This window comes from Panacibacter ginsenosidivorans (genome assembly GCF_007971225.1).
GTDB lineage: Bacteria > Bacteroidota > Bacteroidia > Chitinophagales > Chitinophagaceae > Panacibacter > Panacibacter ginsenosidivorans.
This window is the reverse complement of record NZ_CP042435.1, coordinates 4,791,761-4,849,431: the sequence shown is the minus strand read 5'-3', so window position 1 is coordinate 4,849,431 and position 57,671 is coordinate 4,791,761. Positions and strand designations below refer to the sequence as shown.

Sequence of the window (57,671 nt, the reverse complement as noted above, 5' to 3'; positions counted from 1 at the left end):
CATCATCTTAAAACCTTTTGCTTTCTCTCCATTGGCAGGTGTAAAAAAATTTTTGAGGAATGACGAAAGATTCATCCACATATTTGGAAAGTTCATGATGTAGATGGCTTTTTTGGGCAAGGGTAATTTCCAGAAAGGGAAACTGCATTCACCATGAAACTGTGTGCCGTTCAATAAAAATATTTCCCCTGCACAAAAGATTTCAGGATGCCTGTCTAAAGATTTTACCAGTAAAGTTGATCCGGTTCTTGGTGTAGTAAAAACAATAAACTTCGTCATACAGGTATTTATTCGTTTATTGGTTCAGTTACTGTTGGAATATCGTTATCGTGTTGCATCTTTAATTCTTCTTCCATCATTTTTCTTTTCTTGCCACCACCTTTTCCTTTTGTCATTTTAAGGATCTCTTTCTGCATATCTGCAAAATCTTCTCCCAGCCATTTTGGTCTTTTTAGGAAAAGAAATAAAAGGATAACACCTACGATACTGGTGACTATAATGAATGAGACCACTTGTTCCTGCACAAACATATTCAGCAGGAAATATAACCCATATGCAGGTGCGATGATACATACAGAGAGCAATAGTCCATTTTTAAAGGGACTGATAATAAGTTTCTGCCAGCCCTGCGTAAAAACTCTTCTTCTTATAGTAAGCAGCATGGCGACATAGTTGAATACAGATGCCAACGTTACAGCAGTGGAAATACCGACAAGACTATTTTTATCAAAAAGCCATCCTACATAGATGCCTACACATAATATAACTACATACTGAAATTTTCTTCCTGCATTTCGGTATACCAATTGTTTGGAACGCATTAATGCATCGGCCACTTTTGTTGTAATACGGAATGGAAGCGAAAGAAAAAGTATCTGCATGGGTATAATAGCATTCTCCCATTTATGACCCAGCAGTATAAATACTATGGGTTTGCAGAATACCAAACCAAAAAGACTTATTGGTACTAACAATGAATTAGAGAAAGACTGTGCACGATAAAAGAAAACATACAACTTTTCATCTTCATCCTGCATTTTAGACATGAAAGGCATCATGATCTTCTGCAGCATATCTCCAATGTATCTAACCGGCAAATTAGTGTAACGATACGAACGCTCAAAAGCACCGAGTAATGCGATGCTAACAAGCTTACCAATCTCAAGCATTATTCCAAAGCCGCTAACATAATTATTTATTCTTATCAGGGTTAAGCCTGCACCATAACCAGCAAGATCTTTCCAGTGTTTTAATGTTGCACCAAGTTTTAAAGGAATAGGTTCAATGATCCACACCATCACCATGCGTGCTGCATTATAAAACAGAATAGACCATACAACAGACCATGCGCCATAACCTTTCATGGCCAAAACAACCCCTAATATATTTGAAGCAAACAGACTTAGACTATCACTAAAGAAAACCTGTTTAAAGTTGAAGTTCTTCTGCATCAGGTTTAGGGAAGAAGAGCCGATAGAAAGTAATATAAAACTAAAGCCAAGTACGCGTAAAATATTTATCAGTTCAGGTTTACCATAGAAGTCAGCAATAAGTGGTGCACAAAAATAAAATATCACATATAGTACAACCGATACTAGCACACTAAAATATAATGCCGCATTTTTATGCTGTGGCTCTACAACTTTTCTTTGCAATAGTGCATCTCCCATTCCTGCCTCTGAAAAAAAACAGGCAAAATTTACAAACGCATTGGTAATGGCCATAAGACCAAATTCCACATCGGTTACATAGCGTGCCATTATTGCGTTTGCGCCTATCTGAGACACCAAAACAACAACAGTGTTTAGCACCTGCCATATTCCGGTTTTTACCAGCTTTTGTTTGCTTAAAGCCATGAGGTTATCGTTGATCCATTCTGAAAATACTTTTTATCTTCAACATGCCACTTTTACAAAAAATAAAGTTGCCCTTTACGGGCAATTATCCAGTTGATATAAATTTATGTTACCATCTTCCGGTTTGCTATTGAGCTTCCGTTGCGTCGCACTCTTGTACTTCCGTATCTTTTATAAGCATGTACAATCGCAATAATTTCTCAAAGTTCAGAACCCTGAAGTGAGTGACACAACCGGCGATGCTATAAGCACTATTGCCTGATCCATACCTTTCTAAAACGCATAACGGCCCTGTAATATGCGTTGCATTTCGGAAGCATACGGAACCTGCTTTCCTGGTGCTTCGTTCTTGTTTTGGTTATATATCTTTATACCCTGCAGGTAAGTATCTACAAGTGTTGATTTATCCAGTTCTGCAAATGCAAGAATATTATTGATAACGGCCGAAGGATCAGCAACGAAATCTTCATAATGAATAGTGAGGCAATTGGCTTTATTCATTGCTATTTCCTTTTCTGTAATTTCCATCAGTTTACGGTATTGCATGGCTGCAAGTAATTCCGGTTTGTCTGTATTCTTTTCTGCCCACTCCATTTCCTGTGGCGTGTAAGCGCCTGTCCACCATAATTGATGTTTGCCTTTATCCTGCCAGAAATCAACATTAAGCCATGAATTAATGGTAGCCATAGGTTCTCTTACAATGTTGATGAAAATAGCATCCGGAAAAACAGCTTTCAAATAACCGATCCTTGCAGGTCCTGTAATCTTAAAAGCCAGTCTTTTCTTAAACTGGTAATGCAACATTCTACCAAAAGCTTTATGTATGCGCTTTACATCTTTTTCAGTTGGCCTTTCATTTATTAAAAAGCCACGCGAAAAATCAATTGCCGGACCAGTAAGGTATTCCCAAAACTTATAAGCTTCTGCAGGTTTGAAAAGAACTTTATTAAATTTTGATACTTTATTTAACTGTGGTTTTTGACCTTGTAAACGCCATAGTTTATTATCAAATAAATTACGCAGTAAATTCACTCCAGGCCGGGAAGGAAACTTTTCCTGGTAATTAGAAGGCCATGCAAGATCCTCATGCCTGAAGAGAATTTCAGAAATAATAGTTGTACCCGATCTGCCGGACCCAATAATAATTACAGGCCTGGATATGTTTTTCATAAATGGAATTTTGATTAAGTTTTAGTTACTAGTACAGGAACCTCAACTATTACTTCTGACTAAAAAATATCACGCATCTGCATCAGGGAAAATCTTTTGCAAAATGGATTTCTTTTCCGTTTTTTCTTCTTCAGTATAATAACCGTGATCTTCATCAAACCTGTAACCAAGACCATAACCCTGGTTGTAGCCCGGTACCGGTTTAACATCATTCAGTATTACATACATGTTTTTAAGCTTATTATTTGCCTTAAGATCTTCAATTACATCTATATGCTTTTTGAAAGTATATTTTTGTCTTACTACATACAGGGTAATATCTGCGTATACACCAATAACCTGTGCATCAGTAACTATTGCAGCTGGTGGTGTATCTACCACTATATAATCGAATTTACTGCGCATATCTTCGAACATTGTTTTCATTCTTTCATTCAGCAATGCTTCTGAAGGATTTGCTTCTAATGTACCTGATAACAAAGCCCAAAGATTTTCATTAACTCCTGACGGGACAATCACATCATGTAATGAAGCTTTCTTTTCAAGATAATCTGCAATACCACCTTCTTTGTCGTCAATGCCAAGATCGCGGCTGAGCTGAGATTTGCGTAGCTCAAGGTCTACAACCAATACTTTCTTACCAGCAAGAGAAAGTGCTGTTGCCAGGTTAAGTGTAACAAAAGATTTGCCCTCACCACTAACAGTTGAGGTAAGCATAATTACCTTTCCGAGATTACTACTGCCATTTGATGAATAAGATAGTTTAGACAGCAAGCTTGTGCGCAGCGTTCGGAATTGTTCAGCAACTGCAGTACGAGATTCCTTTGATACAATAATTGCTTTGCCAGATTTGCTTGCACTTATTTCTGCAATAATAGGAACGGTTGTGGAAGCTGATATATCTGCTGGTGTAATAACCTTGTTACTGTTAAGCTCATTTATAAGTATGGCACAGGAAGGAATTACAATACCAAGAAATATAGCTGCTATAATAACGATTATTTTATTTGGCCACCATGGGTAAACAGCTGCTTTTGCTTCATCAATTACACGCACAGGGGCAATGTTATTTGATTTGGTAACGGCAGTCTGCTCCCTTACAGTAAGCAAGTAAACATAGAGTTGCTGCAATACATCCTGCCTGCGTGAAGCCTCCAGATATTGCCTTTGTTGTACAGGTGCTTTAGATACACGGCCGATTACATCAACATTTCTTTTTTCCAAACTTGCAGCTGTAAAAGATAGAGATTCCCTGTAAGTGGCCAGCACATTTTTTAGAATACCGCGTGTAATTGCAATTTGATTATCGATGTTTATAATAGCAGGGTTTTTTTCGGTGTTGAATTGCAACTGGGTCTCTCTTTGCTGTTGCAAAGTATTATACTTTTGCACCTGCGTAATATAAGTAGGATCATCAATATTGCTTGCAGTTGGTAAAGGTGAATTTATCCTCGCCGGATCATTCAGGTATTTTTCAATCAGGTCTACGGCATCCGTTTTAGCTTTATAATTTTCCAGTGCGGTGCTTGCCTCACTTTTTTCCCCGGTAAGTTGTTTATTAGATTCATTGATATCGGTAATCCCCCCAGATGTCAATATGCTTGTAGCTTGACTTTCTACATTACTCAATTCTTTTGCAACACCAGTTATCCTGTCATCGATAAAGCGAATGGTACTATCCGCAATAGAGTTATTAGCTTTTACTTTTGTATCAACATACAGTTTGATTAGGTAGTTTACAAAATCTTCTCCTTTCTGAGGTACCGATACGTCAAATGTCACGTCCATCAATGTTGTATTAGCTGCCGTCATAAATACAAGGAGATTTTCCATGTATGTATAATTAGTGGCTGGATAGGTGTTGATCTTGAGACCTAATGGAAAAGTAGAATCTTTTACTTCAGGAGATTCGGGGTTTTTCTTAATAACAAATGTGCAATATTTTTTTCTGATTGTATCCCCCCATTTCGCCTCAAAATTATCGGGAGTATAATCATCCATAAATTTAACTCTGTCTCCTGCTATACGAACATCCCATCCAAGCGGGTCTTCAAGTCCCCCTTTCAATTCAATAAGATCAATAAAAAAAGGTGATTTCTTGTATACTTCTGCAAAACGAACGCCAGCCAATGCCCAATAAGAAACGTTTAACTGAAGGTCTCTTATTGCTTTCTCAACCAGTGTTCTTGAATACAGTTCCTGTATCTCGTTGTTTACATCATTTTGTTGTGAAAACAAAGCAAGATCACTCAACATATTGGTTTCTGTAACACCACTGTTTATCTTGCTGGAGTTGGCACCATTAACCAATACTCTTGCACTAATGGTAAAAGTGGGAATGCCATATAAAATATAGAGCACACCTAATCCAACACAAAGTACCAGCGATAACACAAACCATTTCCAGTTACCGGCTACTTTAGCCACTAGATATTTGAAATCAAAACCTTCTTCACCATTATTAAAGCCCACAATACCTGCGTTGGTATTATCATTAGGTTTATTGTTGCTTTGCATATAATTGAATTTAAAATTATTTAAGCAGAAATATTATTTTATATTTCAAATAAAGAAACTCCGTATAAGTAATTTATTTGAATAATAACCTAGCAGATAATACGGTTAAGAAACCTAAAGCTGCAGCAATGATCGCATAGTTCCTGTTCCTGTATGCATCAGTACTTTGCACTTTTGAAGCAGACGCTTCTATATATAGTACGTCATTTGGTCTAAGGTAGAAATAATGAGAACTTATACTCCTGGAGCTATCAAGATTTAATCTGGTAATTTCTTTCTGCCCCTCGTTATCTCTTATAAGCATTACATTATCCCTGCGCCCATAAATTGTTATGTCTCCCGCCAAGCCCAATGCATCTATTACAGTAGGTTTTTCATTCGGGATCAGGAAAGTAGAAGGATTCTTCACTTCACCTAATACTGAAACTTTAAAATTGGCGAAACGTACATTTACCACCGGATCTTTAAAATAAAAAGCAACCTTCTCAGCAATAGTATCTCTTATTTGCTCTGTTGTTAATCCTTTTACTAAAACAGCACCAATATAAGGCATATGTATAGTTCCGTCTTTACTTACCAAATAGCCTGAAACAACAGCTTGAGAAGATGAATTATTACCCGAAACTGCGCCTGAAGTTGCTGGTAAATTACCTTGATTCAAAATGGTATTTGCCTGTGGGTCAAGCGTCTGTATTACTATATTAAGTATATCATCTACACGTACAATAGGGGAAGAGTAGCTAGCCAATGGAAGATATCTTACAGATGTCGTATCGGGTATATCTTTAAGAATCGCAATTCTTTCAGTTTTGCAGGATGTTATTAAGAGTGAAGAGAGAAAAACAACTAAACCCGAAAAAAGCAGAGAGTTGGTGTACAATTTCAATTTTTTCATTGAGTTACTGGTTAATTTAATTGTGTGCAAATGTAAAGTTGAATTTGGTTAGTCCAAAAAGATTATTACACTTAAAACACTGTTTTGGTATTATAAAACAATTAATTATAATAATTATAGTATGAAAACTGTATAAAAAAGTATTCATTTGGAATAACCACTATGTAAAGGAAACAATACAAGAACGACGGGTAATTAAAAAAATTGCAATAGGATAAGAGAGTCTTACATTAGAATGAATTGTTTTCCGATAAGAATGTGCTAAATACAAAATTCAAATCAATTAGAACTATACCTATTGCTTTTTACAGTATAATATAATGAAACTAATTATTGTCATACAACATTAAATTATATCATATTTAGGTAGCCAGTCATGATGATCTTCCTCGCCTTCTTCTTCATCGCTTAACACCATTTCAATATTAAGCTTTGTTCCGGAAGATGCCTTTTTTACAGCAAGATTTCTTTTTTCGACGGGTCTGTAATTATTTTTCTCAAAACGAATGGTATAAGTACCAGAAGGTAAGCTGGCAATCTTATATTGTCCGTGTTGGTCAGTAGTAAATTTTTGCTCATCACCGGTTTCTTGTCCATGTGCAATTACCATTACATCAGAAACAGGTCTTTTAGTCGCTGCGTCAACAACAGTACCTGCAAATATACAATTAGTACATTCTTTTGTTCCCGTTGCAAAAGAGAATTGACTGAAGCCAAGCAAAAGAAAACAAATAAGTATGTTTTTCATAATGCAGTTTTTGGATAAGTAAAGTTATACATTTTAAATACAGTTATACATACTTAACATTTTTTTATGGAGTAGTTAATGATGTACGACTTTGAATATTGCCGGGGCGCAATTATTAATAATCAGTACAAGAGTGCGACGCAAGAAACGATGCCACCTGTACAAATGCGGGGTAACAAATATTCCTATTGCCAATTTATCCTAGCAATAAAAAAGAGGTGTTTACCGGGCGATAAAACTATTATCATCAACTGTTGCGTCGCACTCTTGTACTATGAATGTAAATTAAGCGGGAGTCTGAAATTTTGCAAAGTCAGTTATCAAATCTTACCAGGCACTCTGAAAGCCTTCATCCAATGCCTTGTGATATTTGCGTAGGTCGAATGAATATAAATAAGGTGCTTTGTGAGCCACACCTTTCCTTTGCTCCTTTAGCCTTTTCAAAATGCCGTAAGAAAGCATTTTACGCTGAAAGTTTCGCCTATCAAGTTTTTGATCGAGTATAGTTTCATAAAGGCTCTGCAATTCAGGCATAGTAAATTTGGGAGGAAGAAGGTTATAACCAACTGGCTCGTAACGCAGATGCGTTCTCAATGTAAACAAAGCCTTTTGTATAATCTCGTTATGATCCATTGCCAATGGCGGAAGATGATTTATATCATGCCATTCGCAGGATTCAGAAAAATAATCAGGTGTTGCATTTACTTTTTCAAAATCGACCAATGCATAATAGCCAATGGTAAGAAATCTTTGTAATAACCAATTATTCTGCGGAGCCTTGATCTGTTCCTTTTCGAAAACCGTTTTTGTTATGTTTTCATCACACCGATGAGGGTCACCAAAAATGTAAAATTGTTGCAGAAAAATGTCCTGGAGACCTGTTCGCTCACAAAGTATTCGTTTGGCAGATGTATCTATGTGTTCTTCTTTATAAATGAAACCGGCGGGTAAACCATAACCACCAAAATTGGCGATTGTTAGTAAAAGCACTTTTAACTGGCTGTCGTGGAAACCAAAAATTACACAGTCGATAGATATACATGGCATAAAATATTTCCCACCCCTAAGCCTGAAATCGTTGGCCGACTTAAACTCAACCATATAAGCAATTTGTTCTACAAGATAAAATGTATTTTGGAATTTCCATATAAAATTCATTGTGTGCTTTTAACACAATGAACTTACCCTAATGGATTCGATAAAGCTTGGGTAAATTCCTGCCATAATTGTTTCATTATTTCAGAGGCTGGCAATATGTTTTTTACCAGTGCACTCACCTGCCCTATTTCAAGTTCGCCTTCATCCATATCACCCTCGAACATTCCTCTTTTTGCCCTGCCCCTACCCAGCAATTGCTTCATTTCTTCTTCTGAAGCGCCAAGTTTTTCTGCTTCATTTATTATTTGAAAAAAATGGTTTTTAAGTAACCTTACAGGCACCACTTTTTTCAAGCTTAGCATTGTATCACCTTCTTTTGATTCGAGCACAGCTTTTTTAAAATTACTATGAGAAGATGCCTCATTGCTGCATACGAAACGAGTACCTATTTGCGCAGCCTCTGCACCAAGTATCATTGCAGCAAGCATTTGTTTGCCTGTTGCTATACCGCCTGCAGCAATAACCGGTATTTGAACCGTTGCTTTTACTGCAGGTACTAATACAAATGTGGTGGTTTCTTCTCTTCCATTGTGGCCACCTGCCTCAAATCCTTCAGCTACCACAGCATCACAACCTGCATCTTCGGCTTTTTTTGCGAATGTGCTGCTGCTTACTACATGCACCACTTTTATGCCTTTATCTTTCAGTATCGTGGTCCATGCTTTAGGATTACCGGCGGAAGTAAAAACAATTTTCACAGCTTCATCAATAATGATCTGCATATGTTTATTAATATCAGGATATAGTAGCGGCACATTTACACCAAATGCTTTGTTGGTTGCGACCTTACATTTTTGAATGTGTTCTCTTAATACCTCCGGGTACATACTTCCACTTCCTATCAGTCCAAGCCCTCCTGCATTACTTACCGCACTTGCCAAACGCCAACCGCTGGCCCATATCATGCCGGCCTGTATTATTGGATAATCTATTTCGAATAGTTTTGTGATGCGGTTTGTAAATGGCATAGTTTAAAATTATCTATTTTCAACATAGGTTGTACAGGTTCAAAATATATTAATTTCCTCTGATGCCAAATGTTATGCAGATAAAAGTGCTTGCGACGCAACGATGATGCTATGAAAAGGCATAAGCTTGTATCAAAGAAAATAAAAAAGCCTCGCAATTATGCGAAGCTTTTTGTGGGAGTTGACGGGATCGAACCGCCGACCCTCTGCTTGTAAGGCAGATGCTCTAAACCAGCTGAGCTAAACTCCCTTTTTTCTTGGGAGTGCAAAGATAAGGTTGCGTGCTTTTCTGCCAAATTTTTTTAAAATAATTTCCTTACTATTTTACATTACTCATCATCCTCTTCATAATAAGCATCTTCATTGTTGTAATAAATTTCTTTCCATTTTTTTACAGCATCGTCACTGAGCAGTTCAAGTATGTCATGAATGCTGTCTGTTTTCCTTTTCCATTCGCTTGTTTCTTTTTCTTTGAATTTTAAAACATACATACTACTATCGGTTTCTACTTTTACCTGTAAAAGCGTAAGAATATCGTTCTCTTTTTCCTGCACCAGGTAATAACATTCCGGCTCTAATAAAGCATACGAATACATATCAAGTCCTCCTTAAAATTATTTTACTAGAAAATTTTTGACGGTCTATAGAAGACCTGCTGAATTTAATGGGGTATCAGCTTATGTGGAGTTAGTGTGTGAGAAACAAAAATAGGGTTTTATATATTCCTATTTTTAAAGGCTATAGTAATTTCTTGTTGCAATTTCGGAATCAGGGTTTTAACATACTGATTTTCAATTAATATAGTCTTCAAATTTATATCTGCTCTTTTTATTCCACGACTCTTAAAGTGTTATAAGGCTTATTTAGGAGGCTGTAATCTTCTTTACTTGTTCCTGCAATATTTCCATATATTGTTCCTTTTAAGTACTATAAATTATCAATGACAGCTTTTGCAGGCATTTGATTTTATGGTATTTTTGCTACATGCCAATCATTGCATTTGATACAGCTTCAGCTCCTTTGGAAGATATTGAAACAGATGTTCTCACTGCCGAGCAGTTTCCCTATAACCTTATCGTTTGGAACGATGATGTGAACACTTTTGATTGGGTAATTGAAACCCTTATGGAAGTTTGCAACCACACAGAAGAGCAGGCAGAACAATGTTCCATTATCATTCATTATAAAGGAAAATGTGCAGTTAAGAATGGTGATTATGATACCCTAAAGCCTATGTGTGATGCCATTACTGAAAGAAATATTGGCGCCACTATTGAAATGATGGTAGGAAGTTAATACCCTGTTTTCAAATCCACTCTTGTATCTTTTAGTTTTTCATTCCTTATTTTTAGTTTTTATTATATACACTCCTTTTTTATGTCATTGCATGCATTAGATAACCGTTTATGGTTTCCACCTGTTGATGCAGCGCAGGAAGATGGGCTACTTGCCATTGGCGGAGATCTCAGTGTACAGCGGTTGCTTATGGCGTATGAAAGAGGTATCTTTCCATGGTATGAAGGTGATGTACCTGTTTGGTGGTGTCCTGATCCCCGTTTTGTTTTAAACCCCGATGAACTGAAAGTAAGTAAAAGCATGAAACAATTATTTAAACGGAATGCTTTCACTTTCACTATCAACAAAGCATTTCGGGAGGTTATCAATAACTGCAAAAAAATAAACAGACCCGGCCAGGATGGCACCTGGATCACCAACGAAGTACTAGCCTCTTATAAAAAGATGCATGAGTTTGGCTATGCCCACAGTGCAGAAGTATGGCTTAATAATGAACTCGTGGGCGGCTTATATGGCATACGACTCGGTAAAGTATTTTTTGGCGAAAGTATGTTTAGTCTTGTAAGTAATGCAAGCAAGTATGCCCTTATAAGTTATGTAAAGCAATTAAAAAAAGAAGGTGTGCAGTTAATAGATTGCCAGGTTTATACAGAGCATCTTGAAAGCCTTGGCGCAAAAATGATTTCCCGGAATAACTTTATTGACTTATTGCATAAATACATTGGTGAGCCAGGCTAATGTATAAGAATTAAGCTTCTGTTGCGTCGCACTCTTGTACAAAAGAATATCCGTGAGCTTATAGCTTGTTGAAAATTGTTTCAAATGTACAAGTGAGTGACACAACCGGTGATGCTATAAAAGGCTAATGCCGGTATCAAAAGAAAAAAAATCTCTCGTAAAATAATTTAGACACTTAGAGACGTATAAAAAAAAGCCTCATTTTTCAATGAGGCTTTAATAATAAAGTTGTGAAAACTTATTTAGCTTTAGTTGCGACAGGTTTTTCCAGTTTAACTTTTACTTCTTCCTGTTTGCCCAATGGTCTGTTTCTTGCGAAGTCAACCAATATTGGTGCTGCAACGAAGATAGAAGAATAGGTACCGGTAATAACACCAATAAGCATAGCGAATGCAAAACCTTTTGTAACCTCACCACCAAAGATGAAGAGGATAAGTATGGTAAGAAACACAGTCAATGATGTCATGATAGTACGACTCAATGTTTGGTTAATAGCCGTATTGATGATGGTGGCTTTATCAGCGCCCTTCATCAATTTAGAATCTTCACGGATCCTGTCATAAACAATTACAGTATCATTCATTGAGAAACCTATCACGGTTAATACAGCCGCAATAAAGTACTGGTCAATTTCAAGTGAGAAACCAAGATCGAGGTAGCGTGCAAAGCTAAATACAGCAAGCGTTACCAATACGTCGTGCAACAATGATACGATGGTACCAAGCGAATATCTCCAGTCACGGAAACGGATGAAGATGTACAAACAAATAACAATTATTGCAATTACAGTTGCTTTGGTTGCACCGCGTTTCAGGTCTTCAGAAATAGATGGCAACACCTTTTGTGAACTTACCAGCACCCTGGGATTTTTAAACTGGCTGAGTGATGTACCAGGTATAAATTTCTGTAACCCTGTGTACAGTTTTTCAACCACCAGCGAATCCACATTATTACCTGTTTCTTTTATCTTGTAAGAGGTGGTAATATTTAGCTGATCGTTGGTGTTTACGGTCTTAATAATAGGCGCTTCTTCAAATACTTTTTCAAGTTCTGTTCTTACCTGCTCTACATTTGGAGCTGCTGCAAACTTAACAGTATAACTACGGCCACCAGAAAATTCAACACCTTCATCAAAACCATTAAATAAAGAAGCTATACCAAGTATCAGCACTACTACAGAAATACCATAAGCAATCTTTCTGTATTCAATAAATTTGAATTGGGTATGCTTAAATATCTTTTTTGAAATACCAGTAAAATATTCAAAGTGCCTTTGTTTATTAGTAAACAGGTCTGTGATCATTCTCGAAACAAGGATACCGCAGAACAATGATAACACGATACCAAGCATCTGTGTAGTGGCAAAGCCAAGTACAGGACCAAGACCAAAGATGAACAAAATAAAAGCTGTGAGGAAAGTGGTAACGTGTGCATCCAGTACGGGTGCATAAGATCTCTTATAACCATCAGAAACGGCCATAAGGTAACCTTTACCTTTCGTCAGTTCTTCTTTTATTCTTTCAAAGATGATAACGTTTGTATCTACCGCCATACCAATAGTAAGTACCAAGCCCGCAATACCAGGGGCCGTTAATGTAAATCCAAACATGGCAAGTATACCAATGGTAAAGAGCAGGTTTAATATCAAAGCAATGTTAGCAACCCATCCTGCTGTGTTATAATAAATAAGCATCAACACGAAGATCACTATAAAGGAAATCAGGAATGCAAGTGCGCCGCCTGTTACTGCAGCTTCCCCAAGCGTTGGACCTACAACCTGTTCTGCAACGATCTTTGCAGGCGCAGGTAATTTACCAGACTGCAAAATGTCTGCAAGGTCTTTTGCTTCCTGTATTGTAAAGCTTCCTGATATCTGTGAGTTACCATTTGGAATTGCATTAATAACATTTGGTGCACTATACACAAAATTATCCAGCACAATTGCAATAGGCTTGCCAACATTGTCAGCAGTCATTTTCGCCCAGATCCTTGTACCAACAGCGTCCATATTCATGCTGATGGCAGGTCTTCCTTTTTCATCATAATCCTGTCTTGCAGTGCTAACATTATTACCTTCCAGTTTTGCAAGACCATTATCCAATGTCTTTATAGCATAAAGCGATAATAGTGTATCATTTTTAACACCAGCCTGTCCTTCCACATTACCATACATAAATACCATATTAGCTGGCAGTTTGCTTGCAACAACATCAGATCTTAGGTAAGTACCTAACTGACCGGTATCTCTTTTCAATACATAACCTATATATGCAGGGTAATGTACAGCACCTTTTTCATCTTGTTGGCCCTGGGCTATACCTCTGAATAAACTAAATATAGGGTTTTCAAGCTGCCTGATCTTTGTAGAGTCAGTTGTTTTTGCAGTGGTTTTATTTTTAGCAGTATCCGCAGAACCGCCTGATAACGTAAATGTTTTTGTTGTATCAACAACAGCAGTTACTTGCTTTGTTGTATCTGATTTTGCAACAGCAGTTGCAGCTGTATCAGGAGTGGTCTTGATACCTTTCAGGTAATCAGACATAGCCTTGTCTGCACTTTGTAAAGATTCTGCTGCGTCATTAACAGTAAATACTTCAAAGAACTGCAGGTTAGCAGTTGACTGTAAATATTTACGTACTCTTTCAGGATCTTTAATACCCGCAAGTTCAATGTTGATGATACCTTTTGCCGGATCAGGATTAATAGAAGGAGATGCAAGACCAAACCTGTCTATCCTGTTACTTAAAATACGGAATGTGTTATTAAATGCGTCGCCTGCTTCTGCACGTAGATAACTCAGTACTTTATCGTCTGAATCATCAAACTTAACCTTGCCATCACTGCGGCCTAAAAATAATGGGGCAAGTTTGTTGCCATTACCTACTTTTTTATATTCATCACCAAACAAGGTTATAAGGTCTAAACCACTGTTTGCTTTTTTTACTACAGCATTATTCAATGCAGTGTTAAAAGCAGCATCTTTTGAATAGTTAGACAAAGAACGGATCAAACCATCAAGACCCACTTCCATGGTCACACTCATGCCACCCTGCAGATCAAGACCCAGTTTTAATTCCTCATCTTTAGCGCCTTTATAAGTTGCGAGGCTAAATGGGCCGATCTTGGTATCAGCAGTACTGTCGAGTATACGTTGAAGTCTTGCCTTTTCAAAATTGCTTAAAGAATCTTCGTAAGCTGCTGCACGTTCTGCATCACCGGGGTATTTTACAGAAGCAGCAGGATAATTGGCTTTTACCCATGCAGCTGCTTTCTCTTTCTGGGTACTTTCATAGCTGCGAACCATCCACGTAAACGATAACTGGTAAAGACAGATAATTACAAGTAAGATGGCAAAGAACCGCACCAAACCTTTAAGTTGCATATACTATTGGGTTTACAAAATTTTTGTGAGCGGCAAAGATAATGGTTTGATATTTAAATAGCACAGTAAAAAAAAGCCCTGAAAACAGGGGCTTTACATTAAAATTTTGCTGCTTTTATAAGTGGTTTTTAATGAATTGAATGAGTTGTTGGTGACGGACATTGGTATTCTATGGCATCGCCGGTTGTGTCACTCACTTGTACGTTCGGAATTATGATGAGCAACGCAAGTCGTAAATCGTCAGTGATACGATAATGTTACTTGCTATTGCCGACTTACGATTTTCTGTACAAGAGTGCGACGCAACGAATGCTTAATGCTTATTTTGTAGCCGGGTTCATAATATAAATCTTGGAATTTTGTTAGCTACAATAACATCAGAACCATTTCTTTTTCATAAAATACCAGGCGATAATAATGGAGACTGCAAGGGAAAGTACAACGGGTATATAAAATGCATGAGCCGTTGTTTGATAAGGTATTTCTACATTCATTCCGTAGATGCTGGTGATAAGTGTGGGCAACATGAGCACAATAGTAATGGAAGTAAGGCGCTTCATTATATTGTTTAGGTTGTTGCTGATGATGCTGGCAAACGCATCCATCGTGCTGCTGAGGATATTGGTGTAGATATTAGCCATTTCAAGGGCCTGGCTGGTGTCTACAATAAGATCATTAAGGAACTCTCTTTCTTCTTCGGTAAGTCCGAGGAAATTGGTGCGTTCCATTTTCAGCATCATAAGTTCGTTGCTTCGCAATGCGGTTACAAAATATACGAGGCTTTTTTGAATACGCATCAGGTTTAGTAATTCTTCGTTACGGTTACTGTCGTATAATTTTTGTTCGTACAGATTGCGTTTATGGTTGATCTCTTTAAGGTACTCCATAAAGTTCTGCACTACTTTCTCAAATATTTTCAGCACCATCATGCTGCGTTTATCAGGATGGCGTTTTTCAAAAGTGTTCAGGAATTTTTTTATGGCACCGTTATCAAAAGAATTAACGGTTACAATATGATTGTGCGTTAAAATAATGCAGATGGGAATGGTGATGTAATAAGCGTCACTGTCATTGAAAGAATTATTCTCTGCCGGTGTTTTTATTACAACAAATTTTACATTGTCTTCTATTTCGTATCGTGGACGTTCATCTATATCCAGTGAATCTCTTAAGAACTCAATAGGTATTTCCAATACTTCACTAAGCTCATGAAACTCTTCTTCCTTTAATGGTGGCACAAGATTTACCCAGATACCATTTTCAGGCTTATCAATAGCTACAGTCTGGTTGTTAATATTTTTAAAGTATTGTATCACAGCGCGGCAAAGATAAGGGCTTGTGATAAAGCGAAGGAATTATAAGAACGTTAAGGAGATTTATAAACAGCAAAAACATTTACCGCGAAGACGCAAAGACAGAGAGAGAGTGCTAAGAAATTATTTTCTCTGCGTGTTATTGTCTTTGCGGTAAAAAACTAAATTTCTATCTCGCCTTTAAATACAAAATCTGCCGGTCCGCAAAGCCAGATGTTTTCAAAAGTATCATCATTAAGTTTATCAAACTCCACTGCAAGGTTACCGCCAAGTGTTTTTATTTCTACACGGTTAAAGCCATTATCATTATGTGCATACACTAATGCAGCAGCAGTAACGCCTGTGCCGCAACTAAGGGTTTCATCTTCTACACCCCGCTCGTAAGTACGCACAAAAATTGATTTATCTTTTTGCTCCACAAAGTTTACATTAATACCATTCTTTTTATATTCCTCGCTATACCTGATATCTTTGCCCGACTTTACTACGTCAAAATGAGTAAGGTCAGTAACAGGTTTTATATAATGTGGCGAGCCTGTATCTAATACTGAATCGGCATAATGCTTTTCGATACCATGCACATCTTTCATTTTTAAATAAACCCAACCATTATCTTCTACAGAAGCTTCATGCTTGCCATCTACAGCAATAAATAAATATTTACGTTTATGTATACCATTATTGTAAGCAAACTTAACGAGACAGCGGCCACCGTTACCACACATGCTGCTTTCACGGCCATCTGCATTAAAGTAGATCATTTCAAAATCAAAACCTTCTTTGCTGTTAAGCAGCATTAATCCATCTGCACCAATACCAAAACGGCGGTCGCATATTTTTTTTACCTGTATTGTTGAAAGCTGAATAGTATTGTTCCTGTTATCGATTATAACAAAATCATTTCCGGTGCCCTGGTATTTATGAAATATAATATGCATTTGTTTGTTTTTAAAGCCTTGCCTGTTGACTCCTGTACTGCAAGTTAATACAGGTTTCTACATTTTGTATTCCTGCTTAATTGAATTAAGACAATCTTATATTCCTTCAATTATCCCTAATGCTTTCTGAATAAGCTTTTCAACTGCTGCCTTTCCATCTTTGGTAAAAGTTTTATTAATGCGGTTGGCAACAATAACATTTACACTGAGGCATTGATGACCCAGCAATTTACCCAAACCATAAATGGCACTTGTTTCCATTTCAAAATTGGTTATACGATGGTTACCATAATAAAATTGCGTGAGTCTGTCAACAAGTTGCGGATTGGTAAGACCTAACCTTAACACTCTCCCCTGTGGTCCATAGAAACCTGGGCATGTAACGGTAATACCATGATGAAAACCATCCACAAAATGTTTAAGCACTGCGCCTGAAGCGCCAGCTATATATGGGTGTGAGAAATTATTATCAAGCTGAGTGTGTGCAGCAAATTGTTGCAGTAAAGTTTTTTCTTCATCATTATTACTATGCTTATAAAAATTAAGCAGGTTATCAATACCAAGGCCATGCGTACCTGCAACAAAACCATCCACCGGAATATCTGCCTGCAAAGAACCGCTGGTGCCAATTCTTATAACTGTTAATGCTGTTAGTTCCTTTTTAATGCTGCGCTCTTCAAGATCAATATTTGCCAATGCATCAAGTTCGTTCATTACAATATCAATATTATCAGGGCCAATACCTGTTGATAAAACAGATATCCTTTTCTTACCAACATAACCTGTATGTGTAATAAACTCACGGTGCTGTTGCTTGTATTCAATCTTGTCAAAATACCTGCTCACCTGCGCCACACGTCCGGGATCGCCAACGGTAATTACTGTTTGCGCCAATTCTTCGGGACGAAGATCCAAATGATAAATAGCGCCCCTGTCGTTAATAATAAGTTCTGATGATGCTATTTTGTGCATTACAGGTAAAATTTTTTTATGAACCCGGCGTTTGAATATAGTTGAACTTCTGTTGCGTCGCACTCTTGTACTGCAACAATTTTATTGAGCTAAATAAAAAGATAAATAATATCACTCAAAAAATATGAGCATTCAATTGTGTGCTCATTTTTCAAAAATACCCTATTTTCGCAGCCTGAAAAAAATGGTTCCGTGGCCGAGTGGCTAGGCAGAGCTCTGCAAAAGCTTCCACAGCAGTTCGAATCTGCTCGGGACCTCAAACAAAAAAGGATCATGCAGGTGATCCTTTTATTTTATGAAACATTCTCAACTAATAGGAATAATAGCCGTGTTTGCATTGATCGGTATATGTTTTATGCCGTGGACATTTATTGCCAGCCAAAATATAACAGTTACTGGTTTTTCTTCTGAAGGTACCAGCTTTGGAAAGCCCGGCTATCTAAATGTGGTGTTATCTGTTGTGTGTCTTATCTTTTTTATCGTTCCTAAGATTTGGGCCAAGCGTACCAATGTATTTATTGCAGCCATTAACCTTGCATGGGCATTTCGAAATTATCTTTTACTAAGCGTTTGTTTACTTGGTGAATGCCCTGAAAAAAAAACCGGTCTTTATTTGCTGCTGCTTGCTGCAGGTATAATACAGGTAATGGCATTGCTGCCTGAGATGAATATAGAGGAGCGTGATAAAAAATAATTACTGCTGATATATTTTCAGAAAGTACAAGTGAGTGACACAACCGGCGATGCCATAAAATTATACTGCTGAAAAAATTAATCTCTATTATTGCTCGGCCCACTGCCTGAATTCTGGCACACGTTCTCTGCTAATGATCATGTCATCTGATTTATTCCCATCTTTCAGATAAAGCATTAGCCTGCTATTATGATAAGGTTTTACCTGCGCAATACTATCGATAGAGACGATAACTTTACGGTTCAAACGAAAAAAATAACGCGGATCTAAAACTGTTTCCAGTTTCTCAAGTGTATAATCAACAGGCAATTTATTCCCTTGCTTGTCTATAATATAAGTGACCTTATCTTCTGCCCTGAAATAGGCAACCTCACTTGTTTTTATGAATATAAGCCGCTGGCCTATTTTAGCAAGAAAACGTTCTTTGTATTGATCTGTAGGAAAATTTTTCAATGCTTTGAAAATGCTGGCATAGTCAGTATGTGCTGCATTAGTAATGAATTTATATTTATCCAGGGCAGCTTTCAGTGCATCGAAACTTACTGGCTTGAGGAGGTAATCAACACTAAAATAACGAAAAGCATCCAGTGCATATTCATTGTATGCTGTGGTAAAAATAACAGGCTTTTGATAGCTGGTGCGTTTAAATATTTCGAAGCTGAATCCATCTGCAAGTTGAATATCCAGCAGCATAACATCCGGGTGTTCATGTTGCTGAAGCCATGCAACAGATTCCTCAATACTATCCAGGCAGGCAAGCAAATCTACAGAAGCATCATAATCTTTCAGCATAAGCTGTAATCGGTGGGCAGCTACTGCTTCATCTTCAATTATTAGTACCCTCATAGGTGTTTATTTCAATTAATGGTAAGGTTACAGAGAAAGAAGATTCATCTTTTATTATAATAATTTCTTTGCCGGCAGTTAACTCATAACGCTTGCGAATATTATTTAAACCAATATTAGAACCCGGCCCTGTTTGCTGCTTAGGTTGCAACTTGTTAATAACAGAAATGGTTTTGTTGCCATTGGCATATATCTTAATATATAATGGTCTTTTTTTTGAAACAATATTATGTTTAATGGCATTTTCTACAAGCATCTGTAGTGCTACCGGAATAATGTAATGACTTTTATATCTCTCCGGTACATCTATATCTAATTCAATAGCATCAGGAAAGCGTTGTTTAAGCAGAAAGAAATAAGGCTGTAAAAAATTCAGCTCCTTATCTAATTCAATTAATTCCTTATTATGATTATTGAGTATATGCATATATACTTTCGAAAAAGCTTCAATAAAATGATTGGCATCCGCACTTTGCTGCATCACAAGGCCAGACAATACATTTAGGTTGTTAAATAAAAAATGAGGATTGATCTGCTGCTTTATGGCAGATAATTCTGCCTGTGCATGCATCCTTTTTAATTCTTCTGCTTCAAGTTCTTTGGTTTTAAATTCCTTTTGATAAACCATTACAAGATTCAGCAAATGCAATAGCAGATTAATTAAAGACGTATAAATCAAAGTAAGCTTTAGCGGATTAAGAATAGAAGCCTGCGGTTCATGTAAAATAATGCTTGCAAAAAACAAGTTAACCCCAATAGTAGCCAGATATGCAACGGATAATCCCACAAAAAAGAATAGTACGCTTCTGCGGATGATATGTTCATTACCGGGAAGCCATTTTTCAAAAACCGGAGACAACAACCTGTTAGCCTCCCATGTAAAAAATGTAATCAACAAAATAACCACGAATGAGTAATACCAATGAATATTGATCTGGAAATAAGTATATACCTGGCACAACTCCGTATTGATATAAGTATATGCAGCAAGTAACAGAATAAAAACGTACCTGTATTTGTGGTTAAAAAACATTAAATAAAAACAAGAAGCCCACCCGTATTGTTCGGATGGGCCATGTGAATTTATATTATGGTAGTAAAACCTGGTCTATTACATGTATCACACCGTTAGTGGTCACAATATCTGTAGCTACGATATTTGAAGCTGTTGTATTAGTATTGCCTTTTACAGTAGCTGTAGCCCCCAGATCAATGGTAACAGTACCACCATTAAGTGTGGAAGGTGTAGCTCCATCTGTAAGATCTGAAGAGAATACTCTTCCGTTTACTACATGATAGGTAAGAATAGATGTAAGCACATCAGGATCTGCGGCCTGTATATCTGCAATAGTAGCAAAACCTGCATTGATAAAAGCCTGGTTGGTTGGTGCAAAAACGGTGAGTGGGTCTGTGCCTGATAATACGCCTGCCACATCTGTCGTTCCCTCACTTGCCCTTAATACTGCTGCCACCAAGTAACTGAAATCAGGATTTGCAACGGCAGTCTCTACAATGTTGCCGGATGGCGGTATTAATACTTTACCAATAACATGCACCACCCCGTTAGAAGCTGCAATATCTGCTGTCACGACTTTTACTCCATTTACAAATACACCCAAACTATTTGAAGTTGTGTAAACAGTTCCGCCACTTAAAACAGTTACGGCGGCATTAGGACCAGCTGGTACGTCTGCAGCCAATACTTTACCTGAAATGATATGATAAGTAAGAATGCCTGCCAATGTTGTAGCGTCAGCGGCTTCAACAGAGGTCTGTGTAGGAAAACCTGCAGCCCTGAATGCGTTATTGGTAGGTGCAAAAACCGTTAGCGCACCAGGTGCGGATAATTCGTCAACCAACCCTGCTTTGGTAGCAGCCGCCAACAAAAAAGAAAAAGAAGTGTCTGAAGCGGCAATTTCTGCAATCGTAGGATCCGTTGGCTGCGGCTGCGGGGTATCGTCGTTACTATTACAACTGGCCATCACAAAAGGAACAAAGGCAGTAAGGAAAAGATTTTTTAAGATGATAGATGCTCTCATATATGTGTTTTATTAGAGTAACACATATGCTTACACATCGTTTTGCTTTTACGACGAATTGTAGATTTCTGTTCGTGAACGGTATAGTAAAATGGATAAACCAACCTTTTGTACCAATCTCCGGTTTTTCAATTTAGCTGCCGTTGCGTCGCACACTTGTACTGGAAAAAAGCTACGAGCTTTTAGCTGCGAGTTTGTTTGGCTAAAGGCTTATAGCTCGTGGCTCAGAGCTTATAATTGTTCCGAACGTACAAGTGAGTGACACAACAAATGATGACAAATGCTTTATGGCTGGCAAACAAAAATGTATTTTAATTTTCTATAGAAGTATTAATAGCAGTTCCTTTAGTGATAGTCTGGTAGACCACGCAATATCTTTCTGTAAGCTGCAACAGTTTTTCAAGCGTTTCTTTAGATGCACCTGTTTCAAGCAAAAAATAAAGTCTGATCATTTTAAAACCTACGGGCACTTCTTTTGAAACACCAAGCGTACCGGAAAAATCAATATCGCCTTCTGCTTTTACAGTTCCGCTTTTTATTTCAATACCCATTGAAGTGGCCACCGCCTTTAATGTAACGCCTGCACAAGCTACAAGCGCTTCAAGCAACATATCTCCCGAACAAAGATGCAATCCATCTCCACCTGTGGCAGGATGCAAACCAGCAGAAGCTATAGCACGGCCCGTTTCTACTTTACAGGAAATATTCTCACCAAGTTTTCCTTCGGCTTTAAGTGTTACAAGTGCAGCGACGGGATTATTACGATACTTTTCTTTGAGTGGCGTTTGGAGTGCTTTTAATTCATAAGCGTTCATAGTAGTGCATTAATATTATAAGACAGATTGTGCTCTCCTACTTCAAATACCTTTTTATTTCTTTTTGTGTATCGCGTTCTTTAATGGTCTCTCTTTTATCGTGCAGTTTTTTACCACGGCCTAACCCAATCTCTACTTTTACAAGATTTTTTTCATTAAAATAAACTTTCAACGGCACAATGGTAAACCCTTTTTCTTTCATCTTCGTTTGCAACTTCTTTAACTCACGTTTGGTAAGCAATAATTTTCTATCGTGTACCGCGATATGATTATTCACCGTACCATGCGAATATTCTGCTATGTATAGGCCACGCACCCACAATTCATTTTTTTCAAACATACAGAATGCATCATTGAAACTTACTTTACCATCGCGTATGGATTTAACTTCTGTGCCCAGCAATACGATGCCTGCTTCATATTTATCATCTATGTAGTAATTATAATACGCCTGCCTGTTGTTCATTTCTTTTGCCATAAAAAATCCCTTCACCGTAAAGTGAAGGGATGCAAAAATAGCTGAATAATTATAATTAGTTTTTCAAAAGCACGATCAGCTGTGTGATGCGCTCTTTCAATTTCTTTCTGTCAATAATAAAATCAAGGAATCCGTGCTCCAGTAAAAATTCACTGCGCTGGAAACCCGGAGGCAGGTCTTTCTTAATTGTTTCTTTTATTACACGTGGCCCCGCAAAACCAATAAGTGCACCCGGTTCTGCAATATTAAGATCACCCAGCATACCAAAGCTTGCCGAGATACCCCCAAAAGTTGGATCGGTTAGTAAAGAAATGTAAGGCAGTTTTGCCTCACTCAGTTGTGCCAGCTTGCCGCTTGTTTTAGCTAACTGCATTAAGCTAAAAGCACTTTCCATCATACGTGCACCGCCACTTTTACTTATAACAAGGTAAGGTAATTTATGTTCAAGACAGAAATCAACAGCCCGGCTAAACTTCTCTCCCATCACACTACCAAGAGAACCGCCAATGAATTCAAAATCCATACAGGCAACTACCAGTTCCTGGCCGTTTACTTTGCCCACACCCACACGCATACTGTCTTTAAGATCAGTCTTTGCATGAATTTCTTCCAGTCTTTTCTTATATGGTTTCAGATCTGTAAAGCCCAGGAAATCTTTACTTACAATGTTGTCATACATTACTTTGTATTCGCCATTGTCGAAAAGAATATCAAAATAATCCTCACTGCTAATACGGTGATGGTAATTGCACTTGGGGCAAACAAAAAGATTCTCCTGTAATTCTGTTGTAGTGGTTATATAATTGCATTCCGGGCATTTGTTCCATAACCCTTCCGGAGTTTCTTTTTTATCAGCCGTGGATGTAGTGATACCTTTTCTCAAACGCTTATACCATTTCTGCCTCGGTTCTCCATGTTGTACGTTGGAACCCTCTTCCCCCGACAAGCTGGTATCAAAATCCTCTTCCTTTTTTATTGTCATAAAGGCGTATTGAAGAAAGCAAAAATAAGGAGTTTAGCCAATTACGGATTTTTTCGTGAAAATAATTTGGATACCAGCTTCTTGTATAGGTGGCATCGGCGGTTGTGTCACTCACTTGTGCGTTTAGAACAATGATAAGCTGTGAGCCACGAGCTATGAGCTTCGAGCCAAAAAAACTCGCAGCTCGCAGCTAAAAGCTCATAGCTTTTCTTCAGTAAAAGTGTGCGACGCAACAAATGTTCATTAGTGTATCTACAGCCGGGAACATAAGAAAACACAGTATTTTATCAGTGTTAAACAGTATCTTCGCTACCCCAAAAACAATCTTCAATAAAAAGTAAATAAGCATGGCTAAATATTCTTCCGGCGTTCTGTTCGGTGATGAATTACAGGCATTGTATGATGATGCCAAAGAAAACAAATTTGCACTTCCGGCAGTAAATGTAATTGGTACAGACTCTGTAAATGCGGTATTGGAAACTGCAGCTAAAGTAGGTTCTCCTGTTATTATACAATTCAGCAATGGAGGTGCACAGTTCTTTGCAGGTAAAGGAATGCCTAACGATAAATTACAGGCAAACATTATTGGTGCTGTAAGCGGTGCCATGCATGTACATAATGTTGCTGCATATTATGGTGTACCTGTTGTATTGCATACAGACCATGCAGCAAAAAAATGGTTGCCATGGATAGATGCCTTATTAACTGCCGGCGAAGAATACAAAGCGAAGAACGGTCGTCCTTTATATAGTTCACACATGCTCGATCTCAGTGAAGAACCGCTGCATGAAAATATTGAGCTCTCTTTTGAATTTTTCAAACGCATGAACAAACTGGGCATGAGCATCGAGATAGAGCTTGGTGTAACAGGTGGTGAAGAAGATGGTGTTGATAATTCTGATGTAGAAAATTCAAAACTTTATACACAACCTTCTGAAGTATCACAGGCTTATGATGCATTGAGCAAGGTTGGTTCAAGATTTACAGTGGCCGCTTCATTTGGCAATGTTCATGGTGTGTACAGTCCGGGTAATGTGGAACTGCGTCCTGCAATTTTGAAAAACAGCCAGGAATTTATCGCACAAAAACTTGGTTTATCCGCAGGCAGTAAACCAGTTTACTTTGTATTCCATGGTGGTAGCGGTTCTCCAAAAAGCCAGATCCACGAAACACTGGATTATGGTGTAATAAAAATGAATATTGATACTGATATGCAGTGGGCATTTTGGGAAGGTGTACTTGGTTATTACAAAAAGAATGAAGCTTACCTGCAGGGCCAGCTTGGTAATCCTGAAGGTGCAGAAAAACCAAATAAAAAATATTACGATCCGCGTGTTTGGTTGAGAAAAGGCCAGGACAATTTTGTAAAACGCCTGGAAGAAGCATTTACCGATCTAAATTGCATCGGCAGAAATAAGTAAAGGTTATCCAGTTGACCATAAGTAAAGAGAGAGGCATTGCTTCTCTCTTTCTATTTTTATGAAGTAAGCTGCATTGCTGCTACGATACTTTGGTTGTGTCACTCACTTGTACGCTTTGTTCTTTGTGCAGCATTTTATGCAATGTCATTATATTTTGTTTACGGGTACTCATTTATCTTATTGATCAATTCTTTGAAGTATTGCACTACGTATAAAAGACGGCTCCCGTACCAGCTAAACATTTCTCCATCTACCATTAATATTTTTGCAGCAGGTAAAACTGCTTTTATTTCTTCCACATGTTTTTCTTTAAATGGATAGGGTTCTGATGAAAGTAATATCAATTGAACACTGTGTTCTTTAAGTTGCTGCAAAGTAATTTCCGGATAACGTTGTTCTTTTTCAAACACGTTCTGCAGACCACACCTTTTCAACATATCATTTATAAAAGTATCTCCGCCGATAGTCATGTAAGGATTGCGCCAGATTAGATAAGCAGTGGGTAGTTGAAAGTTTTCAGCTTGCAATTTTTGAAACTGCTGTTGAATATTTTGACTAATCTGTTTTGATTGCTGGCTTCGGTCTATAAGCACCCCAATGCTCTCAATCATATCAATCGCATCTTCAAGATTATATATATCGCTTACCCAAACAGGTGCTATCTTTTCTAGTTCTTCAATTTGTTCCTTCACATTTTCTTCTTTATTGGCAATAATCAGATCGGGTTCCAGCGATTTTACTTTTTCTATGTTCACGTTCTTTGTGCCACCGATTCTTGTTTTGTTTCTGAACCAGCTTTGTGGATGCACACAGAATTTAGTGATGCCAATTACTTCTCCTTCCAAGCCAAGATCATGCAATAATTCTGTTTGTGAGGGCACAAGGGAAATGATACGCTTTAGCGGGTAGTTAGTAAGCTTTACTTTTCTTTGTAAATGATCAACCATTTCAAACATACGTAAAGATAGTTTTTACCAACTTATGGAAAACCTGCAAAACTGCATCATAAGCTAAACCTTAGCTATGAAGCAAATGAGTATCATCTTTTTCGTGCTGCTTTGCTGCTGCATTGTACTTATTGTTGTCTTTAATGATCTTGCTGAATTACCTGGCGTAAAAACTACTTCATCAGCTATTACTTCTAATAAAACTTCTGTCAGGCCACCGCAATACATTTATGAAATTCCTTTACCCGAAGGTTATAAAAGGGTTACAATGCCTGATGCTTCTTTTGGAGCGTGGCTGCAAAAGATAAAACTCAGGAAAAACAATACCGTTTATTTATACAATGGGCAACCTAAACCCGATCAAACTTTACATTATGCAGTACTTGATTTTTCTACAGGCAATAAAGACCTTCAGCAATGTGCTGATGCAATTATGAGACTGAGAGCAGAATATTATTTTTCAAGGAATGAATACAGTAAGATCAATTTTAAATCGGCAAATAAAAATTTCAATTTCCAGGATTGGTTATACCGTATTAATAATCCTGAACAGGATAAGCATAACCTAATGTTACAATTTATGCAGGATGTATTTATTAATTGTGGTACTTATACTGTTGATGAAATGACTGGTAATATTGCGATGAAAGAAATGCAACCGGGAGATATATTAGTAAAAGCAGGTTCCCCAGGCCATGCAATGGTTGTTGCAGATGTTGCTGTTAATGAAATAACCGGAAAGAAAATTTATTTACTTGCCCAAGGTTATATGCCTGCGCAGGATATGCATATTGTTATTAATCCGAATAACAAAAAGTTGAGCCCGTGGTATGAAGTTGATAAGCATTCAAAAGTTATAACACCCGGATGGATCTTTGAAGAGAATCAATTAAAACGATGGAAGAATTAAGCTGCATAAAGAATTAACTGTACAAGAGTGCGACGCAACAACCGATGCCAAAAAAAGAAAAGCTGACAACAAAAATCTCTTATGCAGTTTCTTTTTCTTCTTTCAATTTTTTCTTAATAACAGCCGCCGTTTTATGATCACCTGTATGGCTCCAGCCGGGAGGCATAATCATATACAATAGTTTATTGGTAATGCCTGGTGCATTTTTCATATCGAGAAACAGATAATAGATCTCGCCAAAATAAACGTCCCAGAAATTTTTTGCATTGATCTTTCTTGTGATACCGTATTGAATAGGTATACTCGTGTCCTCATACTGAAATGTGCCAAACATTCTATCCCAAATATTGAGAAGATTACAAAAATTAGTATCCATATACAACGGATTTTTTGCATGATGTACACGATGATGGGAAGGTGTTAATATTATTTTATTCAGGAATCCCATGCGTGCATCTTTCATAAAATTTTCGCCCACATGAATAAATGCACCCCATGTACCATCGATGAACATGATAAAAAACAATAACGGCGGGTTTACACCTAATAGAATACAAATACTTGTGCGGATAAAATCTGCATAAGGCGCTTCAAGAAAAAAATGTGCGAATGTTACGGAAAGGTTCATGGTCTCCGGTGCATGGTGCGTTGAATGCAGGCACCAGAATAATCTTACTTTATGCCCAAGATAATGATAGACAAAATGTGCAAGCTCCCATACTATGTAACCATAGATAAGCCAATACCAGGTAAAGCCTGTTTTAAAGATCGCATACTTTTCAAATAAACCAATACAAAATGCAACGGCAGCTATAGCAATGAAACGCGAGATAAACCTGTTGGCAACAAAAATTATAAATGGAATCTTATATTCTTCCATCTTAAATTTCTTATAGAATATGGCACGGAAAATTTCTATCAATAATATCAGCGGTATAAGCGGGCCGATAGCAGCAATTACTCCATCAAATGTTAGCAGGCTGCTGTAATCATTCTTTTGCATCATTTCAACCCAATGACCAATGCCAAAGAATCCAATTACTTCATCATAAAGTTGTTTCAGAATATCCATTTTTTTAACCAGATATTAATCGTCAGAAAAATTACAATTATCATTTACGTACAAATAAAATTATCATTTAATTACTGATAAAACTTTTTGTTATTATCAATAACCACTTCATTTTTAGCTTGCAAAGCCATGTGTAATATTTTTTTATACCCAACTGCTGTATTGCTGTTAAACTTTACTTGCGTCGCACTCTTCAACGTTTTGTTCTGTCATGAACAAGTAAGCGGCCACTCATATATTTAGCTTAAACAATTGACTGAACTGTTTTATCTTTCTTATATAATTTTTTACTTAAAATGACAGTATCACCAACACCAACAAAACAGCGGGTTCATTCTATAGATATACTTCGCGGACTTGTAATGCTCATTATGGCACTTGATCATGTAAGAGATTTTTTTCACATACATGGCATGGATGATACACCAACTAACCTGGCCACTACAACACCATTTTTGTTTTTCACGAGATGGATAACGCATTTCTGTGCACCAACATTTGTATTTCTTTCAGGCGTGTCTGCATTTATAGCAGGGCAGCGTAAAACAAAAAAAGAGTTAAGTTCATTTCTTATCAGGCGGGGCTTGTGGTTAATACTTGCAGAGATCACTATTATTACATTAGCGCTTACTTACGACCCGTTATATCATAAGATCATACTCCAGGTTATATGGGCAATAGGTTTTAGTATGATCATTCTTGGATTACTGACAAGAACTTCTATGACTGTAATTGTCATTACAGGGCTATTACTGGTAATAGGTCATAATATTTTTGATTATATAAGAACTGATGGCAGTGATATTGGTTCCCTGCTTACAAAAGCTTTTATCGCCTCAGGCTTCAATGCCATTCCACTTGGGGACAATCATGTGATATTGATGTTCTACACTGCATTGCCGTGGGCTGGTGTAATGCTGTTGGGTTACGCATTTGGAACGATCTACAGATCGTATTACGAGGCCAGGCGCAGGAAAGTACTTATCTTGTTTTCGGGATTAACGATAACGATTTTATTTATTCTGCTGCGCTTTATAAATATGTACGGCGATCCGGCACAATGGTCTGTACAAAAAGATGCAACATATACGCTGCTTTCATTTTTGAATACAACAAAATACCCGCCTTCTTTAATGTATTTGTGTATGACGATTGGACCAGCACTAATAATACTGGCACTAACTGAAACGGCGCAAAACAGAATAGCGAAAATATTGATGATATATGGTCGCGTACCTTTCTTTTACTATATGTTGCATTTCTTTATTATTCATACTTTATTAGTAATACTTTTTTATGTATCCGGATACGGAACTAAAGATATTGCTGATCCTAATATTCCCTTTAATTTCAGGCCACTGCATTTTGGATATGATCTTGGTACAGTTTACCTGATCTGGTTTTGTGTTATTGCATCGCTTTATTTTCCGTGTAAGTGGTTCAACAAGTATAAAACCACACATAGCCAATGGTGGCTGAGTTATGTATAAATAGCAATTTGTAAATTGTGATGCTTATTGCTGAAGATATAACAAAGCCCTGAAGTGTGCGACGCAACAAAGTTTAATAGCATCACCACTGCAGGGCTAAAAGAAATTATAACGTGCGGTTTTATTTGGCAAGACTTTGTATTACATCGTAACGTGTAACAATATGATAATCTCCCTTTTCATCTTTCGCTAACACAGCGCCATTCTCTTTGGTAATAAGGCTACCCAGTCTTTCAACAGGTGTGTCAAAAGCTACGACAGGATAAGGGGTTTCAATAACACTCTGTATGGTTGCGTTTTTGATTTCAGGATCGCTAAATACTTTTTTGAACAACCCATTCTCGCTAATTGCGCCAACCGGCTCTTCTCCGTTCATTACCGGCACCTGGTCTATATCATATTTTTTCATAAGCTCTACAGCTTCTGCAACAGTGTGTGTGGGCTGAACCGTGATAAGTTTTTTATGAGCTCTTGCATTGACGATGTCTTTGAACGTTTTTACATCGAGAAAGCCGCGTTCCATCATCCATTGATCGTTGTAAATTTTTGCAACATAGCGGCTACCATGATCATGAAAAATACAAACGACAACATCATCCTTTTTCAGGCGATCTTTTAATTGCATTAAACCCTGCAAGCAGCTACCAGCGCTGTATCCACAAAACAGACCTTCTTCTTTTGCTATGCGACGTGCCATAATAGCACCATCTTTATCTGTTACCTGTTCGAAGTGATCTATTACACTCATGTCGTAATTCTGTGGTACAAAGTCTTCCCCAAAACCTTCGCTGATATAGGGATGCACCTCATTCATATCCACTTCACCTGTACGGAAATATTTTGTAAGCAATGAGCCATATACATCAATTGCCCAAACCTGTATATCAGGATTCTGCTCTTTTAAATACATGGCGGTTCCGGTGATCGTGCCGCCTGTTCCCGCAGTGCAAACAAAATGTGTTATTTTCCCTTCAGTTTGCTTCCATATTTCGGGGCCCGTTGTTTCGTAATGTGCAAGTCGATTTGCAAGATTGTCATATTGATTGCAGAGATAAGAATTAGGGATTTCCTTTTCTAATCTTCTTGCAACAGAATAATAACTACGTGGATCATCAGGCTCTACATTGGTGGGGCAAACAATTACTTCTGCGCCTACCGCTTTAAGAATATCCATCTTTTCTTTACTCTGCTTATCAGTTGTAGTAAAAATGCATTTGTAACCTTTTACGCATGCCGCTAAAGCAAGTCCCATGCCCGTATTGCCACTTGTACATTCAATGATAGTACCGCCAGGTTTTAGTTTACCTTCTTTTTCTGCAACCTCTACCATCTTCAATGCCATTCGGTCTTTTATTGAATTGCCTGGATTAAAATAATCCACCTTTGCAAGCACAGTTGCCGGAATGTCTTTTACAATTTTATTCAGTTTAATGAGCGGGGTATTGCCAATGGTTTCGAGAATATTATTTAGCCACATACTAACGAGTGTTTGCGGCAAAAGTAAGGGATTTGAGGTTGCTAAAACCTGCAGTAAAATGAAGATAAAATGCGAAGCAAAATTTAAAACGATTAAACCAATTGCTTTTTACACAACCATTATTAACATATGTTAATTACTTATACAGGTTTTTTTATATAAAAAATAAAATATAACTGTAAATTGTAGGCTGCCATATGTTTCTTAAACTCTGACCAGTTTATGTATACCAAAGAACTAAAAAGTAACGATCCATTTTCTTTTGTGGTTTTAGAAAGGCAATTATTCCTTGAAAAAATAAAGCTTAAAGAAAGAAATAATATTCTTTATGCTAAAAGAAATTTATTGTGGCTCAGTTTGGCTTATGCCGGAATACTAGCCACAGTAATACTGTGTCTATTATAGGAATATACAAATGTGTCTTTTCATTACAGCACTTGCCTGGCTTTTTGAAGCCGGCTAATTACAATTATCTCTTCTTCTTGTATCTATTAAGTATTGAATCTTCCACAAACCATTTATGCGAACAAGCTGGTACGAGTCAGCGCCGCAGTGACTAAAATTTCCTTTGTAGTAAAATTTATAGGGTGTCCATGCAATGGCCAATGCCCCATCTATTCTTATTACATCAAAAGTTATTCTTTCATCTGCATCGCCTTTCTTTACAGTAGCAATAAAATCTGCAAATTCTTTTACTGCGTCTGTTGAAATTTTTACTGTATCATTCCTGTTTGAAACCGATTGCAATATTGCACTATCTGCAAAGCAATCAGTAAGTGATTTACTATCTGCATTGCGCATTGCATCAAATAATCTATTGATGACTGCCTTTACTGAATCTTCAGCAGTTTGGGCGTTTACTGTATACGAAAAACAACAAGTAACCAAGGCCAGCAGGGATATTTTTCTCATGGTGGATGTTTTAATGAATGTATGCTAATTACATACAAGGTAAATAACCATTCATAAAAAAGTCACCTGTAAACAGATGACTTCGAAAATTATTTTAAGGAATTTGTGTTTAAACTCATGATGCCAGAAGCACTTCAGATGAACGGATTGCGACGCAACGAAGATGCCATGAGAACCTTTGCCGGTATCATAAAAATAAATTTACATATAGCCGAGTATCTTTAACATGCTTTGTGCAGTTTGTTCTTTTGCATACACCCAATCTACAAGCTTCCCATTTTTGTCGTGACCAACAATGATATGTTTTGGCGATGGAATAAGGCAATGTTTTATACCACCGTAACCACTGATCTGATCCTGGTAAGCGCCTGTATGAAAGAACCCAACGTAAAGTGGCTCCTTATTGTCGGTGCTTGTATTGCTTATGCCGTATGGCTGAGTCATGCCATTACCTTCTGAAATTTTTGGCAGAAACACTTCATTAATGTGCTCTTCCGAATCGTAGTAATCATGACTATCACATGTAATGCCACCAAGCACTACGCGTTGGTACTCATTTTCCCATTTGTTAATAGGCAGCATTAGAAACTTCTCTCCTATGCCCCATGTATCCGGCAAAGTTGTAATGAAAGAAGAATCGATCATGTACCAGGTTTCGCGGTCGTTCTGCACTTTTTGCGCAATTACGCTATAGATGTGCGCCATACTTTCGCCAACAGTGTAGCTGCCAAATTCTGTATAAATATTTGGCATTTGCACATTCGCTTTTTTGCACGCTTTTTTTATGTTGCCAACAATCTCGTTGATCATGAACTGGTAATCATATTCAAAGCCAAGTGAATGTTTTATGGGAAAACCACCGCCAATATTTATTGAATCAAGTTCGGGGCATATCTTTTTTAGCTGGCAATAAAGGTTAATGATCTTGTTTAACTCGCTCCAGTAATAGATATCGTCTTTAATACCTTTGTTCAAAAAGATGTGCAACATCTTTAACTGGAACTTATCTTCATAACCTTCAATATTGTCAACATAAAATTCCAATATATCTTTCGCTCTTATGCCAAGTCTTGAAGTATAAAAAGGAAACGTTGGTTCTTCCTCAGCAGCTATTCTGATTCCCAGTTTAAATGGTTGCTTTACGCTGCGCTTATAGGCCTGTAACTCATCTTTATTGTCCAAAACAGGTATTACATTTTTGAAACCTGAATTAATGAGTTTTGCAATTCTTGAGGTGTAACCTTTCTGCTTAAATCCGTTGCAGATAATAAAAATATCTTTATTGATCTTCCTGCGCTGGTATAGCTTATTGATAATCTCAATGTCATAAGCATAAGAGGTCTCTAAATGAATTTCATGTTTCAGCGCTTCTTCTACCACAAAAGAGAAATGCGAACTCTTGGTACAATAACAATAAAAATATTTGCCTTCGTATTTGTGCTTTTTCATAGCATCTGCAAACATCTTTTTAGCCTTGTTTATCTGCATACCTATCTTGGGTAAATAACTAAGTTTCATGGGCGTACCATATTTCTCAATCAAAGCTTTCAGGTCAAGCCCGTTAAACTCAAGGTAGTTATCGTCTCCAATATCAAAGTCTTCCTGCGGAAAGTGGAAGGTTTGCTTCACCAGTGAGGTGTAAGAATTGTTCATCCCTTCGGGTTAGTTATATTGTAAAAAGAAAATTTGAACGCACAAAAATAATCGTTTGAAATTATCACAACATAAAAAAAACCGGGAGCCATTGACCACCCGGTTTTATATGATATAAATTATTTCATTTACTTAACTGATGCAACCAATGCTTTAAAGCTTGCAGGTTCGTTCATAGCAAGATCAGCCAGCATTTTTCGGTTAATATCCAAACCCTTTACGCTAAGCTTATTGATGAATTCACTATAAGTAATTCCTTCTTCTCTTACAGCAGCATTGATACGTGCAATCCACAACTGGCGGTATTCACGTTTTTTCAATTTACGGCCAACATAGCTGTAGGTCTGACCTTTTTCAACGATGTTCTTCGCAACGGTATATACATTCTTACGCTTGCCATAAAAACCTTTGGCCTGCTTAAGTATTCTTTTTCTTCTTGCCCTTGAAGCAACGGCATTTTTTGAACGAGGCATAATGTAGTTATTTTAGATCTTGGATTGCAGACTTTTCTGTTCCAAAATGATGATTTTAAATTTTGTTTCCGGTTAAATGCGTTTTACTTTAAACGTAATAAACGCATAACAAAATCCTTGTTAGCGGCGCCAACAACACCATCTTTTCTAAGGGCCCTTTTGCGTTTTTTTGATTTTTTTGTAAGAATGTGACGTTTAAATGCTTTCTGAAAGGTGATCTCGCCTGTGCCTGTCACCTTAAAGCGCTTCTTTGCGCTGGAGTTTGTTTTTACTTTTGGCATATTTAATAATCTTATCGATTACTCCCTGCCGGCGTTCCCGAAACATTCGGGACCCTTGTAGAGCCATACGGGAAATGGGCGGCAAAAGTAGGGATTAAATGCTTTACTGCCAAGATTTGAAGGTTTTTCTTTTGGTTGCCGGCTTTTGAACCGTGTGGCATCGACTATTGTGTCACTCACTTGTACGTTCAAAACTATTTGGGCTTCTAACAAAACACAATTACTCTCAGCTTCAGGCTAATAGCTGCTTTTCAGTACAAGAGTGCGACGCAACAAAAGTTTAATAGAGGTGCAGGTGTTCGGTATATTATATTGTTTTCTGAAAAATAAAAGGCCGCTACATTTAGCATAGCGGCCTTTAAAATTCTTCACATCAACATTATCTTGCTATTACAAACATCGTCCGTTGTTTTAATCCTCCATCATTTACTTCCAAATAATACATGCCTGACCTGAGATTTGAGAGATTAAGATTTAATGTGTTAACTGCTTTTCCATTTTGCTCTTGCTTCATATATACGGCTCTCCCCGTTATATCAAAAACCTTTAACTGAACAGTATTTGTACTGCTGCTGCAGGTAACAGCAATACTGCCCTTTGAAGGGTTAGGATAAACCGAAAGTTTAACAGGGGATGTGGTAATAACAGAAGATGCAATTGCACTATTTAAACCTGTAACACAGGAATTGGTAACCTTAGTAGTTGCTGAAGTGCCAGAACAATTCTTCTTTGTATTGGTAACAATAACAGTATAGTTGCCGGCAGAGGTTGCGGTATAAGATATTGCCGTAGCGCCAGCAATATTTACACTATTTTTCCGCCATTGGTAGGTAAGATTTTTCCCCGCATTAGTAGTTAAGGTAACGGAGCCTGTGGTACAAATATCAAGACTCCCCGAAGCTGTAACCGTTGGAACAGGGTTATTTTCATCAACGCTGCCATTACAGTTATCATCTATACCATTACATGATTTCTCTGCTGCGCCAGGGTTTATTTTTGCATTATTATCATTACAATCACCGGGTGTTGTTATATATCCTGCAGGTGCAAAATAAGCAATAACCGTGTCTAATCTTGTACCATAATTGTCTCTATCGCTATCCCTGTAAAAGGTTCTCTTTGTATAGACTGGTGGCAAAGCTCCCTGCCAGTTATTGGCAAGCAATGTTCGCATTGAATCTAAAACACTTGCATAAGCGGCATTTGTAACCAGGTTCGTAAATTCATCGGGATCATTGAGATCATCATATAGTTCTTCCCCTGCTGTTCCCCATGAGTTATAATGATATTGCGTTGTTCTTACAGCATCTGAAAGCGTTGTATCACTGCTGCCTTGCCTGTCAACTCTCCTTACTTGTGCAAAAGCGGCTTTTTTCCATGGTATATTTGGTTTTTCTAAAACAGGCACAAGGCTTGATCCTTCCTGACCAGCAGGTACCGGCAATCCACACAACTCTGAGAGTGTTGAATAAATATCTACTAATTCAACGGGGCTCTCATGAATAAGACCTTTAGATTTTCCTGGTGCACAAATAACCATTGGCACACGAAGTGCCCCTTCAAATAATGTTTGTTTAAACCATAATCCATTATGTTCGCCCGTTTGGATACCATGGTCGCTCCAGAATACCACAACAGTATTTTGCCACGCGTTTGTTCTGTCAAGCTCATCTAACACCACACCTAGTAATGAATCTTCCTGGATAATTTCACCGTAATACGCATGGCGTATATTTTTCCATACATCTGTTGGATATACCTGGAGGTTTTTTAAAGCAGGAGCAGGTATATCATCCTGATCATTGGCAGGAGTATTTGGCAGAGTAATGTTTGCTGATCCATTACCATAAACATTGGTATACGTTGTATCAATATCAACCGGTAAAAGTTGCTGCACTGTATTATCACCTATTTTATTCCATGCAGCAAGGTTTGGAGTAAATTCATTATGCACCCCGATCCCCAATCCAAAAAAATAAGGGTTACTTCTTGGTTCTCTCATTTTTTGTATCATACTGCTTACAAATAATCCGTAGTTGTTACTCATGGTACTCTTGTGTAAAGTATCGATCCACCAATGGGGGGTACCTCCTATATTTTGTATTCCATCGCCTATAGCACTATCATACACATAATTCCAGGCAATTTCTTCTTCATGCCCACAAGTCATTTTACCAAATTTTCCGGTATAGTACCCATTACTTTGAAAATACTCAGGTAAAAACTTATAATCAGCTCCAAGGTTGGTGCGGATACTTGTACCATTATTAATTACACCGGTAGAGTTTGGTCTTTTGCCGCTTAATAAAGAAGCACGGCTGGGGCTGCATAGGGCATACTGGCAATAAACACGCCTGAACATGGTGCCATGTTGTGCCATGCGTGCAAAATTGGGGCAGGGAACATCTGCATTGCCATAAGCATCGAATACGGTACCCAGATCATCAATACCAATAAAAATTACATTTGGTTTTTGTTGTGCATGCAGGAATAAAGGTGTTGAACAATAAAGTATTAATAACAATACATTACATAGAGTTTTTTTCATAAAAATTTCGTTTAAAAACTTTTAGTTAAGGATTATTAGTATATAAAGCAACAACAGGGTACTGTTTTCGCAGTTATTATTTTAGTAAAAGTACATATAGACGGACTACCGCCATAGTCATCAAAAAGTTTTGTATTAAAAAATGCCAAGTACATTCAAAAGGTCATTGCAATTTTATCAGATACTTTATCTAACGTTCAAAAAACAAGAGGTATATTGGATAGGAAAAAGAGGGTGCAATAATCAATAGCAATGTATCAGCAATTTCTAACTACAAAAATTAAACCAAGTACAAATTGAGATACCGTTGACAACGAGTGCAGACAAAGTTTGATATGAATACTTTCCAGGGTCTACGTTGTTTTAACAGGCATACAGGTTGTACAGAGGGCAAGATATAAATAAATCTTTAAATTATATAATCCTGCCTTAATGATTAATATTTTACATAGGTTATTAGAATATATTTTAAGCTTAATTAAAAAGTTACTGATCCAAAGATCTTAATTACTCTTTTTATTGTTCTTTATTACTGTTGATTGCCCATTCGAATTTTATAATGTACAAGTGTGCGACGCAACAGGCGATCACAAGCATTAGTGCAGCCGGGCCCATAAAAAAATTTCTTATCACTGAAAAACATCTGTAATTTATATGTCCGTATTGCTTACAAATAAATTAAAACACCATGACACTCCAGGAACATTTATCCAACAAAACTGCTCCAAAACGTATGCTTGCATTAGATGGCGGTGGTATCCGCGGCGCATTATCACTTGGCTATCTGCAGCGCATAGAAAATATTTTGCGCAAACAAAATGGCAATGATAAAAATTTCAGGCTGAGTGATTATTTTGATCTTATTGGCGGCACCAGCACCGGCTCTATCATTGCTTCCTGCCTTGCCATTGGTATGAGTGTGGATGAAATAAAGAATATGTACATGGATCTTGGTGCACAAATATTTGCGAAGAAATACAAGTGGTGGAAAATATTTCAGATAGATGATCTTATAAAAGCAGCATACAACGAAAAGCCTTTGGAAGAACAACTGCAAAAAGTTTTTGGAGACATCACGCTTGGTGACGCAGATCGCATAAAAACAGGTTTATGTATTGTTGCAAAACGTGCAGACACTAACAGTGTATGGCCGCTCATTAACCATCCCGGCGGGAGGTATTACAATAGTGCGGATGGAATGAATAAAGACATACCGCTCTGGAAGGCAGTAAGGGCAAGCTCTGCAGCGCCTTCTTATTTTCTGCCGCAAATAATTGATGTGGGTGGGGGCTTAAGCCAGGCAGCATTCGTAGATGGCGGTGTAAGCATGCATAATAACGCTTCAATGCAACTATTGATGGTTGCAACTTTACAGGGCTTTCCTTTTAAATGGAAATGGGGTGCTGATAATTTATTACTGGTATCTGTAGGCACGGGCATGAGCAGGTGGAAAGAAATTCCGGAGAATGTGAAGAAAAATAATATTCTTAAATGGGCACAACAGCTACCAGATATGTTTATGCAGGATGCCAGCTGGAACAACCAGATATTACTGCAATGGTTCTCCAATTCACCAACTGCATGGGAAATAGACGGAGAGATCGGCAAACTGGAAAATGATTATATAGGCAATGTAAAAAAAGATGGCGGACTGCTTACCTATCTGCGTTACAATACATGGCTTGACGCAGATACATTAAACCCATTAATGAATAAAACTTATACGCAGAAAGAAATAGATGGTCTTGTTGAAATGAGCAATGCAGACAGCAGGTTTGAACTCTATGATATTGGAAGCAAGTGTGCAGCAAAAGAAGTAAAAGATGAACATTTTGCTGATACATTTAAACTATGATCGCTTATGCAACAACAATGCTTTGTAATAATGCCTTTTGGAAAAAAGACTGATGCCAAAGGAAGAGAATTCGATTTTAAATTCATCTACGATTCATTAATAAAGCCTGCTATTCTAAAAGCAGAATTGCTGCCAATAATAGCTTATGAAGAACAGGCTGGCGGCATTATTCATAAACCAATGTATGAACGCATCATGTTTTGTGAATTTTCTATTACTGACATGACAACATTCAATGCCAATGTTTTTTATGAATTGGGTATGCGGCATGCCATAAGACCCTATACAACAATCGTCATTTGCGATGAAGGAATGGGACCCTTGCCTTTTGATGTTGCATTGATTAGAACAGTCATGTACCGCTATGCATTTGATAAAGAAAAAAATGAAATGTCTATTGATAGCCTGCAGGAAAAAATAGATGCATTGGCAGCATTACTCAGCAGTAATGATATAAATGATCCCACACCGGACAGCCCGGTAAAACAAACCATTGATGAATTCCCTTTTCCTGACCTGGAAACTTTAAAAGCAAGATCTGAGATATTTAAAAAGTGGGCTGCAGAGAGCCAGGGAATGATAGAAACGGTGCAGGATAATGTAGATGAATGGCTCGATAACAGTCTCCAGGAAAAATATGCAGCTTATAAAAATGATACAGAAAAAATAAAAGCGTGCCAGGCAGCAAAGCAACAATGCTTCGATAATATAAAAGCCGTTGAAACAAGTTTAGGCATTATACAGGTAGAAGAATTTCCTGTAGTCAGTACGTTGCTTTTTGCATACCGGGCAATGAGTGCCAACAAAGAAAGTATCAGCCTTATCAGCCGCATGCCGCCCAAACAATTCGGGATGAATATGATTCTCCATCAGCAGCTGGCGCATGCATATAATCAGTGCGGCGAATTTGATAAGGCTGAAAAAATATTATTGCTGGCGCAAAATAAATTTGGCAAACATCCTGAGACCAATGGCCTGCTGGGCAGTGTTTACAAGAAAAAAGCAGCCCAGCTACAAGGTTATGATGAATTAACGGCGAAAGGCCTGTTGAAAAAAGCAATCAAGGCTTACCAGGATGGTTTTGATGCAGGGCCTTCAGATTATTATCCGGGCATCAACTTACTTAACCTTTTATTTATTACACAATCAGATAACGATCTGTATAATAAATACCTGCCCCTTGTTTCTTATTCAATAGAGCGCAGGGTGCAACAGCAGCCAAATGATTACTGGGCGCAGGCTTCAGGAATGGAACTGGAAGTACTCAGAAGTAATAAAGATGCAGCCATGATTTATCTCGAATCTGCCAAAGCTTCCAAACATTATCCATGGGAGATTGCATCAACGCTCGACAGTCTTAAAAGAATAAAAAAACAAAAAGAAGAAATGAATTCAGATGATGTTGCATGGATTGATACAATGATTAATGATCTGGTTAAGTAAGACGGGAATTATAAAAAAAAGGGATACACATATTGTAATTAAACACTTATGATTCTTCTTTCACAAATAACAATTGCCCGTGAAAATGCAGATACCAGCATTCAATTGCTGCAGGGCGATCTTACTGCTATACCAAAAGAACACACCGCAGATATCCTTGTTATCTCTGCCTACCCAAATGATTACAGCACTGCTGATCCGCAAACACTAATGTCTGCTTTATACAACAATGGAATTGTTGTTGCTGATCTCGCAAAAGATAAAGAGATAGACCTGCTGGCTAATCTTAATTGCTGGCTTTCAAAACCATTGCTGCCTCAACAGCAGGCACAATTTAATTTCAAAAGAATACTTTGTTTCGAACCTCCAGCCGGTGATGAGAAAGAAAAACTGGTACCCAATATTTTTCGTTGCATCAACACTTTTGCTTACGATAAACAAAATAATGTTATCGCCATGCCGGTACTGGCAAGCGGCAATCAAAGAGTGCCCATGGAGAAAATGCTGCCTGCTATTTTAGACGCCGCTCTTTTCTGGCTCGAAAGCGGCTTACCACTCAATTGCATAAAACTGGTATTACGCAATGATGAACAGGTAGCAACTGCATTGCCCATTTTTATAAAAGCCAAACAACAGTATGAATTAAAAAGGTCAGCACAGGAAGGTAATATCAGTGCAACAGATGCCTGGAAAATGTTTGAAATAAAAAACCAAACACAAGTACCCGGCACAGCAACCATGGTTATTGTAGAAAATGAAATGAAAGAGCTTGCAGCCAAAGAATCGCCGGTGGCACCTGCTGCTCCTATGCCGCAACCATTCCCTGCTGCGGAGCCGGCAACAAAAGCACCTCAACAGCAGGATCAAAAAAAAGGATATGATTTTTTTATCAGCTATTCTCATAAACAGGCAACCGAAGTACAACTCTTTGTACAGGCAATGCTGGAGAAGCAACCACAATTAAATATCTTTTATGATAAAACAACTATTCCAACAGGTGGCTTATGGATAAAGCTTATTTCAGATGCTATACAAAATTCAAAGTCGGTTATATGCATTCTTTCACCACAATACAGCGCCTCAGATGTTTGCTGGGATGAATTTCAATGCGCCAAAGCAAAGGAGTACCGTACCAAACAACCCGTTATCAAAACCATTAACTTTTACAACGACGCCAATATGCCACTCATCATGAGCATCTATAGTTATATAGATTGCACAGAAGGCGACATACAAAAATTAAAAGATAGCATACACGATCTCATTTGATCTCTTTGGTTACAGGCAATGGTTCTTCGTGGCGCCGGCTGTTGTGTCACTCACTTGTACGTTCGTAAAATATAGCAGCATGTATCTCATTTTTTGATAACCGTTTTTAAACGTTTAAAACCGGAAGTTGAAAATTGTATTGACGACACTATCAATACAAAAAAGCGAATACTAAAAATTTGATTTACAGTATGAATAAAAATTTGGAGGTGTGGAAAGTGTCGTATATTTTAGTGTTGTGCGTCATATTATATGACATTGCGTATGAAATTACTATCTCTACTTACAGGACTTTTAACTATTACGACGAGTTTCACTTCCAACTCACTTTCTGACAGACTTTGTAAAGGCAATGAAGAAATTATATTCAGCTTTCTGCTGACAAAAAACAAAAAGATAGTTTCTCTATGCAAGGATAAGCAGGGAGACTATTTGGTTTATAGATTTGGGACAAAGGAGAAAGTAGAATTGGAGTATCCGCAAAAACTTGACAAGACTTCATGGAAAGTTTTCAAGCTTTATGGCGTAAAAAGATTTGGTGGTAAAGCAAATGCAGGTTTTGGAGATTACAATATCTCGTTTTCCAACAATGGTGTGACATATGAAGTATTCGAAAATTGGAGTGATGACGATGATACATCTGACATTGGTGTTAACGTGACAATTGACAAAAAGAAAGTTATTTTAAAGGGTGATATAAAAAGTAAGCAAGGGGCATTACTTCGACTTGACGGCGAACAAGATAAAATAAGGAACACGGCAGACGACGAAGAATAGAAATACGAACGCACAACAAAAATATTTGCAATAGCAGGGCTGGACGTTGAAACAATTAGCAACAAATTGTCTCGTCCTGAAATCTCAAGACCGTATAAACGGTTGAATAACCAGTACAACTTGCAGCCTGCTTTACAGTAAATTTGATGTTCCTTCAGAAGCAAGCCTTCTAAAGCTAAAAGGAACTTATAGTCCCTCCTGAAATCAAGGCTGGAATGTTGATACTTCTGCTAAAGTAGAAGCATCTCTTGAATTAAATGGTGATCCATAATGGAATCCCGAACAGAAAAAATTTTATTATTCAGACGTTCCCTGAAGGTTTTTTCATAATAAAAAAACATCAAATGGAACAAAAAGAATTAACACTTCAAATCATTAATGTCAAGGCTGCGGGAATAGATGTTGGTTCAAGAAGCCATATGGTAGCCATCGACCAGGATAAGGAGAATGTACGTGAGTTTGGGGTGTACACGAAAGATCATCTGCAAATGATTGAGTACTTGCATGCACATGGTATTACTACTGTAGCAATGGAAAGTACCGGAACTTATTGGCAAACACTTTTCGATGCGTTACAAGCTGAAGGCTTTGAAGTATTGCTGGTTGGCGGTAATCAAACAAAAAACGTTAAGGGTCGTAAGACTGATGTTATTGATTGTATGTGGATACAAAAATTACATTCTTTAGGTCTGTTATCAGGAAGTTTTCTTTTAAGCAATGTTTTACAAGAACTGCGTACATACTATTATCATCGTCAACATTTGATAGAACAGGCAGCCTTATATATTCATAAAATTCAGAAGGCTCTGAGGCTTATGAATATTAGGTTGGATATTGCTATCAGGGATGTTGCAGGAAAATCTGGCTTGAACATTATTGAAGCCATATTGGCGGGCAATAGGGATCCCGAATATCTTGCATCTTTGGTTGACATAAGAGTTAAAAAGTCAAAAGAAGAAATTGCTGATTCATTAAGAGGCTGGTGGCGCGATGAATTGCTATATGAACTAAAAGCAGCGCTGGAGTTTTATAAGCTTTATGAAAAAGCACTCGTTGATTGTGATAAAACAATAGAACAGGTACTAATAAAACATCTTCCACAACACACGGTTCGCAGTCAGGAAAAAAAAGAATTTAAGGTAACCAATAAAAAAAATAGAAAACACGCTCCTGCATTTAATGTTTCAAAAATTGCATATCAATATTTTGGTACAGATTTATTTGCTATACAGGGAATTAGTCACACTACTGTTCTTTGCTTGCTGACAAACATGGGTCATGATATTCATAAATTTTCATCTGCAAAGAGTTTTGCGGCTTGGCTAAGATTAGTACCTAATAACAAAGTAAGTGGTGGCAAAATTATTGGCAATAGCACTACGAAAGGGAGAAACTACATTGCTGTAGCATTAAGGCAGGCAGCTAACTCTATTGGCAACCAGAAAGATCACGACTTAACACCCTTCTTCAAAAGAGTTGCCTTCAGAAAAGGACGGGTGGCAGCCATTACCGCTACTGCCAGAAAGCTGGCGATCATTATATGGAATATGATTACTAAACTTCAACCGTATAAGAAAAATGAAATTATAATGAATAATGAAAAACATAAAATCAATCATCTAAAACAAATTGAAAGAAAGATCGGGGCACTTCACCTAAATGGGAATGAACTGAAAAGGCTTTTTGAAAGAACTTCACTATTAGTTAATTAGATGAATGTTGTACAGAAATAGGTTGACTAAAAATCAACCAAATTATGGACTTAAAAGAACAGATTATTGCGGAGTATTTAACGCAAGGCTGCGGCTTCAGGAAGTTAGCAGCAAAGTATGGAATCAGCAGAACAACCATTTGCAAATGGGTGCTTATTCACCAGGGAATACATAACTTGCCGCCCACAGAAAAGCAGTCAACCTATTCCACCAGCAGCATGAACAGTTCAAAGAAAAAACTCACTTCAGAACAATTACAATCTGCAGAAGCATTGCAGCAAAAAATAGCTGCACTGGAGAAGCAGCTTCAATGGGAAAAGCTACGCGCAGAAGCTTTAGATACCATGATCAATATTGCAGAGAAAGACCTCAATATCTCTATCAGAAAAAAGCCTGGTGCCCAACAGTAAAAGCAGTAAAAAAGATACATGGTAATATTAGTTTACAACAACTATGTAAACTGTTGGGCTATTCTGCACAGGCTTATCATAAGCATAATAAAAAACAGTTCCATCAACAGTATCATGAACAGCTGATACTGGAACAGATTGATCATATAAGAAAGCATCAGCCCAGATGCGTCGGAAGAAAATTATTCATCATGCTTCAGTCTTTTTTTGAGCAACACAATCTTCATATGGGAAGAGATAAATTCTTTGACCTGCTGAAACAAAACAAGCTATTGGTAAGAAGAACCAAACGTAGTGTTCATACCACCAACAGTAAACACCACTTTTACCGCTATCCCAATCTGGTAAAGGATTTTACTCCACTAAAGGCTCATGAACTTTGGGTAGCCGATATTACTTACATACCACTCAAAGAGCGGTTTGCTTATTTGTTTTTGATAACAGATGCGTACTCCAGAAAGATCGTTGGTTTTCATGTAAGTGATGATATGAAAGTGAGCAGTGCAGCAGTTGCTTTAAAGAAAGCATTAGATCAAAAGCCACCTGAAGCAATAGTGATACACCATAGTGACAGAGGCATACAATATTGCAGTACAGAGTATGTAAAATTATTGCAGCAACATCATGCATTAATATCAATGACCAACAATGGAGACCCATTGGAAAATGCTATTGCAGAAAGAGTAAATGGTATTCTGAAAACCGAACTCATCAGCAGTTATTATCATGATATCGATGCTGCTTCCATACACATCACAAGATGCATTACTATTTACAACTACAGAAGAAGACACAGCAGTTTAAATTGGCAAATACCTGCTGAGGTGCATACACAAAAAGGACCACAGATAAGAAGATGGAAAAACTATTATCAAAACAACACAAAACAAAAGGAGGTAACCATGCAACCAACCTGATAAGCCAGCGCACAAAAAATATTTTCTTAGCTGTAGAGGGCACGAAAATATTTTTGCCAACACACAGGTAAACAACTTCATTACTCAACCTTATTCAGGATGTATTATCTTAGTCAACCATTAACAGGATTATTCACCAAAATCAGTCAACTTTTTTCAGGACGGGTCACTTCGTCAATACCTGTTCGTTGTGCGGCATGCGATTGAACACTCTAAAAATTTGACCAACTAACAGTAAATGACAAACAATACAGACGAAGAACATTTAGATAAGCTGACAAACACTCAATCAGAAAATGTTTCAGGCGAAATTATTCCTACTAAAGACACGGAGATTATTAATCCAAATCAAGAGACTGAAAATATGGAAGTACATCATCACCCCGATCTGCATCATAAACCAAAAAAATGGAAAGAATATTTTCTTGAATTTTTAATGATATTTCTCGCAGTAACTCTCGGCTTTATTGCAGAGAATTTTCGGGAATACAACGTGAACAAATCAAAAGAGAGAGAATTTATGGTTGCTCTGAAAGAGGATCTTATATCTGACACAGCGCAACTAAACCTCATACTTCCGGCAAGTGATAATCAATTTGAAAAACTGGATAGTTTATACACCCTATTGCAGGCTGCTAAAGAGGGGAAGCCATTTGATATCCACAGGTTGTATTACCTGAATTTCAGACACGGACTAGGATTAATAATGTTTGTACCTGACCAACGCACCTTGTTGCAAATAAAAAACATCGGTGCTTTCTCACTCATAACAAATAAAACCTGCCGGGATACTATCACCAATTATGATTATTTCAATAACGCAATTGCAATTAACTCGGGCTATTACAAAACCCTGATAGAAGATATGAGCAAAACGGCTCAAAAAATATTTAACTATGATCAGGTTAAAATATATGGTTTCTGGAATGAAAGCACTGATATTTTTTTGGATACTTCTCTCCCTTTAAAATTAGAGAATAGTGATAAGGCGCTTTTAACTGAATACAGCAACAAAGTAAGATCAGTGATGATGCAGTTAGATGCGCTTAGACGCACCGAGGAAATCCAATTTAGCGAAGGCAAAAACCTTATTGCATTGTTAAATAAAGAATATCATTTAGAATAAATTATAAAGAAGCACGACCGCACAACATGAGTATGCAACAGCAGGGCTGGACGGAAGAGCAATCGGCACCAAAATCAGTCAACTTTTTTCAGGACGGGTCAGTAAACAAACTTCAAAAGTGAATGAGCTATATTTTACGGCAACAAATTGAAAAAATAACACCACTTACAGACAAAGAGTTTGAGTATATTTTCTCGCACTTCACGACAAAGAAATTTAAAAAACATCAATTTGTAGTTCAAGAAGGAGAAAATGTGCCAAACGATTTTTTTATTTTGGATGGTTGCTTAAAATCATACTTTACAGACAAAAATGGCAAAGAACATATTCTGGCTTTTGGAATGCAAGACTGGTGGATTACTGACTATGAGGCGTACTACAATCAATCAAAAGCAACTATAAATATTGACTGTATTGAAAAAAGCGAATTACTTTGCTTATCATTCCAGAACAGAGAAAAACTTTGTGCCGAGATGCACAAAATAGAACACTTTTTTAGAAAGAAAACCAATAAACGCAATGTTGCTTTACAGCAAAGAATACTTTCATTGTTGAGCAATAACGCCAAAGAAAAATACGACCAACTACTTCAATTATATCCTCAGCTTTTTCAGAAAGTTCCAAAACAACTTATTGCTTCTTATTTAGGAGTTACAAGGGAAACTCTTAGCCGACTTAATTCTCCAACAAAATAGAGTGTGAGCCACCTCACATCAAAATTGTGCGGTATGTCCTTTTTGTTCCTGCTACCCGTATTGAATTTTGCATCATAATTTTTAAACAAAAAAGGATGGCAAAATTTCAAATTCAACAAGCAAGCAGTACTGTAAACTGGACTGGCAAAAAAGTTTTAGGGTTACATACAGGAAGCATCAATATCGCTAATGGCTCTATTGAAATTATAGACAACACAATTTTAGGCGGAGAAATCCAAATAGATATGACTTCAATTGTGATTACCGACATTGAAGACAAAAAGACTAACCAGGATTTTTTAGCACACTTATTAAACGATGATTTTTTCTCGGTTGATAAATTTAAAACTGCTAAACTAACTTTAACTGGTTCAAGCAAAACCGAAACCAACAAATTTAAAATTGATGGCAATCTCACTATCAAAGACATTTCACACCCAATCAGTTTTATATCTTCTATTGAAATATTTACAAACACTTTGCATTCACTCGGCGAAGTTGTAATTGACAGAACACTGTATAATATCCGTTATGGTTCGGGCAAGTTTTTACAAAATTTAGGAGACGGTCTTATATACGACGACTTTGTACTTCAATTTAAACTCATTGCTCAAAAATCAAATTAATTCAATAACAAAAAATAAATGTAAAATGAAAAGTTTAGTAACATACATAATAGCTGGTGCTGTTTTAACTTTAAGTTCTGTATCAACATTTGCACAAACAAATAAGAAAGTAAAAATTCTCTTTGTACTTACATCACACGACCAGTTAGGTAATACTGGTAAAAAAACGGGGTTTTGGATTGAAGAATTTGCAACTCCATATTATTTCTTTACCGATAAAAATATTGAAGTAACTGTTGCTACTCCCAATGGCGGACAAGCACCAATAGACCCAAAGAGTAACGAACCAGGTTTTCAAACAGATGCTACCAAAAGATATTTTAATGATGCAGTTGCTCAAAAATTATTAAGCAATACTGTAAAGTTATCTTCTGTTAGCCAAAAAAACTTTGACGCTATTTTCTATCCTGGCGGTCACGGGCCGATGTGGGATTTAGCAAATGACGAAAATTCTATTGCTTTAATAAAATCATTTTACAACCACGACAAACCAATTGCATTTGTTTGCCACGGTTCAGCAGCTTTAGTAAATGTTAAACTGAACAATGGGGACTATTTAATTGCAGGGAAAAACCTTACAAGTTTTTGCAACACCGAAGAAGAAGCAGTGCAACTAACTAAAGTTGTCCCGTTTTCCTTAGAAGACAAATTAAAATCAAGAGGTGCTATTTATAAAAAAGGTGCTGATTGGTCATCGTATGTTTTGGAAGATGGATTATTACTTACAGGACAAAATCCTCAATCATCAAATGAAGTAGCAAAAAAACTATTTGATAAACTAAAAAAGTAATTTAATGAAAGGCGAAGTGCTATGAAGGCAATTGTTGCAGCAAGTGCAACAAGCACATCGCTTTCATTTTTTGCAAATTTATCTTCTCAAAATAACTAAAGGAAAATGTGGAATAAAACGAAGTTTACAAAGCTTTTGAGTATTGAGTATCCAATTGTGCAAGGTCCGTTTGGAGGAGGTTTGTCATCAGTTGAGTTAACAACTACTGTTGCAAATGCAGGTTGTTTGGGTTCATTTGGAGGGCAACCATTTTCTACAAATGAAATTATTCAGACTTGCAAAGAAATTAGAAAGCATACCAACAAGCCTTTCAATATCAATTTATGGGTAAATGACAGGGACAGCCGATTGGCAACATTTGGTGATGAAGACTATAAAAAACTAACCGAATTATTTAAACCTTACTTCAACGAACTTGGTGTATCCATTCCTGAAAGACCAACTAATTTGGGCGCAAAATTTGAAGAACAAATTGAAGCAATATTTGAGGCAAAACCTGCTGTTTTTAGTTTTGTATATGGTATTCCTAATACTTCGATTTTAGAAAATTGTAAATCATTGGGCATAAAAACTGTGGGAACGGCTACTACAGTTGACGAAGCCATTGCATTACAACATGCAGGTGTTGATGCCATAGTGGCTACAGGAATGGAAGCAGGAGGACACAGAGTTTCTTTTTTACGAACAGCCGAAGAATCATTGACAGGAACTTTTGCATTAATTCCACAGGTGGCTGACAGTGTAAAAATTCCAATAATTGCAGCAGGTGGTATTGCAGATGCAAGAGGAATCAAAGCAGCATTGGCTTTAGGTGCCGATGCTGTACAAATGGGAACTGCTTTTTTGGCAACGAATCAATCTAATGCCTCACAAGACCATAAAGACAAGTTATTTACACCAGACGCAAAATATACAACACTTACAAAAGTGTTTACAGGGCGACTATCAAGAGGGATAAAAAACAGGCTAACGGAAGATTTGAAAGCGTATGAAAAACTTTTAGCACCTTATCCATTACAAAGTAAATTTATGGGCTTCTTAAAGGCATATCCAGCAACTACCAATTCAAATCCTGACTTCAAATCATACTGGGCAGGACAATCTGCTTCATTATTAAAACACCGGGACGCTAAAATATTGATCGAAACATTGGTAAACGAAATGAATGAAATTTAACCAACAGGGTGGAAGAAACGCCAGCCACTAACAGAACGTGGCTCAAAAATCTTGGATTTGACACAAATGAAGAAGATTGATATAATACAGATAGTAAAGCAACAGCAGCACGCTTGGACAAATAACTACAGGCAACAAAAGGTTTGCTACCATAGCGGCTGACGAATCTCGGCTGAACATCAGTAATTCTAATGAACCTTTAGTTATATATTTGGGCTAACGGAACGCAGAATGCCGCTCCGGCAGCAAACCGGCACTCGTTAGCCGCTATATTGCAACGACAATCAGCCAATGCAGGGTTCTTCAATCGGCGTTGTACATTAGTTCATCAGCGGGCTGAAAAAGCAAATCTTTATTAGCTTCACATATTTGTAGTTTGATAATGGGACAAGTTCCGTGCAAAAAATCTGCTTAGGGTATGTGTAACCATTGAGGGCAACAAGCTTAAATGGGTTGTGCCTATATCTTCCCCGACCAGGTCTAAAAGCTTTGAACTCCTCACGGTAATATACAAGTTCTTTTATCCTACTTCAAATTTGACAAGCCATACTGTATCTTACCGTGATATATATTCAAATTGCCTATTATCCAATTTTTCTTCACGAAAAAATTGATGTAATTTATTGTAGATTTGAGTTAGTAATGCCAATATTGGCAGTAGAATAATATATTCAGCGTATGACAACTTCTTCCAATTCCTTTTCAGGAGGTTTGAGCATGAATACGAAAGCCATTCAGTGCCCCAAGTGCAACGGAGAGATGGTGCAGGGGTTCATCTTCGACCGGGCGGATGGGGGCTTGCGTCGTGTCATCAACTGGGTTGAAGGAGCACCGGATAAAGCTTTCTGGACTGTTACGAAAGTACCAGAGGAAAAGTGCGTTCCAGTAGGTACCTTCCGTTGTTCGGTGTGCGGCTTCCTGGAATCGTATGCTCACACAGAATTTGCAGCCAAGTGACAAGGCTTGCATACCTAAAGCGAACCCGCTGAACTGCATTATAAATAAGTACAGCGCATCTGGGCACGGACCGGTAGCCTGACTAAGCACACACTACTTCAAATTTGGACGATTTAAAAAAGATTTAGGAAACACCTTCATAAACTCATTGAAAGCGGCTAACGGAAGTACACCAGCTTATGTGCTACTATCTTCTACTATCCAGCAGACGTAATTCTATTGAGCTTTAGTTGTTAACTTCATCTTCAGTTTTTCAATTGGGCTTGTGTTCCGGGCTGGACGTTATAAAATACCAGCGCAGCAGCAAGCCGTGCCCGTTAGCGGCCAGGCTAAAAGATGACCGTGAGTATTGAATAAGCTAATCAATTCTATATTGAAATGACATTAGAAGATTTAGGATATAATGATAAACTTGAAAAATTAAGGAATGAGAATAACCTTAAAGAGTTTGAGATTGGAAGAGTTATATCGGAACATAAAGAAAGATATATTGTAAAGACTGAAAAAGGAGAATTTGAAGCCGAGATAACAGGGAATTTACGATTTTCATCAAAAAGTCGTGAAGATTTTCCAGCCGTTGGGGATTGGGTTGCAATAACAATTCATGATTCAGATTTTTCCATTATTCACAGCATATTACCGAGATTCTCTGTAATTTCCAGACAGGACGTTGGTAAATTCGGAGAGATACAAATAATAGCAACAAATATTGATTATGCATTATTGATGCAAGCCGCTGATAGGGATTTCAATATTAATAGACTTGAAAGATATCTGACAATTTGTAATTCATCAAAGGTTAGCCCCATTATAGTGCTCACTAAGATTGATTTAATTGATGAACATCGGACTTTTGAGATATTGGAGAAAATTAAAGCGCGAATTAACAATGTTCCGATTATTGCAATAAGTAACGAATCACAAGATGGGTACGACAAAATAAAAGCGATTATTGAAAAAGGTAAAACATATTGCATGCTTGGTTCTTCAGGTGTTGGAAAATCCACTCTATTGAATAATCTTTCTGGCAAATCAATAATGAAAACAGATACAATTAGCCATAGTACAAATAAAGGGAAACACATTACAAGTCACAGAGAATTAATTATTCTTGAAAATGGAGGAATATTAGTTGATAATCCAGGAATGAGAGAAGTAGGTATTGCCGATTCAACAAGCGGATTAGAAATTACATTTGATATGATTATCAGGCTTTCTCAGAATTGTAAGTTCAAAGATTGTACTCACACGAATGAGATAGGTTGTTCTGTTATTGAAGCCGTTGAAAAGGGAGAAATAGACCGAGCTTCATATGAAAATTACCTAAAATTAAAAAGAGAGAAAGCTCATTTTGAATCTTCGGTTGTTGAAAGACGGAAAAAAGATAAAGAATTCGGAAAAATGGTAAAGAATTACAAAAAGGACATCAATAGGAAAAAATAAAGTTCTAAGAAAAGAAGCCCGAACCGCAAACATCGGTTTTGGCAATATGGCGGCTGACTTGCTTCTATGAAGCATTTGTGAAAAGTTCAACATTAGGAATTCTATTGAACTTTTGTGCTAAAAATCCGCCACATAGCCAAGGCCTAATCCATTATAAGCAACCAAATTGGCGGCACTGCTACCCCTCGACTAATATAGCTTTTAAAGCAAGAACATAAGACAAGTAACAAATGACATCTGAATTCAAATGCCAAATTTCACAAGTCGAAATAGACGACTTAAAATTTAGAATTAAACAAACTCGTTGGACAGATGAAATCAAAAACTCTGGTTGGGAATACGGAGCCGATTTATCTTATATAAAAAAACTTGCAGACTATTGGTTGAACAAGTTTGATTGGAGAATGACCGAAAATGAAATTAACCAATATCCAAACTATATAGCAGAGATTGATGGGGTTGAAATTCACTTTCTGCATATCAAAGGGACAGGCAAAATATCAATTCCGCTTATTATTACACATGGTTGGCCTGGATCTTTTCTTGAAATGATTAAACTTATTCCCCATCTTACTACTGACCCAGAAATTTCCTTTGACTTAATTATTCCTTCCATTATTGGATTTGGCTTTTCGCAAAAAATTAATACTTCGGGTTGTGACCTTTGGTTCATTGCCGACTTGTGGGCTAAGCTTATAACAGAATTAGGTTACAAAAAAGCTTTAGCACAAGGCGGAGATTTTGGAGCAGGTATTAACACTGCCCTTGCCCTAAGACATCCTGACAAAGTGCTTGGCTTACATCTCAATTATATTCACAGTTCTTACCTTCCTTTCTTATCTGAAACAGAGAAATATAGTGCGGAAGAAATTGAATTTCAAAAAAGCTCGGACGAGTGGTCTAAAACAGAAGGAGCTTATGCACATCAACACCGTACAAAACCATTGACACTTGCATACGGTTTAGCCGACTCACCCATTGGGCTTTGTGCATGGATTGTTGAAAAATTTTACGCATGGAGCGATTGCAACGGCAATATCGAAAGTGTATTTACAAAAGACGAATTACTTGCTAATATTAGTCTTTACTGGTTTACTGAAACAATTCATTCTTCTATCAGGTTGTATAATGAAGTAAGCAAAGTACCCTTACATTTTTTAAAGAACGATTTTATTAATGTCCCGGTTGGGATTGTAAAGTTTCGTAAGGAAGAACCATTTCCGCCAAGAAAATTTATTGAAAGAGGTTATAATGTTCAACACTGGACAGAAATTTCAAAGGGTGGACATTTTGCAGCTATGGAGCAACCTGAATTATTAGCAAACGACATAATGAAATTTGCGAAGACTTTGAATTACACAAGATAACTTTTCCTGGCTACTTATAATATTGGTCACTGTTGGGCAACTTTAATTTAAAAAATAGTTATTTGTAATTTCTCTTCATAAGCAAATAGAAGCTTTTAAAAGGCATCTATTTTTTGCCTTTTAATAAAGCGCATTAGCGGCATAAAAATTTTACCTGCGCCAGTGGGCTTAAAATAAGTTGCAGTAACATGTTCTAGAAGACCAAAACCTTCTCTGTGTATGGTTTGTATCCATTACATCTCTTTGACCGCTGTTGACCTTGGAGTTTGTAAGCGAAGCCGGAAAGGGTTTATTCACAAGTTATTTCAATACAAAAAGACCAACTTGAAAGACATTTACAATCTTGCGTTATCAAACCGGCTTGGTAAAGTAAGCTACCCGTAATCTAATATTTTATATGAACGTACAAGAACAAATCAAAGAGTATATTACTGGTCAATCTGAACCAAAACGCAGCGACATGCAAGAGTTGCACCACATCATTCTGAAAATAATGCCAGCACGTAAATTATGGTTCCTGGATGGTAAAAACAGTGAAAATAAAACTGTTGCTAATCCTAATATAGGATATGGACTTGACACCATAAAATATGTTGATGGAAAAACCAGAGAGTTTTATTAAAATGGTATACGTGCAAACAAAACCGGGATGTCTGTCTATATCCTTGGTATCAATGATAAGGCATACTTAGCCAACACTTATGGAAAAAAATAGGCAAGGCGAGCGTGACTGGGTATTGCATTAATTTCAAAACGCTAAAAGATATAAACATTGAAATACTTGAAGCGGCTATACGATATGGAGTTAAGACTTTGCGCCGAGAGTAGCGCTACAGCCAACAGGCTCTGCTGCTATGGCAGGGCGACTAATATATTCTGAGTTTTTGGTTCACTTTTCAGCTTCAGTTTCAGCAGAAGAATAACACCGAGCAATAAGTGAGCAATGAATTTTTAATTATAAATTTAACAGCAGTTACGGGCTGACGATTTTCAAATATCACCACATTGCCAAGCCGTCAACGTTAGCGCCCATAATTATCTGGATTAACAGAAATGAATAACTTAAAAAGGTATATTGAATCCATAACCGAATTTTCGGAGCAAAACTGGAGCATTTTATCTGACTGTGTATCAGAAATGCAATTTAAAAAAAATGAGCCTTTATTGAAAGAAGGACAAATCTGCAACTCGATTTACTTTATAAGTTCGGGGGTTTGCAAATCATGCTATAACATGGATGGAAAAGAGATCAATACCGCATTTTATTTCGAAAATGATTTTGCAACCAATATCAAGAGCCTGAGAACATCTTCAAAATCAGAATACAACATAAAGGCTCACGAGAAAACCAAGGCGGTGAAGATTGACAAAACAAGACTTTTAGAAGCATACAAACAATCGCACCAAATTGAATCTTTTGGAAGAAAGGTTTTGGAACTGATAACGGCAAAATACGAAGAACATTCTGATGGCTTTAAATTATTAACACCCAAACAAAGATTTGATGCATTAGTTTCACAATATCCCGATTTTCTGCAAAGAATTTCCCTAACTCAAACAGCATCCTATTTAGGAATCAGCAGAGAAACGTTAAGCAGATTTCGTGCTATAAAATGAATTTTGTGATTTTTGACACAGGTCAGTGATCGATTCAATCTCCAATTTTGCGAATAAATTAAAATATATCGCAAATGGAAAATTCAGTTTTAGTACAGAAGTTTATTGAACAAATCTGGAATAAAAAGTCGTTTGAAATGCTCGATAGCTTTTTACATACGGCGTTCAAAGATCATTCCTTATTACCAATGCTTTCCCCAGACAAAGAAGGGCTAAAGAAGTGGGTTATTGCAACAGGTATTTCATTTGAGCACAATACGACCGTTGAAGATCAAGTAACAGAAGGTGATCAAAGTATGGTGAGAATAAAAATGAAATTAAAGCATATTGGTGTTTGGCGTGGCATTGAGCCCACAGGAATTGAACTGTACACACGTGGTTACAGACATTTTAAAATCAAAGATGACAGAATTATTGAACATTGGGCGTTAATTGATGGCGAGGCAATAGAGAATCAACTAAAAGAAGCATCTCACGGCTGTAAAATTACCGTATGAAAATCACTATCCATAATTCAATTAAAGTTTAAATAAAAGCTGACAACATTGTGAAAAGGAAAATTATTAACCCAATCATAAAAGACACAATTACATTTATCCAAACAAGCGATGAAAGAAAATCGAAAATTTCAGAATTAGAATTAACACTAATGCCAAAAGGTGGAAATTTTTCGCACTACCATAAAACATTTACCGAGACATTTACGGCTATTGACGGAGCGTTAGGATTAAAATTACATGGCAACAAAATAAAAATTTTACAACCCAATGAGGCTTATTCCGTGCCACCTAATCAAGTTCATAGTTTTTTTAACCCCGGGAACAAAGAAATCAGATTCAATATAAAGATAACACCCGGACATAAAGGGTTTGAAAACTCCTTAAGAATCCTTTATGGATTGGCGCAAGATGGTCTTACTGATAAAAAGTCAATACCAAAAAGTCTTAGTCATGTGGCTATTATTGGTAGTATAAGTGATTCATACCTTCCAGGTGTCATGAAATTGTTATCACCAATATTTAACCTTCTTGCAAAAAAAGCTAAACAAAGCGGACTAGAGGAAAAACTTATAGATAAATATTGTAATTGATATAATTAAAGCACTTGTGAAAAAAAGAACCAGTAATTAATGATGTCTAAAGAGAGCATTGCATGTAAAATAACCGGCGCTAACATTGCATCGGCAATAACATGGCTGACGTAGGTGCAATTAACAACAATATTAATTTCCATTTTGTAGTTCGCTTAAAGTTTCAACAAATGCGATAGCTATTAACAAGTCTTGTTCAAAGTTTCCACCAGACACTCCAACACCACCTACAATTTTTTCATTAAGTTTTAAAGGTAAACCACCTTCTAACATACATGCATCCCCTGGCACTTGCTGAATAGCTTGAACTAAAACAGGCGCTTTTTCTGTAATTGTTCTTAAAACGTGTGATGGGCATTTAAATAAAAAAGCGGTTTTTGCTTTTAAGAAAGAAACTTCATTTGTCATAAAGTTGGCGTCATTCATTCTAATTTGGTAGACAATATGCCCGCCATCATCTGTAACAGTTATGCAAACAGCAACATTTTGTTCATTAGCAACCTGAAGAGATTTTAATGCTGCAGAGCTAATTTTATCGATTTTCATTTTCATTTTATTGTTTTATATTTGTGTCAGTACAGTTTACATGTTGTCAATACTATTGACAAACTTACAACAAACAAAATGATATTTCCAAATGAATGATGAAAAAAATATTTCGGGACTAATACACCATTTGTCAAGACAATTAACTAATTCATCAAATCAAAAATGGACTGACATAGGCTACCCAGACATAAGAACAACCCACGTAAGTATTTTGCTTCGTATTGAAACAAAGGAGAACAATCATAATATTGTCGCAAAACAGTTGGGTATTTCAAGACAAGCCATCTCAAAATTGAAGCATGAATTAATTGAAAACGGGTACCTGATGACAAGCCCAACAGAAAACAATAAAAAATCAGAAACGCTTTCATTGACCAAAAAAGGACGCCTATTTTTAGATGATTTTAAGAAAGCAAATCAAGACTTAGAAAAAGCGTTCATAAAAATTCTCAGCAAAGACAGATTTCAGGAATTTAAGTCCGCATTATTAACTCTGGACAATTATTTCAAAACCAAATAGAATGAAGAAGAAGGGTATGTTAACTAACAAAAAAACCTTGTCAGTCTTTACAGTAAAACAAAATAATTCCTGATTATACTGTTACGATTTTAATAAGAACCATCAATGTTCTGAACGTACAAGTGAGTGACACAACAGGTGATGCTATGAAAATACAGGTGCCGGGAAACAAAAAAATTGTTTAACTCTCTACCAATTCGCCAACAGCAATATTTAAAAAATTAGGCAGCACATGGCTGTAAGTAAACATGATCTTACGAGGATCATTGAGTTGTTCTATCATACTATGCCACTTGGCTTCACCATGATTTGCAATAACGGTTTGCTTTTTGTCTTCGCGCTG

55 protein-coding genes and 2 tRNA genes (2 of these 57 running past the window's edge) are annotated in these 57,671 nt (G+C 37.1%); 27 read left to right on the top strand and 30 right to left on the bottom strand.

The window, feature by feature from the left end; genetic code table 11:
* The 10 genes from FRZ67_RS20630 to FRZ67_RS20585 form a co-directional block, all read right to left on the bottom strand.
* Window positions 1–279: the start of a sulfotransferase family protein gene (locus FRZ67_RS20630; protein ID WP_147192465.1), read on the bottom strand. It extends 462 nt beyond the left edge of the window; only the first 279 of its 741 coding nucleotides appear in the window; its start codon is at window positions 277–279; its stop codon lies off the left edge, out of view.
* Window positions 280–287: 8 nt separating this feature from the next.
* Entirely contained in the window at window positions 288–1,856 is a 1,569-nt protein-coding gene (locus tag FRZ67_RS20625; RefSeq protein WP_147192464.1) for a lipopolysaccharide biosynthesis protein, read from the bottom strand.
* Between the two features lie 273 nt (window positions 1,857–2,129).
* On the bottom strand, window positions 2,130–3,026 hold the full coding sequence (locus FRZ67_RS20620) for a sulfotransferase family protein (protein ID WP_147192463.1): 897 nt from the start codon (window positions 3,024–3,026) through the stop codon (window positions 2,130–2,132).
* A gap of 69 nt (window positions 3,027–3,095) precedes the next feature.
* Entirely contained in the window at window positions 3,096–5,543 is a 2,448-nt protein-coding gene (locus FRZ67_RS20615) for a GumC family protein (RefSeq protein WP_147192462.1), read from the bottom strand.
* A gap of 73 nt (window positions 5,544–5,616) precedes the next feature.
* Window positions 5,617–6,438, bottom strand: coding sequence for a polysaccharide biosynthesis/export family protein (locus FRZ67_RS20610; protein ID WP_147192461.1), 822 nt, complete (start codon window positions 6,436–6,438; stop codon window positions 5,617–5,619).
* 346 nt (window positions 6,439–6,784) lie between these two features.
* A complete protein-coding gene (locus FRZ67_RS20605; RefSeq protein WP_147192460.1) occupies window positions 6,785–7,186 on the bottom strand; it encodes a carboxypeptidase-like regulatory domain-containing protein in 402 nt (133 codons plus the stop codon).
* A 327-nt stretch (window positions 7,187–7,513) separates the two neighbouring features.
* A complete protein-coding gene (locus FRZ67_RS20600; RefSeq protein ID WP_225975419.1) occupies window positions 7,514–8,344 on the bottom strand; it encodes an NUDIX hydrolase in 831 nt (276 codons plus the stop codon).
* A 23-nt stretch (window positions 8,345–8,367) separates the two neighbouring features.
* Window positions 8,368–9,312: an NAD(P)H-dependent flavin oxidoreductase gene (locus FRZ67_RS20595; protein ID WP_147192459.1), complete on the bottom strand. Its 945-nt coding sequence runs from the start codon at window positions 9,310–9,312 to the stop codon at window positions 8,368–8,370.
* Between the two features lie 175 nt (window positions 9,313–9,487).
* A tRNA-Val gene (locus FRZ67_RS20590) sits at window positions 9,488–9,562 on the bottom strand.
* 79 nt (window positions 9,563–9,641) lie between these two features.
* Window positions 9,642–9,908 carry a hypothetical protein gene (locus FRZ67_RS20585; RefSeq protein WP_147192458.1) on the bottom strand — a complete coding sequence of 89 codons (267 nt, stop codon included), beginning with the start codon at window positions 9,906–9,908 and terminating at the stop codon, window positions 9,642–9,644.
* Between the two features lie 388 nt (window positions 9,909–10,296).
* Here FRZ67_RS20585 and FRZ67_RS20580 point away from each other — a divergent pair, with 388 nt between their 5' ends.
* Both FRZ67_RS20580 and aat read left to right on the top strand, forming a co-directional pair.
* The gene (locus FRZ67_RS20580; RefSeq protein WP_147192457.1) at window positions 10,297–10,608 is read left to right on the top strand and encodes an ATP-dependent Clp protease adaptor ClpS; all 312 of its coding nucleotides are present in this window, start codon (window positions 10,297–10,299) and stop codon (window positions 10,606–10,608) included.
* 81 nt (window positions 10,609–10,689) lie between these two features.
* Entirely contained in the window at window positions 10,690–11,346 is a 657-nt protein-coding gene (gene aat / locus FRZ67_RS20575; RefSeq protein ID WP_147192456.1) for a leucyl/phenylalanyl-tRNA--protein transferase, read from the top strand.
* Between the two features lie 238 nt (window positions 11,347–11,584).
* Here the strand turns inward: aat and secDF are convergent, their stop codons facing one another.
* From secDF to FRZ67_RS20555, 4 genes are all read right to left on the bottom strand, one after another.
* Complete coding sequence (secDF, locus tag FRZ67_RS20570; RefSeq protein WP_147192455.1) at window positions 11,585–14,728, bottom strand: protein translocase subunit SecDF; 3,144 nt, start codon at window positions 14,726–14,728, stop codon at window positions 11,585–11,587.
* Window positions 14,729–15,105: 377 nt separating this feature from the next.
* Window positions 15,106–16,044 (bottom strand): magnesium transporter CorA family protein, encoded by a 939-nt coding sequence (locus FRZ67_RS20565; RefSeq protein WP_147192454.1) that lies wholly within the window; start codon window positions 16,042–16,044, stop codon window positions 15,106–15,108.
* Window positions 16,045–16,202: 158 nt separating this feature from the next.
* The gene (gene dapF / locus FRZ67_RS20560) at window positions 16,203–16,979 is read right to left on the bottom strand and encodes a diaminopimelate epimerase (RefSeq protein WP_147192453.1); all 777 of its coding nucleotides are present in this window, start codon (window positions 16,977–16,979) and stop codon (window positions 16,203–16,205) included.
* 96 nt (window positions 16,980–17,075) lie between these two features.
* On the bottom strand, window positions 17,076–17,951 hold the full coding sequence (locus tag FRZ67_RS20555) for a nucleoside phosphorylase (protein WP_147192452.1): 876 nt from the start codon (window positions 17,949–17,951) through the stop codon (window positions 17,076–17,078).
* A gap of 186 nt (window positions 17,952–18,137) precedes the next feature.
* Between FRZ67_RS20555 and FRZ67_RS20550 the strand changes: the two genes are divergently transcribed.
* A tRNA-Cys gene (locus tag FRZ67_RS20550) sits at window positions 18,138–18,208 on the top strand.
* A 38-nt stretch (window positions 18,209–18,246) separates the two neighbouring features.
* Window positions 18,247–18,645, top strand: coding sequence for a hypothetical protein (locus FRZ67_RS20545; RefSeq protein WP_147192451.1), 399 nt, complete (start codon window positions 18,247–18,249; stop codon window positions 18,643–18,645).
* 87 nt (window positions 18,646–18,732) lie between these two features.
* On the opposite strand, the gene FRZ67_RS20540 is transcribed toward FRZ67_RS20545, so the two are convergent.
* From FRZ67_RS20540 to accD, 6 genes are all read right to left on the bottom strand, one after another.
* Window positions 18,733–19,491 (bottom strand): LytR/AlgR family response regulator transcription factor, encoded by a 759-nt coding sequence (locus tag FRZ67_RS20540; RefSeq protein ID WP_147192450.1) that lies wholly within the window; start codon window positions 19,489–19,491, stop codon window positions 18,733–18,735.
* Complete coding sequence (locus tag FRZ67_RS20535; RefSeq protein WP_147192449.1) at window positions 19,472–20,524, bottom strand: sensor histidine kinase; 1,053 nt, start codon at window positions 20,522–20,524, stop codon at window positions 19,472–19,474. The genes FRZ67_RS20540 and FRZ67_RS20535 overlap by 20 nt, the downstream gene beginning before the upstream one ends.
* Before the next feature lie 55 nt (window positions 20,525–20,579).
* A complete protein-coding gene (locus FRZ67_RS20530) occupies window positions 20,580–21,530 on the bottom strand; it encodes a fasciclin domain-containing protein (protein ID WP_147192448.1) in 951 nt (316 codons plus the stop codon).
* A gap of 311 nt (window positions 21,531–21,841) precedes the next feature.
* A complete protein-coding gene (locus tag FRZ67_RS20525) occupies window positions 21,842–22,345 on the bottom strand; it encodes an OsmC family protein (RefSeq protein ID WP_147192447.1) in 504 nt (167 codons plus the stop codon).
* A 37-nt stretch (window positions 22,346–22,382) separates the two neighbouring features.
* Window positions 22,383–22,823, bottom strand: coding sequence for an SsrA-binding protein (gene smpB / locus FRZ67_RS20520; protein WP_147192446.1), 441 nt, complete (start codon window positions 22,821–22,823; stop codon window positions 22,383–22,385).
* A 55-nt stretch (window positions 22,824–22,878) separates the two neighbouring features.
* Entirely contained in the window at window positions 22,879–23,805 is a 927-nt protein-coding gene (accD, locus tag FRZ67_RS20515; protein ID WP_147192445.1) for an acetyl-CoA carboxylase, carboxyltransferase subunit beta, read from the bottom strand.
* Window positions 23,806–24,152: 347 nt separating this feature from the next.
* On the opposite strand from accD, the gene fbaA reads away from it, so the two are divergent.
* Window positions 24,153–25,226, top strand: a complete 1,074-nt coding sequence (gene fbaA / locus FRZ67_RS20510) for a class II fructose-bisphosphate aldolase (RefSeq protein ID WP_147192444.1) — start codon at window positions 24,153–24,155, stop codon at window positions 25,224–25,226.
* A gap of 158 nt (window positions 25,227–25,384) precedes the next feature.
* On the opposite strand, the gene FRZ67_RS20505 is transcribed toward fbaA, so the two are convergent.
* The gene (locus tag FRZ67_RS20505; protein ID WP_147192443.1) at window positions 25,385–26,182 is read right to left on the bottom strand and encodes an ABC transporter substrate-binding protein; all 798 of its coding nucleotides are present in this window, start codon (window positions 26,180–26,182) and stop codon (window positions 25,385–25,387) included.
* A 67-nt stretch (window positions 26,183–26,249) separates the two neighbouring features.
* On the opposite strand from FRZ67_RS20505, the gene FRZ67_RS20500 reads away from it, so the two are divergent.
* On the top strand, window positions 26,250–27,083 hold the full coding sequence (locus FRZ67_RS20500) for a DUF4846 domain-containing protein (RefSeq protein ID WP_147192442.1): 834 nt from the start codon (window positions 26,250–26,252) through the stop codon (window positions 27,081–27,083).
* 79 nt (window positions 27,084–27,162) lie between these two features.
* On the opposite strand, the gene FRZ67_RS20495 is transcribed toward FRZ67_RS20500, so the two are convergent.
* The gene (locus tag FRZ67_RS20495) at window positions 27,163–28,155 is read right to left on the bottom strand and encodes a sterol desaturase family protein (protein ID WP_147192441.1); all 993 of its coding nucleotides are present in this window, start codon (window positions 28,153–28,155) and stop codon (window positions 27,163–27,165) included.
* 296 nt (window positions 28,156–28,451) lie between these two features.
* Here FRZ67_RS20495 and FRZ67_RS20490 point away from each other — a divergent pair, with 296 nt between their 5' ends.
* Entirely contained in the window at window positions 28,452–29,645 is a 1,194-nt protein-coding gene (locus FRZ67_RS20490; RefSeq protein ID WP_147192440.1) for an acetyltransferase domain-containing protein, read from the top strand.
* A 121-nt stretch (window positions 29,646–29,766) separates the two neighbouring features.
* Here FRZ67_RS20490 and FRZ67_RS20485 read toward each other — a convergent pair whose 3' ends face one another.
* From FRZ67_RS20485 to FRZ67_RS20460, 6 genes are all read right to left on the bottom strand, one after another.
* Entirely contained in the window at window positions 29,767–31,122 is a 1,356-nt protein-coding gene (locus tag FRZ67_RS20485) for a pyridoxal-phosphate dependent enzyme (protein WP_147192439.1), read from the bottom strand.
* A 459-nt stretch (window positions 31,123–31,581) separates the two neighbouring features.
* Window positions 31,582–32,034 (bottom strand): nuclear transport factor 2 family protein, encoded by a 453-nt coding sequence (locus FRZ67_RS20480; protein WP_147192438.1) that lies wholly within the window; start codon window positions 32,032–32,034, stop codon window positions 31,582–31,584.
* A 201-nt stretch (window positions 32,035–32,235) separates the two neighbouring features.
* Window positions 32,236–33,687: a type III PLP-dependent enzyme domain-containing protein gene (locus FRZ67_RS20475; RefSeq protein ID WP_147192437.1), complete on the bottom strand. Its 1,452-nt coding sequence runs from the start codon at window positions 33,685–33,687 to the stop codon at window positions 32,236–32,238.
* Between the two features lie 128 nt (window positions 33,688–33,815).
* Window positions 33,816–34,160: a 50S ribosomal protein L20 gene (gene rplT, locus FRZ67_RS20470; protein ID WP_147192436.1), complete on the bottom strand. Its 345-nt coding sequence runs from the start codon at window positions 34,158–34,160 to the stop codon at window positions 33,816–33,818.
* A gap of 83 nt (window positions 34,161–34,243) precedes the next feature.
* Window positions 34,244–34,441, bottom strand: a complete 198-nt coding sequence (gene rpmI, locus FRZ67_RS20465; protein WP_147192435.1) for a 50S ribosomal protein L35 — start codon at window positions 34,439–34,441, stop codon at window positions 34,244–34,246.
* Window positions 34,442–34,820: 379 nt separating this feature from the next.
* On the bottom strand, window positions 34,821–36,989 hold the full coding sequence (locus FRZ67_RS20460; RefSeq protein WP_147192434.1) for a sulfatase-like hydrolase/transferase: 2,169 nt from the start codon (window positions 36,987–36,989) through the stop codon (window positions 34,821–34,823).
* Window positions 36,990–37,677: 688 nt separating this feature from the next.
* Between FRZ67_RS20460 and FRZ67_RS20455 the strand changes: the two genes are divergently transcribed.
* The 19 genes from FRZ67_RS20455 (at window position 37,678) to FRZ67_RS20370 (ending at window position 56,259) form a co-directional block, all read left to right on the top strand.
* A complete protein-coding gene (locus FRZ67_RS20455; protein WP_147192433.1) occupies window positions 37,678–38,844 on the top strand; it encodes a patatin-like phospholipase family protein in 1,167 nt (388 codons plus the stop codon).
* Between the two features lie 6 nt (window positions 38,845–38,850).
* Complete coding sequence (locus FRZ67_RS20450; RefSeq protein ID WP_147192432.1) at window positions 38,851–40,287, top strand: TRAFs-binding domain-containing protein; 1,437 nt, start codon at window positions 38,851–38,853, stop codon at window positions 40,285–40,287.
* A 48-nt stretch (window positions 40,288–40,335) separates the two neighbouring features.
* Window positions 40,336–41,556 carry a toll/interleukin-1 receptor domain-containing protein gene (locus FRZ67_RS20445; protein WP_147192431.1) on the top strand — a complete coding sequence of 407 codons (1,221 nt, stop codon included), beginning with the start codon at window positions 40,336–40,338 and terminating at the stop codon, window positions 41,554–41,556.
* A 264-nt stretch (window positions 41,557–41,820) separates the two neighbouring features.
* Complete coding sequence (locus FRZ67_RS20440; protein WP_147192430.1) at window positions 41,821–42,333, top strand: hypothetical protein; 513 nt, start codon at window positions 41,821–41,823, stop codon at window positions 42,331–42,333.
* 344 nt (window positions 42,334–42,677) lie between these two features.
* Window positions 42,678–44,045, top strand: a complete 1,368-nt coding sequence (locus FRZ67_RS20435) for an IS110 family RNA-guided transposase (RefSeq protein ID WP_158638419.1) — start codon at window positions 42,678–42,680, stop codon at window positions 44,043–44,045.
* 44 nt (window positions 44,046–44,089) lie between these two features.
* Window positions 44,090–44,455 carry a transposase gene (locus tag FRZ67_RS20430; RefSeq protein WP_147188027.1) on the top strand — a complete coding sequence of 122 codons (366 nt, stop codon included), beginning with the start codon at window positions 44,090–44,092 and terminating at the stop codon, window positions 44,453–44,455.
* A complete protein-coding gene (locus FRZ67_RS20425; RefSeq protein ID WP_147192428.1) occupies window positions 44,356–45,372 on the top strand; it encodes an IS3 family transposase in 1,017 nt (338 codons plus the stop codon). Before FRZ67_RS20430 ends, FRZ67_RS20425 begins: the two co-directional genes overlap by 100 nt.
* Window positions 45,373–45,610: 238 nt before the next feature.
* The gene (locus FRZ67_RS20420; protein WP_147192427.1) at window positions 45,611–46,498 is read left to right on the top strand and encodes a hypothetical protein; all 888 of its coding nucleotides are present in this window, start codon (window positions 45,611–45,613) and stop codon (window positions 46,496–46,498) included.
* Between the two features lie 122 nt (window positions 46,499–46,620).
* Entirely contained in the window at window positions 46,621–47,193 is a 573-nt protein-coding gene (locus tag FRZ67_RS20415) for a Crp/Fnr family transcriptional regulator (RefSeq protein ID WP_147192426.1), read from the top strand.
* A gap of 95 nt (window positions 47,194–47,288) precedes the next feature.
* Window positions 47,289–47,819: a YceI family protein gene (locus tag FRZ67_RS20410; protein WP_147192425.1), complete on the top strand. Its 531-nt coding sequence runs from the start codon at window positions 47,289–47,291 to the stop codon at window positions 47,817–47,819.
* Between the two features lie 25 nt (window positions 47,820–47,844).
* Window positions 47,845–48,609 carry a type 1 glutamine amidotransferase domain-containing protein gene (locus tag FRZ67_RS20405; RefSeq protein ID WP_147192424.1) on the top strand — a complete coding sequence of 255 codons (765 nt, stop codon included), beginning with the start codon at window positions 47,845–47,847 and terminating at the stop codon, window positions 48,607–48,609.
* 105 nt (window positions 48,610–48,714) lie between these two features.
* Entirely contained in the window at window positions 48,715–49,785 is a 1,071-nt protein-coding gene (locus FRZ67_RS20400) for an NAD(P)H-dependent flavin oxidoreductase (protein WP_147192423.1), read from the top strand.
* Window positions 49,786–50,463: 678 nt separating this feature from the next.
* Entirely contained in the window at window positions 50,464–50,742 is a 279-nt protein-coding gene (locus FRZ67_RS23980) for a PF20097 family protein (RefSeq protein ID WP_374728497.1), read from the top strand.
* A gap of 378 nt (window positions 50,743–51,120) precedes the next feature.
* A complete protein-coding gene (rsgA, locus tag FRZ67_RS20395; RefSeq protein WP_147192422.1) occupies window positions 51,121–52,185 on the top strand; it encodes a ribosome small subunit-dependent GTPase A in 1,065 nt (354 codons plus the stop codon).
* Between the two features lie 230 nt (window positions 52,186–52,415).
* A complete protein-coding gene (locus tag FRZ67_RS20390; RefSeq protein WP_147192421.1) occupies window positions 52,416–53,552 on the top strand; it encodes an epoxide hydrolase family protein in 1,137 nt (378 codons plus the stop codon).
* 397 nt (window positions 53,553–53,949) lie between these two features.
* Window positions 53,950–54,174 carry a hypothetical protein gene (locus FRZ67_RS23690; protein ID WP_225975418.1) on the top strand — a complete coding sequence of 75 codons (225 nt, stop codon included), beginning with the start codon at window positions 53,950–53,952 and terminating at the stop codon, window positions 54,172–54,174.
* Window positions 54,175–54,605: 431 nt separating this feature from the next.
* Window positions 54,606–55,169, top strand: coding sequence for a Crp/Fnr family transcriptional regulator (locus FRZ67_RS20380; protein WP_147192420.1), 564 nt, complete (start codon window positions 54,606–54,608; stop codon window positions 55,167–55,169).
* Window positions 55,170–55,243: 74 nt separating this feature from the next.
* On the top strand, window positions 55,244–55,666 hold the full coding sequence (locus FRZ67_RS20375; protein WP_147192419.1) for an ester cyclase: 423 nt from the start codon (window positions 55,244–55,246) through the stop codon (window positions 55,664–55,666).
* Between the two features lie 50 nt (window positions 55,667–55,716).
* A complete protein-coding gene (locus tag FRZ67_RS20370; protein ID WP_147192418.1) occupies window positions 55,717–56,259 on the top strand; it encodes a cupin domain-containing protein in 543 nt (180 codons plus the stop codon).
* Between the two features lie 132 nt (window positions 56,260–56,391).
* Here the strand turns inward: FRZ67_RS20370 and FRZ67_RS20365 are convergent, their stop codons facing one another.
* Entirely contained in the window at window positions 56,392–56,811 is a 420-nt protein-coding gene (locus FRZ67_RS20365; protein WP_147192417.1) for a GlcG/HbpS family heme-binding protein, read from the bottom strand.
* Between the two features lie 85 nt (window positions 56,812–56,896).
* Here FRZ67_RS20365 and FRZ67_RS20360 point away from each other — a divergent pair, with 85 nt between their 5' ends.
* Window positions 56,897–57,328 (top strand): MarR family winged helix-turn-helix transcriptional regulator, encoded by a 432-nt coding sequence (locus FRZ67_RS20360; protein WP_147192416.1) that lies wholly within the window; start codon window positions 56,897–56,899, stop codon window positions 57,326–57,328.
* Between the two features lie 181 nt (window positions 57,329–57,509).
* On the opposite strand, the gene FRZ67_RS20355 is transcribed toward FRZ67_RS20360, so the two are convergent.
* Window positions 57,510–57,671: the end of a type 1 glutamine amidotransferase gene (locus tag FRZ67_RS20355; RefSeq protein WP_147192415.1), read on the bottom strand. Its footprint extends 672 nt past the window's final position; only the last 162 of its 834 coding nucleotides appear in the window; its start codon lies off the right edge, out of view; its stop codon occupies window positions 57,510–57,512.

Excerpts from the sequence above, each read along its gene's own strand:
- FRZ67_RS20625 (WP_147192464.1), bottom strand. The coding sequence starts at position 1,856 with ATGGCTTTAAGCAAACAAAAGCTGGTAAAAACCGGAATATGGCAGGTG.
- FRZ67_RS20620 (WP_147192463.1), bottom strand. The coding sequence starts at position 3,026 with ATGAAAAACATATCCAGGCCTGTAATTATTATTGGGTCCGGCAGATCG.
- FRZ67_RS20615 (WP_147192462.1), bottom strand. The coding sequence starts at position 5,543 with ATGCAAAGCAACAATAAACCTAATGATAATACCAACGCAGGTATTGTG.
- FRZ67_RS20610 (WP_147192461.1), bottom strand. The coding sequence starts at position 6,438 with ATGAAAAAATTGAAATTGTACACCAACTCTCTGCTTTTTTCGGGTTTA.
- FRZ67_RS20605 (WP_147192460.1), bottom strand. The coding sequence starts at position 7,186 with ATGAAAAACATACTTATTTGTTTTCTTTTGCTTGGCTTCAGTCAATTC.
- FRZ67_RS20600 (WP_225975419.1), bottom strand. The coding sequence starts at position 8,344 with ATGAATTTTATATGGAAATTCCAAAATACATTTTATCTTGTAGAACAA.
- FRZ67_RS20595 (WP_147192459.1), bottom strand. The coding sequence starts at position 9,312 with ATGCCATTTACAAACCGCATCACAAAACTATTCGAAATAGATTATCCA.
- FRZ67_RS20585 (WP_147192458.1), bottom strand. The coding sequence starts at position 9,908 with ATGTATTCGTATGCTTTATTAGAGCCGGAATGTTATTACCTGGTGCAG.
- FRZ67_RS20580 (WP_147192457.1), top strand. The coding sequence starts at position 10,297 with ATGCCAATCATTGCATTTGATACAGCTTCAGCTCCTTTGGAAGATATT.
- aat (WP_147192456.1), top strand. The coding sequence starts at position 10,690 with ATGTCATTGCATGCATTAGATAACCGTTTATGGTTTCCACCTGTTGAT.
- secDF (WP_147192455.1), bottom strand. The coding sequence starts at position 14,728 with ATGCAACTTAAAGGTTTGGTGCGGTTCTTTGCCATCTTACTTGTAATT.
- dapF (WP_147192453.1), bottom strand. The coding sequence starts at position 16,979 with ATGCATATTATATTTCATAAATACCAGGGCACCGGAAATGATTTTGTT.
- FRZ67_RS20555 (WP_147192452.1), bottom strand. The coding sequence starts at position 17,951 with ATGCACAAAATAGCATCATCAGAACTTATTATTAACGACAGGGGCGCT.
- FRZ67_RS20545 (WP_147192451.1), top strand. The coding sequence starts at position 18,247 with ATGAAACATTCTCAACTAATAGGAATAATAGCCGTGTTTGCATTGATC.
- FRZ67_RS20540 (WP_147192450.1), bottom strand. The coding sequence starts at position 19,491 with ATGAGGGTACTAATAATTGAAGATGAAGCAGTAGCTGCCCACCGATTA.
- FRZ67_RS20535 (WP_147192449.1), bottom strand. The coding sequence starts at position 20,524 with ATGTTTTTTAACCACAAATACAGGTACGTTTTTATTCTGTTACTTGCT.
- FRZ67_RS20530 (WP_147192448.1), bottom strand. The coding sequence starts at position 21,530 with ATGAGAGCATCTATCATCTTAAAAAATCTTTTCCTTACTGCCTTTGTT.
- FRZ67_RS20525 (WP_147192447.1), bottom strand. The coding sequence starts at position 22,345 with ATGAACGCTTATGAATTAAAAGCACTCCAAACGCCACTCAAAGAAAAG.
- smpB (WP_147192446.1), bottom strand. The coding sequence starts at position 22,823 with ATGGCAAAAGAAATGAACAACAGGCAGGCGTATTATAATTACTACATA.
- accD (WP_147192445.1), bottom strand. The coding sequence starts at position 23,805 with ATGACAATAAAAAAGGAAGAGGATTTTGATACCAGCTTGTCGGGGGAA.
- fbaA (WP_147192444.1), top strand. The coding sequence starts at position 24,153 with ATGGCTAAATATTCTTCCGGCGTTCTGTTCGGTGATGAATTACAGGCA.
- FRZ67_RS20505 (WP_147192443.1), bottom strand. The coding sequence starts at position 26,182 with ATGTTTGAAATGGTTGATCATTTACAAAGAAAAGTAAAGCTTACTAAC.
- FRZ67_RS20500 (WP_147192442.1), top strand. The coding sequence starts at position 26,250 with ATGAAGCAAATGAGTATCATCTTTTTCGTGCTGCTTTGCTGCTGCATT.
- FRZ67_RS20495 (WP_147192441.1), bottom strand. The coding sequence starts at position 28,155 with ATGGATATTCTGAAACAACTTTATGATGAAGTAATTGGATTCTTTGGC.
- FRZ67_RS20490 (WP_147192440.1), top strand. The coding sequence starts at position 28,452 with ATGACAGTATCACCAACACCAACAAAACAGCGGGTTCATTCTATAGAT.
- FRZ67_RS20485 (WP_147192439.1), bottom strand. The coding sequence starts at position 31,122 with ATGTGGCTAAATAATATTCTCGAAACCATTGGCAATACCCCGCTCATT.
- FRZ67_RS20480 (WP_147192438.1), bottom strand. The coding sequence starts at position 32,034 with ATGAGAAAAATATCCCTGCTGGCCTTGGTTACTTGTTGTTTTTCGTAT.
- FRZ67_RS20475 (WP_147192437.1), bottom strand. The coding sequence starts at position 33,687 with ATGAACAATTCTTACACCTCACTGGTGAAGCAAACCTTCCACTTTCCG.
- rplT (WP_147192436.1), bottom strand. The coding sequence starts at position 34,160 with ATGCCTCGTTCAAAAAATGCCGTTGCTTCAAGGGCAAGAAGAAAAAGA.
- rpmI (WP_147192435.1), bottom strand. The coding sequence starts at position 34,441 with ATGCCAAAAGTAAAAACAAACTCCAGCGCAAAGAAGCGCTTTAAGGTG.
- FRZ67_RS20460 (WP_147192434.1), bottom strand. The coding sequence starts at position 36,989 with ATGAAAAAAACTCTATGTAATGTATTGTTATTAATACTTTATTGTTCA.
- FRZ67_RS20455 (WP_147192433.1), top strand. The coding sequence starts at position 37,678 with ATGACACTCCAGGAACATTTATCCAACAAAACTGCTCCAAAACGTATG.
- FRZ67_RS20450 (WP_147192432.1), top strand. The coding sequence starts at position 38,851 with ATGCAACAACAATGCTTTGTAATAATGCCTTTTGGAAAAAAGACTGAT.
- FRZ67_RS20445 (WP_147192431.1), top strand. The coding sequence starts at position 40,336 with ATGATTCTTCTTTCACAAATAACAATTGCCCGTGAAAATGCAGATACC.
- FRZ67_RS20440 (WP_147192430.1), top strand. The coding sequence starts at position 41,821 with ATGAAATTACTATCTCTACTTACAGGACTTTTAACTATTACGACGAGT.
- FRZ67_RS20435 (WP_158638419.1), top strand. The coding sequence starts at position 42,678 with ATGGAACAAAAAGAATTAACACTTCAAATCATTAATGTCAAGGCTGCG.
- FRZ67_RS20430 (WP_147188027.1), top strand. The coding sequence starts at position 44,090 with ATGGACTTAAAAGAACAGATTATTGCGGAGTATTTAACGCAAGGCTGC.
- FRZ67_RS20425 (WP_147192428.1), top strand. The coding sequence starts at position 44,356 with ATGGGAAAAGCTACGCGCAGAAGCTTTAGATACCATGATCAATATTGC.
- FRZ67_RS20420 (WP_147192427.1), top strand. The coding sequence starts at position 45,611 with ATGACAAACAATACAGACGAAGAACATTTAGATAAGCTGACAAACACT.
- FRZ67_RS20415 (WP_147192426.1), top strand. The coding sequence starts at position 46,621 with ATGAGCTATATTTTACGGCAACAAATTGAAAAAATAACACCACTTACA.
- FRZ67_RS20410 (WP_147192425.1), top strand. The coding sequence starts at position 47,289 with ATGGCAAAATTTCAAATTCAACAAGCAAGCAGTACTGTAAACTGGACT.
- FRZ67_RS20405 (WP_147192424.1), top strand. The coding sequence starts at position 47,845 with ATGAAAAGTTTAGTAACATACATAATAGCTGGTGCTGTTTTAACTTTA.
- FRZ67_RS20400 (WP_147192423.1), top strand. The coding sequence starts at position 48,715 with ATGTGGAATAAAACGAAGTTTACAAAGCTTTTGAGTATTGAGTATCCA.
- FRZ67_RS23980 (WP_374728497.1), top strand. The coding sequence starts at position 50,464 with ATGACAACTTCTTCCAATTCCTTTTCAGGAGGTTTGAGCATGAATACG.
- rsgA (WP_147192422.1), top strand. The coding sequence starts at position 51,121 with ATGACATTAGAAGATTTAGGATATAATGATAAACTTGAAAAATTAAGG.
- FRZ67_RS20390 (WP_147192421.1), top strand. The coding sequence starts at position 52,416 with ATGACATCTGAATTCAAATGCCAAATTTCACAAGTCGAAATAGACGAC.
- FRZ67_RS23690 (WP_225975418.1), top strand. The coding sequence starts at position 53,950 with ATGAACGTACAAGAACAAATCAAAGAGTATATTACTGGTCAATCTGAA.
- FRZ67_RS20380 (WP_147192420.1), top strand. The coding sequence starts at position 54,606 with ATGAATAACTTAAAAAGGTATATTGAATCCATAACCGAATTTTCGGAG.
- FRZ67_RS20375 (WP_147192419.1), top strand. The coding sequence starts at position 55,244 with ATGGAAAATTCAGTTTTAGTACAGAAGTTTATTGAACAAATCTGGAAT.
- FRZ67_RS20365 (WP_147192417.1), bottom strand. The coding sequence starts at position 56,811 with ATGAAAATGAAAATCGATAAAATTAGCTCTGCAGCATTAAAATCTCTT.
- FRZ67_RS20360 (WP_147192416.1), top strand. The coding sequence starts at position 56,897 with ATGAATGATGAAAAAAATATTTCGGGACTAATACACCATTTGTCAAGA.